We start from the raw sequence: 57671 nt of genomic DNA on the forward strand, positions 1-57671 counted from the left end.
TTTACTTCATATAAAAACTCACCTTCGAGTTTTTTTATGTCGGTTATTTTCCCAACTGTACCATAGATTGTTACGACAACTGTTTCTCCAACTCTGAATCTAGGCTCTTTTCGTTTCTTCATTCTCCCCTCACCCTTAATCGCCTTTTTTATATGATATGCAATAACAACCATAACGGTATACACGAAATCCCTTACTCTCTTTTTTCTTTAGAGTAGGAATCGTCTATGCTTGTCAGACACTGTAACTATTAAATTGATGTTTAGGCTTTGTTGTTATCAACAAAAAGAGAGTTTGATTGTTGACCATGCTACTTGAGAAAAAAAGGACCGACATCAGTTTAAAACAAACGTCGGCCCGGTGGCTTTAAAGTAGCCACGTTAATCTTTTTCTTCTAATAAATAGGCATCCCATGCCATATCGAAAATGGACATACTCTCTAGATAGTGCCCATTCATTTCAAGGTAGGAGCTGATTTCATGGTATTGTTGGGATTGTTTAGGAAAGCTGTGGTCATCATAAGCTGAGTTTGCAAATTGAGTTATTTCATCCTTTGCTGTAGGTTGCCTATACTTCATTAAATAGTGATAAAAGGATTTTCTCATCTGTTCCACCTACCCTTGTTCTATCTTTTCTAAAAGGATAGCCGAAGAAAATGAATTCGTAAAGTGATTGCTTTGGAGAGAGCATAATCACCCTTATAGCCTTATCCCCCATTTAATATCGAAAATAATTTTTCTTTAGTAATCGAGGAAGTTTCATTAAATCTTTATAGGCGACCACTTTATCGATTAACTTGGTGTCAATCAGCATAAGCTGATCTTCTATTTCATTGATGACACCTTCTTCCTGGTACTCCATTCCACAATGGCTGCAGCTCATACTTGGGACATCTGCGATTTGAATCGCTCTGGAGCCATCCGGAAGCTCCCAATACACGCTCGATTGATCTCCATGGGCTGTCTTCTCTTCACACCACTCACATACTTTTGTATTATCCATTGATGGTTTCTTCCTTATCATCATTTTTATCCTGATTCATTTTCGTTAGCATTGCTTTGTGCTTCTTTTCCTTAAGCTGATCTCTCTTTCCTCTAAAGTCCTTAAGGGAATTGTGATCCGGGTTTTCCTCGTATTCCTTTCGACGTTCCAAACGCTTTAGCCCACTCGGGGTGAGAGAAGAATGGGTTTGATTCATCAAGCCGGCAATTCCAATGGTTGGTTCTTTAATCTCTTCATCGTGATATACTTCTTTAAAGTAATCATCTGCCCTGCCTGCTACGTATTCTTCCGGTTCCGGATAAGTAGAAATGACTCCTTCGAAATTACGCACAACCACTTTAGAAGCACTTTGAGAAATAAGATAATTTGGCTGAAGGGAAATTTTCCCTCCACCACCAGGCGCGTCTAACACGAAGGTCGGTACGGCATAACCGGATGTATGTCCCCGTAAACCTTCAATGATCTCCAAACCTTTAGAAACCGGTGCGCGGAAGTGGCCGATTCCTTCTGATAAGTCACATTGATAAATATAGTAAGGACGTACGCGAATCTTAACAAGGTCGTGCATGAGCTTCTTCATAATTGGAACACTGTCGTTTATACCAGCGAGAATAACCGCTTGATTCCCTACAGGAACACCTGCATCTACAAGCATCTCGCACGCTTTCTTGGACTCTTCCGTAATTTCGATTGATGTATTAAAGTGAGTATTTAACCACACTGGATGATATTTCTTTAAGATATTGCAAAGGTTTTCGGTAATCCGTTGTGGGAACACAACGGGCGCCCTCGTTCCAATTCGGATGATCTCAACATGTGGAATCTCCCTTAGATTCTTTAAGATGTATTCAAGAATCTGGTCATTGATCAGTAGACCGTCACCTCCTGATAGCAGTACGTCTCTTACACTCGGAGTCTCTCGAATATATCCTATGGCTGCATCAAGTTGTTTCTTTGGTACACCCATACCAATTTGTCCTGAAAACCTTCTTCTCGTACAGTAACGGCAGTACATGGAGCACTGATTTGTCACGAGAAATAATACCCTGTCCGGGTACCTGTGTGTCAATCCGGGAACAGGGGAATCCTCATCCTCATGTAATGGATCCTCCAGATCATACTTCGTTTTATGAATTTCCTGACCAATTGGAACGGATTGCATCCGAATAGGACAGCGTGGGTCATCTTCATTCATTAACCATGCATAATATGGCGTAATATTCAGAGGGATTGTTTTAGTCGAAATCTTTACACCTTCCTCTTCTTCAGGCGTCAGGTTCACCACTTTCTTCAAGTCATCAAGGGTCCTGATGGTATTGGTCAGCTGCCATAACCAGTTATTCCATTGTTCATCTGTCACGTCTTTCCAAAGCTCAATATCCTTCCAATCCCTTTTAGGTTTATAGAGATTCATTTTCATTTACTCCACCAACTTTCCAAAAGTATCTTTCCACCCGTTTCTTTTCTTCACAGTTTTGAAGAAAAATAACCATACGATAGCGGAAAGGAGCATGTAATTGCTTTTCTTCCTTGTCAAAGGCTAATATGAAACAGTCGGCACATAACAGCACTTTACATTAGCCTATGAATGAGAACCCCACTCGGACTTTATCCACTTACATTTCACTTAAATCTTTTTCCCAAATGTTCATATCTTCCATTTTGTCGAAGATGATGCAATTGTTTGCCAGTCTTCCCCCATATCGATAACCAAGCTGATGGAATACTGCATTCATGCCAAATGAAAGTGCTCTCGCAATCGTATATGCACAGAAAATGTCCCTCTCCAGTAATTCCCCCTCCAACTTTCGTATCAGATGCTTCATATATCCTCCCTTTCGATGTGAAGAGCGTGTAGCACAATCCGTCAATTCGGCATTCTTACAGGATAAAGACACTTCAGCGGAAGCGGCACTTATGATTCTTCCATCCTCTTCAATATAAACAAAGATTGTCCCACTTTTCATTGACTCTTTCACATAGTCGGGGTTGTGTAATGGTACAGGATACAGCTTGAATACCTCTTGATACAGATCGGCTAATTGCCCTGCATGCTCCTCAGTTGCGACAAATATCGTTTCAGAACTTACAACCGTTTGACTATCCAGCTGCTGAACCGATTGGAGAATTTCGTCTTCTTTGCTCCAGTACGAACTATTTCTTCTTTCATTCGTTAAAAACTTACTCATAAATAATGCCTTATCACCATTGAAGTAAGCGTTTACTCCCCCTTCCAATATGAATCCTTTTTCGAAAAAAAAGAGAGATTGATTCCATCTTGCTTTCACAATCACCTTTTCATAAAGGCTGGACTCAGTCTCTCTCTTAACATACTCCCATAACAATCCTGGATTCCCTCTAAACTCATCTACCCGCAGGCGTCTGTTGTAGCCATCCTTATAGATGGCAGCTTCCAGCTTCGGTTGTTTTATATATTCGTATGTTTGCATTCTTATAAGCCCCTTTTTAACCAACATATGAAATGAGAGGATGAGTTATGAAACAAACCACTACAAAAAAGGAACAAACTCTGTATTTAATCAAGTGAGTTGTTCCTTCTGTGGAGGTTATGAAGTTCAGGGAATTACATTGAGGCGGCCGAAAAGTTTTCTATTTGTTTTCCTATACCCCTAATAAAGAAAATTATGACTGTTTATTGCACCAATCGATAATAAATAAGGTAAGAATTTCAGCAGTTTGATAAATTCTATCTAATTCGATGTATTCATCCGCGTCATGAGCCACCTCGGTTGTACCGGGACCAAATACAACAACGGGAATATTCCCTCCCTGAGAAAGGATTCCTCCATCCGTTCCCCATGGAGAGGCTTCAATGATTGGAGTGGTTTGCAATACTTCTCTTGCATGATAACAAAGTTTCGCCACTATTTCGTGATCACAAGAAAGATCGCCCGGTTGCCACCTTCCACCAAACCATTCGATCTCTACTGGATGATGATCAAACCATGGATCAACCTCTTTCAGGCTTGAGATTACAGCTTCAAACTCCTCTTCCACTCCTTGGAGGGTTTCCCACGGACCAACCCCCACCCTTCCTTCAATAACAGCCAAATCAGAAACGGAGGATGGCCATTTCCCACTTTCTATTTTTCCGATGTTAATCGGTAACGGAATAGGAATATTGCTATATAATGGATCCTCCACTTTCTGATTCCGGGATACTTCCAATTGCTGAAGAGAGTGAATGACTGTGTATGCTTTATCTATGGCGCTCACACCTTCATATCTGGTTCCTCCATGGGCAGATTTCCCTTTTACTCTAAGACGAAACCACATGGAACCTTGCTGTTTGGGGAAAATCTTCATATTGGTAGGCTCGGGAATAATTGCACCATCTGCTTTGTACCCTCTTATCAATGCGGCGAGGGTACCAGTTCCGCCACTTTCCTCTTCAATCACACTTTGAAAGATAATATCACCTTTTAGAGGGATTTTTAACTCCTTCACAACCTCAATGGCGAGTAGTAAAGCGACAGACCCTCCCTTCATATCCGTTGCCCCTCGTCCATAAAGCTTTCCGTCTTTGATTAAACCACCATAAGGATCATAGGTCCAATCCTTCCTGTCACCTTCTGGTACGACATCAATGTGTCCATTTAGTAGAAGACTCTTTCCACCACCCTGGCCTTTCAGCACCCCGACCACGTTCGGGTTTCCTTTGAATACCTTTCGATCACATCGGTAAAAGGGATGATCCTTTACATCGTTTTCGTTTATCTCCCAAATGTCCAACTCTAAACCAAGTTTACGCAACTTCTCTATTACAATTGCCTGCGCTTTTGATTCATTTCCTCTCACACTATCCTCTTGGACCAATCTTTGCAGAAATCTGATGGTGCTTTTCTTTTTTTCTTCTATGATTTCCCTGATGAGACTATGAGTTTCCAAGTGGGTCCCTCCTATAAGCGAATATATTTCAAGCAAGAGCTTAATGTGTAACGGGCATCTGTTGACTCCTTAATGTCTTGAAGTGTGTAGGGATTGAATATTTCACACAAAATCAATTGATCATTTTCAATCGTGAATACAGCCCGGTCTGTAATAATCATGGAGACACAAGACCCGGCCGTCAATGGAAGCGTACATTCCCTCACGATTTTGCTCTCACCACTTTTATCTAAATGGGTCATGAGTACAATGACTTTCTTTGCCCTTGATGCAAGCTCGGTTGCGCCTCCCATTCCCGGTACCTTTTTTCCGGGGATGATCCAGTTTGCAATATCTCCCTTTTCACTGACTTGCAGTGAGCCTAAAATCGTAAGGTCAATCTTGCCACGACGAATCATGGCAAATGCGATCGAGCTATCTGTATAACAGCCTCCCTTCAACAATGAGACAGGGAATCCCCCTGCATTACACAAATTTTCATCCTCTTTCCCTTCCCCTGGTGAAGGCCCCATCCCGATAATTCCGTTTTCCGATTGAAATACAACAGGAAACCCCGGGGGAAGATGATTCGGAACAAGAGAGGGTATTCCGATCCCTAAATTTACAATCATATGCTCTTTCACTTCCAAAGCCGCACGTTTAGCTAACTTATCCTTCAATTCGTTTCCCATGCCCATTTCCAGTCGACCCCTTTAGACAAAACAATATGATCTACAAAAACTCCTGACGTGACGATTTCCTCAGGATCTAATTCACCAACATTCACAATTTCTTCTGCCTCTACAATTGTGATATCTGCGGCCATAGCTACAAGCGGATTCGTATTTCTGGCACTTTTATCATAAATAAGATTCCCAAATGTGTCTGCTTTTTTGGCAAACACAACCCCAACTTCAGCAACGAGGGCTTTTTCATATAAGAATAGGTTTCCATCTATCTCCAGTATGGGTTTTCCTTTATGCAAATACGGATCATCCACGCCAATTTCGGTTACGATTCCTTTCAACCCGACTCCCCCTGCCCGAATTCTCTCTGCTAATATCCCTTGAGGTGAGAATTCGACCTCAAGCTTCCCTTCACTCATTAATCGACCGGCAATCGGGTTAGATCCGATATGGGAAGCAATCACTTTCTTTACTCTGTTTTGTGCGACTAATTGTCCGATCCCGATATGGGGAAAACCTGTATCATTTCCTATAATCGTGATATCCTTCGTTCCCCATTCCAATAAATGCTTACTTATTGTAGGAGGGGACCCAACCCCTCCGAATCCACCAAACATCAAAGTCATTTCATCATGAAAAAAATGTTTTATATTTTCATAGCTGCTTCTCTTATCCTGAAGACCGGGCATAATTAGATCTCCTTCCAATTCTCTTCTACTAGTTGAAAGGTTCTTCTCAGTCTTTTAACCATTTCCTCGAGTTCCCTTTTTGAACTGTTTAATGGGGGGGCAACCATAATGGCAGAGCCTCTCCTCCCATCAATACCAGCAGCTGCTGGATACAATAAAATCCCACATTCAACCCCCGCTTGAACAATATAAGAAGTAAACGGAGTACCAAGGGAATTAAACTCCATTCCCAGCATCAGACCTCTTCCTCTTACATCGGCCACGAAGGAAAATTCCGTTTTTAATTTCTCTAAAAGATTTTTTAAGTATGTTCCTTTTTGATCGACACCTTCAATCATCTTTTCTGAATCAATCAGTTTTAGAACCGCAAGTGCTGCTGTTGCAGACAATGGATTCCCACTGAATGTATGACCGCTCATAATGACTTTCGATCCATTCAATATCGGGTCCATTATGTTGTCGGAAATGAGGGTTGCAGCAATAGGGGCATATCCCGCGCTTAGCCCTTTACCTATCGCTACAATATCGGCTTTCACTTTCCACTGCTCTAAAGCTAAAAAAGTCCCAGTCCGACCACAGCCGGTCATCACTTCATCTGAAATAAACAAAATATCATGTCTCTCACAGATTGATTTTATCCTTTCATAATAACCTTTTGGGGGAGTGATCGCCCCACCTGCGGCACCGATGATCGGTTCCGCCATAAATGCAGCAATATTGTCGGCTCCTATTCTGCTGATCATTGTTTCTAATTGAGAAGCACAAGCAAGATCACATGATGGATGCGTTTTTCCAAAAGGGCAGTCAGCACAATAAGGAGGTTCAATCGTTGGCCAGTCTCCTAAATGGGAATCAAATCGTTCTCTTCTTGATGGGTGTCCAGAAGCAGATAAGGCTCCGAACGTAATACCATGGTAACTCAGCCATCGGGATAAAATCTTTCTTTTCATCGGTTTCCCCTGTTCCTGCCAATGTTGAATGGCAATCTTGATGGCCGTCTCCACAGCCTCAGAACCACTATTCACGAAGAAACTCCATGGATAACCTGTCTTCTCATGCAGAAAACTAGCTAAATCCTCGGCTGGCTGATTACTGAATTGAGAACGATACACAAATGCTACCTTATTTCCTTGATTCACAATAGACTGAAGAATCTCTTCCATGCCATGTCCTACATTTGCCGTGACGGCTCCAGAACAAGCATCCATATACTCCCGTCCATCGGTATCATACAAATAGACTCCTTTTCCATAATCAATTGTCGGATAGTGTTCACCAATCAATGGTTTTATTAAATGCGAATGAGGCATAATCCCCCTCCTGAAAGAATCAGATTCGTACTCTCTTTCGATTCGCTCATCTGGTTGCGCATAAAGATTTCCCTACCATTATTCATATGTATGAAAAACGGAATCTTTCTTTTCTTTAAGAAAAAAGAATAATGCAGATGATTTTTGCAAAACCTCGGGAGAATTTGTAAAGAGTGGACCATTTTTTCTCTTAGCCGCATTTATTGATTGAAATATACTAAGATTCTCAAAAATTCGACAAAAAGTTTATAAACTCACTAGATAAATTAGGTCTATATGTATAAAATAATGGTAAGTTCATCCTTAGATGCTACTTTTTACTTATCTTCAGGAGGGGAAATGGTGAAGAAGACGAAAGATAAACAGACAAAAAAAAATAGAAAACAGAAAGAAAGTTCTAGTAGCAATAAAGGGGGCTTTTCTTATTTTCGGACCATCAGAGGAAAAGTGGTTTTGGCATTCGGGTTATTGACAATTGTCCTTTTAGTCCTTGCCTCTACCTCTTACTTCAATATGCTGAAGCTGGAAAAAGAAATCACCACCTTAATTACATACGATATGAAGGTTGATACAAAGGTAAAAGATCTATCAAGGGTATTAAATGAAATCGAAATAGGAGAACAAGGTTTTGTCATTACAGGGGCAACAGGATTTTTAGCACCCTATCAAAATGGTAAACGTGAGGTAGAGAGTCATATTGAAGACTTGACTACTCTTTTACAGGGTGATCAGGAACAGCTTGATAAATTAGATAAAATCGAAGCCCAATATGGATTCTGGATGCAATTTGTTGATCGGGTTATCGAGACAAGGAAGGATAAAGGGCTCGAGGAAGCAGCTACCCTTGTTGAATCGGGTACGGGAAAGAAATACCTGGATGGTATCCGTTCATATGTAGATATGATTGTAGTCGACCAACAAAACGATCTGAATGATCGTATTGATTCTCTAAACCAACAAGTTTACCTATCGAAGATCGTGACCATTGGCTTATCAGCATTCGCGGTTATACTAGCCATCTTCTTCGGAATCATCTTATCTCATACCATTAAAACGAACACCAAGAAGATCAGTCGTTCTATTTTAGAAATTGCGAACGCTGGTGGAGATTTAACGAAAAGAATTCATGTAAAATCCAAAGATGAGCTGGCAGACCTGGCATCTGATACAAATCAACTCATTGCCGGAATTGCAATCCTTGTTAAACAGGTTTCGGAAATGGCGGAAAGCGTCTCAGCCAGCAGTCAGGAGCTTCTCGCTTCAGCCGAAGAAACGTCACGTACGATCACTTCCATTGCCGAAACATCTACTGAAATTGCGGCTGGAAGCGAACAGACAACAGGTCGAATGTCTGCTTCATTAGACAAAATGAATAGCTTGGAAGAAGCAGCCCGTTTCTTATTCAATCAAGCAGGGCAGGTAAAAGAAACCGCTCGTGATATGAGATTAGTTGCTGAAAAGGGAGGAAAAACCGTTCAAGCATCCTCGTCTAAAATGTTGAGCATTGAAGAAACCATGTCCAATACTAGCGAAACCGTTGAAGCGTTAGGACAGCGTTCTTCACAAATTACAACGATAATTGGGACAATTACTGACATTGCAGAACAAACCAATCTACTTGCATTGAATGCTGCTATTGAAGCGGCACGCGCCGGGGAACATGGAAGAGGCTTTGCTGTGGTGGCAGATGAAGTCAGAAAACTGGCGGAACAATCCCGACAAGCGGCAAAAGGTGTGACCGAAATCGTACACAGTATTCAAGAAGAAGTGAATGTAATCATTAGGCAGAATTCTGATGGAGTGAAAGAGGTAATCGCAGGGGTCGAAATGACAAACGAAACCAACGCATCCCTTGAAGATATTTTAAGCCAAACTACTAAAACAACAGTTGTAGTGGACGAAATGGTAAGTCATATCCAGGAAACCCTTAATCTCAGTCAGGAAGTTGCCATTTCATTTGCCCTGGTCAGTGAAATTGCTGAAGCGACTGCTTCTAACACAGAAACCACTGCTGCGGCATCTGAGGAAGGATCAGCTGCGATGGAACAAGTAACAGCAAGCGCATCAGACCTTTCCCAACAAGCGGAAAAATTAAAAGAACTCATTTCAAGTTTTAAAATCTAAGACTAAAAAAGAGCTGTCGAATTGACAGCTCTTTTTGATTTTCGTGATTCACTTCTAAATCATGAATCACTTCCCGCAGAAACAAACGGCTCCAATAATAATTAACAGGATGAATAACACAACTATCAACGCAAAATTATTGTAACCGGCAACTGGATAAGCATATCCACCTTGATAACATGGATCACAACCATAACCATAGTTCATACCTATCACTCCTCAAGAAATATTTATTTACAATACACTGTATGTCATTTACCTAGAAAAGGTTTGTGTATTTGCCTATTTTATTTAGGGACACACCTTTCCTGCACTATAACCTTTCTATATAATAGGGGTAGGTTAAAACCGAAGATAGGAGAAATGACAGCATGAAATGGTTTTTAAAGTCGTTTATTAACGGTGTTCTAACAATTGTCCCGATTGGCCTGGTCGCCTATGTTGTATATAAAATGTTTCTATTTCTAGACGGTTTATTAGGCAATGTATTAAAACCATACCTCGATGAAAATTATATTCCTGGTATAGGAATTCTGGCCACCATTGTTCTCTTGACCGTCCTGGGCTTTCTTTCAACCAAGTTTTTTACAGGTACGATCATTCGAATAGTAGACGTCCTATTACACAAAATCCCCTTTGTCAAAACGATTTACTCGGTAATAAAGGATACCATCCACTCCTTTTTAGGAGAAAAGAAATCCTTTTCTAAAGTGGCTCTCATCAAAATGCCTGGTACAACGATGAAATGCCTGGGCTTTATCACAACAGAGAACCTCGCAGACCTGCATAATGACCTGCAAGATTACGTGGCTGTATACGTACCACAAACCTTTCAAGTAGCCGGGGTCACTTTTTTGATTCCTAAAACTGATATTGAAATACTGGAAATTAAATCTGAAGAAGCGATGAAGTTTATCTTATCGGGTGGAATGACGACGAAGAAGGAGTAATAGTTGTTATGTTGACTAGATACGAACGTTGCGTCGTTGTTCGGACGTGGCTTTAGAAAGAGGGTTTTAGTTAAAAGCTTCAGGCTAGTCGGATATTTCCTTTTGGTCTATTTTCTTTCGATAATTGATCCATTACCCTCTAGCAGGTGCGACGGCCATTCCTCAAAAAAAAAGACCGGCAATCAATCCGGTCCTTTCCTACTAAATTATTTAGATGAAATTTCAAATACCTGATCTTGTCCTGCTGTTACAGAAGTTAGCTCTTTTTTCACGAGCTCTGCCATGTCATCACCATTTGTTATGATGATTGGTGTGATGGTACTTTTTGCCTTTTCTTTCACAAGGTCTAAGTCATACGTAATTAATGCATCTCCCATACTCACTTTTGACCCTTCTGAAACATGTGCTTCAAAGCCTTCACCGTTCATTGAAACTGTTTCAAGTCCGATGTGGATAAGAATTTCAGCACCGTTTTTGGCTTTGATGCCTACTGCGTGCTTTGTTGGGAAAAGCTGCATAATTTCGCCGTCTACAGGTGACACAACTTTACCTTCTGTCGGATCGATTGCAATTCCATCTCCCATCATCTTCTGAGAGAAAACCGGGTCTGGAACCTCTTCAAGTGATTTTAATGTACCCGTTAAAGGTGCAACTGCACTAACGGTTTTTGGCGCTTCTTCTTTTTTTCCAAAAAGCTTTTTTAACATAATCATTCACCTTCCTATTTATATTTTATATACACATATGTAACTCATTGTAAACATGAGAAGTCTATTTTAGCACATATGTGAAGGGTTTCACAACAATTCATTATTTTAAAATAATTTTTTGTACTTCCCATATCCTTGTTCTTCGAGCTCTTCTACCGGGACGAATCGTAAAGCTGCTGAATTGATGCAGTACCGAAGCTTGGTTGGTCCAGGTCCATCATTAAATACATGACCCAGGTGAGAGTCGGCACCCATACTTCTCACTTCCGTTCGTACCATAAAATGACTTCGATCTTCTTTTTCTAAAATTTCCTCTTCATCAATTGGCTTCGTAAAACTTGGCCAGCCGCAACCGGCATCATACTTGTCTTTGGAGCTAAAAAGAGGCTTACCTGAGACGATATCCACATAGATTCCATCTGCAAATGTATTCCAATATTCGTTTCTAAATGGTGGTTCTGTCCCGTTGTTCTGGGTAACATCATATTGTTCAGGAGTTAACTTTTTCTTTAAATCTTCTTTACTCATTCTTTTCCCCCCCAATGATTTTCAATGAACGCTGCTCTTCCAGATCCTCTGCTGTATCGATTATAATGTGCAGGGTTCTTTTTGTAATAATCCTGATGATACTCCTCTGCAGGGTAAAATTTAGCTGCGGGTAAAATCTGTGTTGCAATCGGCTTTTGAAACTTGCCTGACTCTGCAAGTTCCTTTTTAGATTCCTCTGCCAGCTTCTTTTGCTCTTCGTTATGGTAGAAAATGACCGTTTTATACGAATGTCCACGGTCAAAGAATTGTCCACCGGGATCGGTTGGATCGATTTGTTGCCAATACACTTCTAATAGTTTCTCGTAAGGAAACAGGGAAGCATCGTATTCAATTTGAACGGCCTCATAGTGACCTGTCGTTTCTGAGCATACTTCTTTATAGGTTGGATTCGGAACGGTTCCTCCGGTGTACCCTGATATGACACTACCAATTCCAGGCTGTTCATCGAACGGTTTCACCATACACCAAAAACAACCCCCAGCAAATGTAGCTTTCTGATAATTCGAAGCTCCTGACATGCTCATCATCCTTTCAACTTCATTCTCTTTCACTATTCCCTTTGTATGAGATTTTAACGCATTTAAGTTACAAAGGTAAAATTTAAAGCTTGTTCAATTGGTTAAGGAGAGTGGGAACAACCGTTTAGGGAACTGTTCAGAATAGAAATAAAGAGGACTGACCACAGGGTCAATCCTCATTCCACTATTTAAGTTTTCTTTGTTTAACAGCATTCTTCCACTTCTTACGTTCTAATGATTCCAATCGCTTATTCCCTTTTCTCTCCATGTAGGCGATTTCCCTCTGCAATTTTTGATAATGTTCAAATCGTTCCTCAGAAAGGGAATCCTCGGCAATCGCTTCTCTAATCTTGCAACCAGGCTCATCCACATGACGGCAATCGGTGAATCGGCATTGAAGTGCCAACTCCTCGATATCGTTATATTGCGTGGATAATCCTTCTTGCCCCTGCCAAAGTTGTATCTCTCTCATACCGGGCGTATCAATGATGGAAGCCCCACTGTCCAATAAGAATAACTCTCTATGTGTTGTCGTATGGCGACCCTTATCATCTGATTCCCTAATTTGTTTGGTCTTCTGCACGTCGTCTCCTATTAAGAGATTGGTCAGGGTGGACTTACCCACTCCTGAAGAACCGACCAGCGCGACCGTTTTTCCCTTTTCCAGATAGGGATGCAGTTCCTCAATTCCCTCATGATTCACAGAACTTATGGCTAACACTTTAACTCCGAGCAATTTGTTTTCAACTTCACTCTTTTTCTCTTCAATATCTTGACATGTATCTGATTTGGTAAGAACGACAACGGGATTTGCCCCGCTTTCCCAACACAGAAGCAAATATCTCTCCATCCGTTTACTGTTTAAATCATCATTTAATGAAGAAAGAATAAAAACGGTATCTATATTCGAGGCAATGATTTGCTCCTCCGCTTCTTCTCCTGCCTTTTTCCTTGAAAATTTACTTGTTCTCTGCAGTACCTTTTCAATGATTGCTCCTTCTTCGCTCAGGAGAACCCAATCACCTACTGCTGGAAGATCTTCACGTTTAACCGTTTGGAACCTGAGCTTCCCTGATATTTTACTTAATAGATCTTCTGTTCTGGTCATGACCATGAAGGAACCCTTCTGCTCGGTCACAACCCTTCCTAACATATATCCTTCTTCCTCAAAGTGTTTCATCATTTCAAATACTTCTTCTCTACTATTCAATTCAGTTCCTCCCAAAATTAAAAAAATCCGTTGCGGAGTTCTACACGCCAACGGATTTTTTTAAAAATGAAAGAAAAAATTCAGATTATCCCGTTTAAAGTGAGTTGACGCGCAGAACCATTTTGATACGTATTTAGTTTACTAGTATCCCAAATCAATAATAAGTTCATATGTCATCACCCACTTTCTCAATTATTAATTATATTATCCATTATTTTCTTTTATAACGCAAGAGATATTTCTGATTTATTCAAAAAATAGGTTCTTTCACCATTTTTTCTCCTCCGCATAATCTATTGTGTTAATAAAGATAAAGGAGAGATACGGATGAGCCAACACGATTATTTGAATAAAGCAGCGATGTATGACTTATTATCCGGTTATTATAAATACACAGATCCATCCATGCATATTCATTACTATCAAAAACATTTAAAATACATGAGGCTGGCTTTACAAGCACAGCGCGCTGATATGACTACATCCACCCAGCCTTCTTATGTTCGCGTTTTACATGCAGTACCGGATGCACCCAATGTAGATGTATATGTAAATGCAAAACGCGTTTTACGGGATGTGGCCTTTAAAGATGTGAGTGACTATTTAACATTACCGGCTGGCAAATATCATATTGATGTTTATCCAGCAGGTACAAGTGTGACGACTGTTATAAGTAAAAAAGTGAAGATTGATCCAGGTAAGATTTACACACTGGCAGCTGTAGGTACCCTTAATAAACTGCAACTGTTGCCATTTATTGATGATCCAACGGTTCCAAATGGGGAAACAAAGGTTAAATTCATTCATCTTTCACCAGACGCACCTGCAGTTGATATTGCCGTAAAAGGCGGAGATGTCGTTTTTCCAAATGTGTCCTTCAAACAAGCTACCGACTATCTTGGTTTAACTCCAATGACGGTCAATCTCGAGGCAAGGGTGGCAGGAAGCAAAAACAGCGTCCTGAGTGTTCCAAATGTAAAATTAAACCCTAATCAAGCTTACACTATTGTAGCTGTTGGATTAGCCAATGGAACACCGGAGCTGGAGGCCATCCTGTTAAAAGGGTAAGTATATCCAATTCCAGGACTCAATCAATAAGAAAGGTGGCTTCCACTAGGAGGCCACCTTTTTTATTGAGCACGGTCCACAGGGACTAACAACCGGAAAGAAATATTATCATCCTTCAGATCAAATTCTTTTGCTCTTACTTTTATATCACTTTTAAGTTCCATTTCCTGTAGTGAAACGTATATTAATTCATCATTGGGTTGAATTTTCACCCAGTCTGGAAAGTTATACGAATCTCTCATCACTTTCATTACATATGAAACAGGCAGATCCAATGATCCTACAGAGATTGATTTCTGTTTCAGTAAAATATCTCCGTTTTCCAATGCTTTAGGTTCAAAATCCAATTTAAAATCAATATTAGATGTAAAAACGGGTACAGACCCTTTTAATTCAACATCATCTTTTAATTGAACATTATAATCAACAGGTCCCTTCATTCCTTCTTTTTCAATATAATGCTCAATAATGAGATTAAGATCTTTCTTATTTGTATTAACGTTAAATCCTACTTCCTGGTTGGGATTTTCGCTGTTTTTAGGCAGTGTATCATCTTTTATCGGCATAAAAATCATTGAAACAATGATGGCTAATCCAATTATCACCACTCCTAAAAGAACAAAAAAACCTACCTTCCATTTGTTCTTCATGACGGCTGCTCCTCTTCCTCAACAGAATCTTTTCTATCTGTCAATGTTGCTAATGTTTCCCCGTTTGTCAGGTTTGTAAACATACGATCTGCTATCATTCTATATCCTTCATCATTTGGATGAAAGTAGTCTTCATATAACAAAGTATCACCTGCATCAATAAATAAGTCCTCTATCTTAACGAATAGGGTTTTATCGTAATTTGAAAGAATCTCCTGGCTGGCATCATTCCAATCATGAATGACCTGGTTGACTTCTTCAATATCAGAGAACCATGTATTGAATGGATTATACAACCCTGCAAGGACGATTCCTGCATCTGGGTTATAGCTCCTGATCGTCTCGATAATCTCTTTTAACCGTAATTGATATTGTCGTTTCTCTTCTTGAAAAACTGCTAATTTCAAGTGGGATAAATTTTCACGGAAAATTTTCATAACATCGTTTCCGCCAATCGTGATCATGACTAAATCGGATTGTTCAATCGATTTTTTCACATCTTCCTTTTTCAACCTTTTTAATAATTGGTCGGTACGGTTCCCTCTTACCCCGTAGTTATGAAATTGCGCGTCGTTTACCCCATCCAATGATTCCAGGTGTTTCTCTAAATAAGGTACATATCCACCCTTTTTCGTGCTGTCTCCTACACCTTGAGTTAGTGAATCTCCAACTGAAACAACTTTTAAGTTTTTCGGAATAAAGGTTTCGTTCGGATTATCTTTATCCCACATGGATACTTCTCTTGTAATATGATTAGCAGCATCTTCTAACGAACAGCCTGACAGGAAAAAAACAAAAGCGAGCATGAGAATCGTTATTTTTTTCATTTACGTCACCTCGCTTGCACTTTAATATTATTATATCACGCTTGTTTAGTCATGAAACCTTTGTAAACAAATCATTATGAACATGTAAACCTATGTGACATGTTTTCTACTATAATGAACTAACGGCTGCTACCTGATTTTAATGTAGCGAATACTTCTGTTATAAACTGTCCATAGTTGAACTGCTTCGCGATTTTATGAACCCGCCATGGTGCTTTTTCCGTTGACTTTCTAAAATCTCCTATGCTCTGACCAAAAGTGCATCCTGTATTGACGGCAACCCGGATAGGAACCTCTTCAAACATCATTTTATCCCCATCGGCAAGAGCCCATATGGCCAATAGGTCGTGCAGGGGACTCCCCGATATATCAGGGTACGTCTCCTTATAGAATTCATAATAATAATCCACCATCGGCTTAATGATCTGCCCAACCTTGTCATTTGTTTTTATATAGTAATCATGAAGTGAATCAATCATGGCCGGTGTAATGAGTGCATACATGGTTACATCTAATGGAATGAGATGGATTTTTTTGGGAGCGAGTTGAATCAGGATATTTGCTGCATAAGGATCTCCATAAAAATTCGATTCTGCAGTCGGGGTTACATTTCCTGGTACGTGAAATGCTCCTCCCATTACATAGAATTCTTTCACTTTTTTCATGGTTTCTGGATACAGGACAAAGGCTGTTGCTAAGGAAGTTAATCGTCCGGCAGAGAATATATACAATTCTCCGGCATACTTATCAATTAGTGCATTGATTTCATAGAAATTCTCACTGATTTCAGAGCTATCAAGTTCTATTTGATCAGGGATGATGGGTCCTAACCCTGCTATACCATGAACCTCGGGATAGAATTGGGGTGGTGCACCCGTTAAAGCAGAGACCGCCCCCCCGATGAGAGGGATATCGGTTATCCCAGTGATACTTTGAAGGTATTTGACGTTTTTCAATGCACTCGCTTTGGAGACATTTCCATAGTCACAAACAATTCCGACTATTTCAATCGCATCACTATAATAAGCATATAAGACTGCGACAATATCATCGATCCCAAAGTCTGATATCACCAATACCTTCTTCTTGTCATTCAAGTTCTGACACTTCCTTTCATATATATTCTACATAATAAGGAAGAATCGTCAGGCAATTTGATCAATCCCTTGATGAGATCAGAATGAGCTTTCTTACCTATTATATTTCTATGATATGATTGATTTAGTTATGAGGACGCAAGAAGATTCATTAAATCATCAAGAAATGGTACGAACCTGCTTTATTAAAATGGTACAATACATGTACAAACTAATAGGAAAGGTGAACGTATGAAGAAAAATCTCTTATTATATTTCACTCTCGTTATAGGTTTATTAGGTATTATTGCCGGTTGCTCAAGCAATCAGGAAGAGGAAGCTCACCATGATCATACAGCCGCTAATGGGGACATTCGGGAAGAAACCGCTTCCGTTGATACACTTCCGTCTTTCCTTGACGAAAAAGATGACAATATGAAGCTTATTTATTCTTCGGCTGCTAAAAACCCTGAGCTGTTACAATATATCCCTTGTTATTGCGGGTGCGGTGATTCAGCTGGACATAAGAGCAATCTGAATTGCTTTGTTTACGAAATAAAAGGGGAAAAAGTGGTTTGGGATGATCATGGTACGAGATGTCAGGTATGCTTGGAAATTGCGGCTGAATCCATTGTGAAGTACAAGAATGGTGAATCCATCAAACAAATCAGGAACTTCATTGATGAACAATATAAAGAAGGGTACGCTAAGCCTACTCCAACGCCGATGCCCTCATAATGAATGCAGACAGCAGAAGATCCTGCTGTCTTTTTCTATATAAAAAAGACGAAAGGAAAATTCCCTTTCGTCTTTTGCTCATAAATCAATCCGTGTAATACATAAATCCTATTGCACCAATTCCAGTGTGTGTGCTGATGATTGGTGTTGTCGGAACGATATCGATTTGATCGTAACCTGTTTTTTCAATGATCTTAGCCTTAAGATTTTGAGCAAGCTCCAGTCCATCTGCATGGACAAGTCCTACGCCCCGTATAGTTTTTCCTTTCACGTCTTCCAAGAACTGTGTCGTTAAGTATTTAACCACTTGTGAATGGCTACGGACCTTAGCTACAGGTGTATACTCGCCACCTTCTAATGAAGCTATCGGTTTAATATTTAGCAGGGAACCAATCATTGCCCGTCCCTTTCCGATTCTACCGCCTTTTGCCAGGTTTTCAAGTGTATCAACAACAACAAATAAATTTGTATTTTGACGAATTTCTTCCAGGGCAATAAGGATTTCTTCAAGTGATCTACCCTCTTTTGCAAGCTTAGCAGCTTCAATCACCTGGAAAGCCAGTCCCTTGGAAATGAAACGTGAATCCACAACCGTAACATCTGATGAAGACATTTCAGCAGCCGATTCCGCTGAGCGAACCGTCCCACTCATGCCACCAGTCATATGTATGGATAAAACTTTCGAACCATCTTTTCCTAATTCATCATAAAGTTCAACGAATGTTCCTGCTGGTGGCTGCGAACTTTTTGGTAATTCCTTGGAAGCTTTCATCTTCTCTAGAAAGCTTAAAGGTGAAAGATCTACTCTATCTAGGTACGTTTCTCCATCGATTGAAATGGACAGAGGAACTACATGAATATCAAGTTCTTTTACGACCTCATCGGATAAATCCACCGTCGAGTCTGTTACAATATTTATTTTGGTCATTTTTGCCACATCCTATCTCCCATATCAATAGTATTATATCGCTAAATGCTGCGGATTTAAATAGATAGCAGGGATTTCTTCACCTTGCAATCTAACTGGATGGTATAATTCCCAAATAAAAAGGAGTGGCCCCACGTATCCTTCACGCTAAAGGACCTGCCCCCCTTTTTGAATTATGCATTATTCTTTAATTCTTCTGATTGATAAATTTCTTCATACTCTGACCATTTCGTCGTTCTCTTTAAATGTTCTCTAAAGCTGAAGATGGTCTTAGGCCCCTTATGATTGACAATCTTTGTAATAAATTGATTCAGCCTAAGATTTACCCTTAGATAAAGTGGGCTATCTTCCTTCATGACAGGAACTTCCAAGATTTTGACCTTCCGTCCATCCTTTGATTTGAACTCAATGGTTTTTGTCAGCAAAGTATCAATCCTCTTTTTCACCCGTTTATACTCTTATTATACCCCATTTTGTGGCGCATAAAATGTCTAATCATGCAAAAATACTAATATTTTTCTAAAGATTTCTTATGAAACAGGAAGTATGCATTCTACCGAATCGTGTTTGGGTGAGTTAACAATATTGGATACCTGGTACCCTTTCATTAGGTCTCTGTGAAGGGGGTTTAAAACCGAGGAAGCTTCCTCAAAGGAGTAATCATCTGTGTTTAGCCATTTTTCAATAGCTTCATGATCCGTGAGAATAACGGGCATTCGTTCATGCACCGGTTCTACAAGTGTGTTAGCTTCTGTTGTAAGAATCGTAGAGGTCGTATCCTCCCCATTACGATCCCATAACCCGGCAAATACAAAGGTCTCATCCTCTTTTAATTGAAATCTCACAGGAACCTTCTGTGTGTTCTCCTTCTTCCATTCATAGAAGCCATCTGCAAAGATCACCATTCTTTTCGAATGGACAAGGGACTTGAAGCTCGGTTTCTCCAATAAGGTTTCACTTCGGGCATTGATTAACGGTTTCCACTTATTACGGTCTGCCCAATGAGGAACGAGGCCCCACGTTATCTCTCCGGCTCTGCGCTTGCCCTTGTGTGATATAAGGGACAGAACTTTTTGTGATGGGGCAATATTGTACCGCGGCTGCCATTCTTCAAGGAATTCATCAATTAAGTATTGTCTCACTAATTCTTCTAAAGGGGTCGTTAAGGAAAATCTACCGCACACAACTGTCACCTCATTCGTTTCTTTACTTAGGAATATACATTATAATGAGAAAAATTTCTAATCCAAAAGGCGCACTTTAATCCTTTACTATGTTAATGATTGCACAATGACGATAAGAGGATTATCATAATTATATACAATGTTGACTCATTGAGAATTCAATGAGGGGATAATAGAAAGGATGAGACTTCTTTGACTTATGATTTCGACTTTTCCAATTGGAAAGAAGAAGTTGCAAACGCCATTACCCACGGAATCGGATTAATTTTGAGCATACCCGCTTTAGTGATGTTAATCATATTCGCCGTACATGAAGGATCTGCCTGGCATGTTGTGAGCTTCTCTATCTTCGGTGCATCAATGATTCTTCTATATTTATTTTCAACCCTGTTACACAGCTTTAAGCCATCAAAGGTAAAGAATCTATTTGCCATTTTAGATCATTCGGCCATTTATATCCTGATCGCTGGAACGTATACCCCGTTTATGCTAATCAGTGTAAGAGGTGCATTGGGATGGACATTATTCGGCATTGTCTGGGGACTCGCCATTGTAGGAATTGTATTTAAATGCTACTTTGTTCAACGTTTCCAAGTTGTTTCCACCCTCTTTTACCTAGTGATGGGCTGGCTTGTCATCATTGCCATTAAACCATTATATGCCAGTCTTACCGGTGCCGGATTCGGACTGCTGCTGGCAGGCGGAATCATGTATTCCATCGGAGCTATTTTCTACGTGTGGAACAAATTACCCTACAATCACGCTATTTGGCATCTTTTCGTGTTAGCTGGAAGCAGTTTTATGTATTTTTGCATTCTCTTTTACGTTTAAGGAATTCAACACATAAATAATAAAAAGGCTAGCTAATGTGCTAGCCTTTTTACTATGATACTTTTTTTATTTTATCCAATGAAGCTTGAATGACTCCTCTGAGTTCTTTGGATAACTCTTTTACGTCACTGCCTGATACATATGCGGAAGGCATGGATGGAAGTATTTCAACATAAATATCACATGGCTTGATACCGCGGGGATGATTTTCAAACATATCAGCTGTCCCTTGAATCACCACCGGGACGATCGGCACACCTGCATCTTTTGCCATGCGAATACCACCTGTTTTAAACTCTTTCAGTTCTCCCCCTTTGTTTCTGGTACCTTCAGGGAAAATAAGCAGGGAATGGCCTTCTTTCAGTAATAGGCTCCCTTTCCGGATTGATTGTATCGCCTGTCTTCTATTTTTACGATCAATAAAAATGCACGATATCATGGTCATCCATTCACTGATGATTGGCAGCTTTTTCACCTCAACTTTAGAAATAAAGCCAAATGGTTTCTTTACATATCCTAATAGGACAGGGATATCAAAGTCTCCCCCATGATTAGCCACAAACAGGACCGGCCCATCAGGAATATGCTGCTGTCCACTAATATGTATAGCACTCCCTGTCTTTTTCATTATCCCCCTTGCCCATTCTTTTGGTAGTCTATGGATCATGCGATCGCGTTCTTCAACCGGAATATCACTACCCAGCCTTTTTGCTTTTTGAAGAGTGGGCAAACTGTAAATAAGATACACACACATATAAATCAACACATACATCATTCTAAACACTTATTTATCCTCCTTGAAATTCCTTTCATCATTATACAGGAAGGATAGATAGGAAAATAGACAAAAATAGGGGAATACTGAACAGATCAGGCATTCCCCTATTAGCGATTATTTTCTTATATACACTTTAAATTCATAATCATAAGGATTCTTTTCATCTTTTAGTCCCTTTTCAGAGGAAGTGCAGGTGAATTCCTCCCAAGGGATAGCAGGCATTACCGTGTCGCCTTCAAATTCATGATGAATCTCTGTTACATACAACTTATCTACGTGAGGGATGAACTGCTTGTACACTTCTCTCCCACCCATAATAAAGGTTTCTGAATTTCTTCCTTCCGCCCATTCCAGGATATCCTCCACAGAATGCAGGACAAGACAGCCTTCAGGTTGAAAGTTTTTACTTCTTGTAAGAATGACATTCTCGCGTTTTGGTAACGGCTTACCAATGGAATCAAACGTTTTTCTTCCCATGACGACCCCGTGGCCATCCGTCGTTTTCTTGAAAAATTTCAGGTCCTCCGGTAATCTCCATGGCAAACCATTGTCTTTCCCAATCAGGCCATTCTTATCCATTGCCCATATAAAAGAAATCATACACTCACGACTCCTTTGATATGGGGATGAGGGTTATATTCTTCAAGGGAGAAATCCTCAAAGCTGAACCCAAAGATATCCTTTACTTCAGGATTGATTGTTAACGTTGGTAATGATCTGGGTTCCCTTGAAAGCTGTAAGTTTACTTGATCAAGGTGATTCTGATAGATATGGACGTCACCAAAAGTATGGACGAACTCTCCTGGTTCCAGATCACAAACTTGTGCTACCATCATCGTTAATAGGGCATAAGATGCAATATTAAAAGGAACGCCCAGGAATACGTCAGCAGATCGTTGGTAAAGCTGACAGGATAGTTTTCCATCGGCTACATAGAATTGGAATAGACAGTGGCAAGGGGGTAAAGCCATATGATCTACATCTGCAACATTCCATGCGCTTACGATCATTCTTCTGGAATCGGGATTGTTTTTGATTGTATCAATCAAATTCGTTATTTGGTCAATCGTTTCACCATTCGCTCCTGACCATGATCTCCATTGATGACCATATACAGGACCTAATTCTCCGTTTTCATCCGCCCATTCATTCCAGATTCGGACTCCGTTTTCTTGAAGATATTCAACGTTCGTATCCCCTTTTAGAAACCAAAGAAGTTCATGGATGATGGATTTCACATGCAGTTTTTTAGTGGTAAGAAGAGGGAAACCTTCCTTTAGGTCAAAACGCATTTGATAACCGAACGTGCTGATCGTGCCTGTACCTGTTCGATCTTCTTTCTTCGTGCCATTTTCCAGAACATGTTTACACAAATCTAAATATTGCTTCACACTGACCACACCTTTTATAAGTTTATAGTTCCTTGAAAAATTGATATGTTGCTGGTGCCTTCTTTTTAAGAAGATTTCTAGATTCTGAGTTTAAATAATACATGGCAAATGTTTCTGCAAAATATTCTTCTTTATATTGAAGAAAATAGGGTTGGTCCGGGAAAACCTGTGGAGCTTCTCTCTTCCAAAGAGGCATGAATTCGAGCTCAAAGTCAAGGTCCTTTAAGACGTAACGATCTATACTGTGGGCGAGTTCATGTAATTCTAAATTAATCGAATTGTGACCTTTCCCTTTCTCACTGTGACCGATTTTCACCAAAACAAGCTTGGATCCGCCAATTCCAGGAACGTCATCCCATGTGATACTTTTATTAGTGTACCCTCTTGGGGTAACTCCTTTCAAGTGACTTGTGGTAGAAAAATCGGTTAAATTTTTTTCAAATAATCTTATTTTAATATTTTGTGAATTCGTAGACTCTAAGAGTGGAGTCGGAATATGATCTAGTCTCTCAATCATTTCCATTGCCCCTGATTTATCATAATTTGACTGGGGCAACAGAACCATGTTTTCTAATTGTTTACTGGATTGAAGTTGTAATTGTGTTTTAAGAGGAGAATGCTTTAAGAGGGTTCCACTGTAGTCAGCTTTTGAATGGGCCCACAGAATGACAAGAATAACCGAAATAGCGAGGACGATGAAGATGCGCTTCACTTATTGCCCCCTCCTTTCATCCAGAGAAAGTAACATCATTATTATTACTATATTAACATAATGATAGTGTCGATTTTAGGAGAGATTGTTTCCAATATCTAAAGCGGAGGCGGCTCGTTCAGGCCCGACAAGCATAAGATGAATTGGCCGGGAAGGCGTCCTTTGCCTTCTTGGCCAATTTAGCTTATGACCTCGAGGGGCTAGCCGCCGGAGCTGGATGACACTAAAGCGGAGGCGGCTTGGGCAGAGGCGCATGTATAAGGTGAACTTGCCGGAATGGCCTCAATCCCTGTAGATACAAAAAAAGCAAGCACGCTCGTCCACGTACTTGCTTTCATTCATTTCTATGAAATCACTGGGATTACGAAACACTCATCCATTGCGGTGGAGTGTTTTTATCCCAATAGATGCTTCCTAAGTCATGATGTGCTTGAAATTGGTCATGCACTGTATGATAGTGAAAGTTGAAGTAATAGCCGTCTTTTGGCGGATGATCTTTTCTTACATGGAAACGTATGACATCTTCACCAGAGCGTTCGTCATAAATATGAAAAATCTTTTCCGTTTTTGCATATTGAGGCACTTCTGAAATAGTAAGTGACGTTAAGTCTTCTTCTGGAAATTGAACAGCTGTATCAGCTATCGCCTTTTCGATTTTAGGAAGGATTAAAGACTTGAATTCGTCTTCAATGACAGGCTTGATCTTAGCCCCGAACTTTTCATAAGCGTTTTTCTCTGCCTGTACCATCATATTCCCTACGAAATCCTCATAGGAAATGGAAGACTCCTCTTCCAGTACTTCCTCTGGAACAGATTCAACCGACGAAGGCTTCCCATTGCCTTTTGCCATGGTATGATTATGTTCATTTAGAAAGGCTTGTGAAGGGGAAACAAGTCCAAATGTCAGGATGGATAGCAGGATAAAAAACGACTTTTTGAGCCAGATTGACATAGATAACGTCCTTTCCTATGTATTACGTCTATTATTATACTATTTCTTACGGATAAAAAGTGAAAAAGGTTTCATTTTTTTGTAGGATATAAAAATATTTATGTGGTAGTATATTAAAGAGGATACTTTGTAAGGAGGATAACTAGATGGATACAGGACTTATGATCAATATCGGATACTTACTTCTATTAGGTTATTTCGTTGTACTAGGATTCACTGATTAATACTTAGATGATTAGACAGGCTTAAGATGCCTGTCTATTTTATTGTTTAGTTTTGATAAACAATGCTGTTCATTTACATAATTTACCTATCATTAAAAATCAACAATCCGTTTATAAACATGTTCTTTAAACTCGAATGATTCCAAAGTGAAATTTGGCTGATGGTCTTTTGATTACGTCAAATCCCAGTTCTTTGAATAATGGGGACTGATAGTGTTCTTTTAATACTACCCGTTTTTTGGCCACCCTTTTTGCTTCTTCTATTCCTTCTTTTGTTATGCCTGTGTAGTTTGCCCACTGGCGGATGGGGTTGATTCCGTGAGAATCGGTCAAGGCTTCTTCAAACATCGGATCAAGGTAGACGACGTCAAAAGCATCATCCGGTATACCCTTTAATTCTTTCTGAAAATGCCCGTTAATGACGGTGATTCGATTCATAGCGCTATTCAGTTCATCGAGTGGAGATACCCAGTCTTTTAGTCCGTGATGAAGGATATGTGAAATATACTTATTCGCTTCAATTCCGACTACTCTCCCCTTTTCGCCGACGATATGGCTGGCGACAATACTATCTGAAGCAAGACCCAGCGTACAGTCCAGGAAACTCATACCTTCTTTAAGATCTGCAGCCTCAATGAGTGGATCGATCTCCCCTCGCATGACTCTTTTAATCCGAAAGGAAGCGGAGTTTGGATGGAAAAAGAAAGGGCCGCTATTTTCTTCTCTTGAATGAAGTTCCAATCTCTCTTTTCCAATGACTAAACAGTCTTGTCCATGCAGATTCATATGGTGTAATATCGATCTTTTTTTTCTGGGGATATAGGGAATATCGAGTACCTCAGCTGTTTTATATGCTTTCTCTATGACTTCCTGGTTCGCTCTCCCGCATGTAGTGACAAACACGATAAACATTCTCCTTTATCGGTACATTTTACTTGTACATATTTTTTACGTTTATTTATCCTACCATAAAAAGAAACGGATGACAGAGTCACCCGTTTCTTTTTGGCCATTTAGCAATTTTGGTCAAAAGCTGTGGATAAATTGGAAATAATCGACGAAATATCATGATCTTCAATTTCTTCCCTAGGGATGAAGTGGACGACTTTCTTTCCTTTCAGTAAGGCCATGGATGGGGAAGAAGGTTCGTATCCTTCGAAATACTCTCGCATTTTGGCTGTCGCCTCTTTGTCTTGACCGGCAAAAACCGTTACAAGATGGTCTGGCGTTTTTTCATTATTCATGACTGATTGCGTTGCAGCTGGTCTTGCCAGTCCTGCTGCACACCCACATACAGAGTTAACAACAACCAGGGTTGTTCCATCGGCATTTTCCATATGATTCACTACATCTTCTTCCGTACCCAGCTCTTTAAAGCCTGCTTTTGTAAGTTCTTGTCTCATCGGCGTAACTAACTGTCTCATATACTCTTCATATGCCATTGACATCATATTTCAATCCTTTCTCTCTTTTATTGTTGACGTGCTTCGGTCATCTGTTTCCAAACAGAACCTTTTGCTTCTTCGCCGCCTTCAATTCGTTCGATTGCCATTTTCACTTGTAATTTCACTTCAAATTCCGGATCATTCTCTGCTTCCTTTAATCCTGGCAGTGCAGATTCATCGCCAACTTCATAAAGGAACATTGCAGCACGCCATCTTACAAGCTTGCTTTTATCCTTTAAAGCTTCGATCATTTCAGGAGTTGCTTTCTTAAAGCCCAGGTCTGACAGACAATCTCCAGCCGTTCTTCTTACAGTCACTGATTTATCCTGTAAACCTTTATACAATAGAGGAAGGACTTTTTCATCTTCGATCATTCCTAAGTAGACAACAGCCAACCGGCGAATGGATACTTTTTCATCCTCCAGCGCTTTTTCCAACAGGGGTAGGTCGTCTAAAGTGGGATCCTCCATCGCATCCAGCTTCTGATACCTTGTTTGCCAGTCCGGGGCTTCAAAGTCCGCGATACTCACCTTTTGCTTTTTCTTGTAAATAAGAGGTCCTTTGGAATCGGATGTTTCCTGTGCTTCTTGGACAAGTGCTGCCAGCCTTTCAGAAGGATAGGCTGCAACCAGTTCTTCCGTCACATTGTTGCCAATCTCATCTAAGTCCCCGTAACGGATACCATAATCTTTCCACTTTCTGAGAAGGACGACATTATCTCCCTCTTTTTGAGCCTGACCGATCGCTTCCAGGAATGGTGCTGGAAGGGAAAAACGCTTCTCTTGTTCCCCATCTGTCACTTTCACTTGCATGGGAATCCCCTTGAACATCTGTACGCTAACATTCACTTCACCAAAATGTTCTTCCATGGGAGATTCATTTTCCTGATCGAGAGTATCTTCACCGAATGCCTTTCTAACCTGTGGCAAAAGCTCTTGCCAATCGAATTTCGCATTTCGTTCAACGGCTAAGAAGTCGGCAACATGATAGACCCCTTTGATGCCTTCAATGGCAAGAATGTCTTTAATGACGGGAGGAGCCCCGTCCACTTCATCTTTTTTATAATTATTGCTCTTTCCGGCTTTCATTTCCTGATCAAGCAGAACTTTCATTGTATTAGGACTTGGAGTAGGTTCAATCGATACTATCCTCAAGCTTGGTACCCCTTTCTATAAATTGTTCTTATACCATCCATTCTAACACAGTATCCAAGACGCCTTAAACGAAGAGGCTTATTCAGCAAATTCGGAGAGGTATGTCCATCTTTCAATGAGCTCTTCCAATTGTTCGTTGAGATTTTCACTTTCGTTCATTAACTTTTGTGCTTTTTCAAAATCACTGCCGACCTTTTGCAGCTCAGCATCTGCTTCTTCTATACGCTGCTCGATGTCTGCCATCTTTTCTTCGATTTCGTCCCATTCCCTCTTTTCCATGTAAGAAAGCCTCTTTTTCTCTTTCTCTTCCTTCAAGGGAGCAGATTCTTGCTTTTTGACCGGATCTTGCTTCTTACTTTTCGCTTCGTTCTTTTCCAGGTACTCAGTGTATTCACCAAAGTAAAAGTCGATTTGTCCATCTCCATTGAAGACCAATAATTGCTCGGCTGTTTTATCTAAAAAATATCGGTCATGGGAAACGGTTATGACAACACCGGAAAATTCGTTTATATAATCCTCCAGAACGGTGAGGGTTTCTGTATCCAAATCATTCGTCGGCTCATCAAGTAGGAGGACATTCGGTTTTGACATTAATAGCTTAAGTAAGAAAAGTCTTCGTTTTTCTCCACCGGAAAGCTTTCGGATCAATGTACCATGTGTGCTCATTGGAAATAGGAATCTTTCCAACATGGATGTAACAGAGATCTGCTCTCCTTTATCCGTCGTTATATATTCTCCTGCTTCTCTTATATATTCGATCATACGCATATTCTCATCAAGTTCTTCATGACCCTGGGTATAGTAAGCGACCTTTACGGTTTGACCTTTGAGTAATTCACCGCTTGTAAGCTCATCTGTCCCTGCAAGGAGGTTGAGAAAAGTTGATTTACCGCTCCCGTTTTTACCTACGATTCCAATACGGTCTTTAGGTTTGATGAGGAAAGAGAACTCTTCTAAAATGCGCTTGTCTTCAAACATTTTTGACGCATTCTTGAATTCAAATACTTGTTTACCCAGACGGTTTCCTCCGATTGCCATATCTACCTGGCCGCCAGATGGACCTGAAGACATCGTATCCTCCAAGTTTTCGAATCGTTGAATTCGAGCCTTTTGTTTAGTGGTTCTCGCCTTTGCTCCCCTTCTCATCCAGGCAAGCTCTCTACGATAAAGATTTTGCTGTTTTTCGGATAATTGGCGTTCCACCTCTTCCCTGGAAGCTTTCGCCTCAATAAATGAGGCATAATTTCCTTTGTAGGAGTAAAGGTTTCCTCCATCTAATTCAAAGATTCTGTTCGTTACCTTATCGAGGAAGTAACGGTCATGGGTCACGAGTAACACGGAGCCGTTATACTTCCCTAAATAATCTTCCAGCCATTTAATTGACTGGTAGTCTAAATGGTTGGTCGGTTCGTCCAAGATTAATAAGTCCGGTGTTTCGATCAGGACGCCCGCCAGCGCCACTCTCTTTTTTTGCCCGCCTGATAACTCGCTCATTTTCTTTGAAAAGTCGTGAATTCCCAGTTTTGTTAAAATGGATTTCGCATTTGCACTTGCATCCCAGGCGTGAAGGATATCCATTTGCTTTTGAGCTTCAAATAAATCCTCTTGTATTCTTGGATCATCTGAGTTGTTCTCCATTTCGATAAGGGCCATTTCATAATTTCGCATAGCCTGGATGATTTTTGCTTCACCACGAAATACTTGTTGTATTACGGTTAAATTCCCATCAAAAGAAGGCTCCTGTTGAAGGTAGGCAATATGATAATCGCCCGGCTTCGAAAATTCTCCAGTATCATATTCTTCCATCCCGGCAATGAGTTTCAACAGGCTTGATTTACCCGTTCCATTCACCCCGATCAGTCCGACTCTTTCTTTCTCAGTAATTGAAAACGATATACCTTTAAACAAAGTTTTCTCCCCATACGTTTTAGAAAGATTCTCAGCTGTTAACATTCTCATTCTTGACCATTCCATTCTTTATTAAATTGCTCTAGAAACCCTAGCATGAAGGCGTGACGTTCCTCTGCCAGTTTCCTTCCCGTTTCCGTACACATCAAGTCTTTCAGCTTTAGTAATTTTTCATAGAAATGATGGATACTGGAACTATCCCCATTTCTGTACTCATCTAAGGTCATCCCCACCCTAACTTGAAATTCAGGATTATATAGTGATCGACCTTTCTTTCCCCCATACGCAAACGTCCTGGCGATTCCTATGGCACCAATGGCATCGAGACGATCGGCATCGCGCACGATTTTCGCTTCTATGGAGGTTAATTCTGCTTCGTGACCACCTTTATATGAAATGGAATAAATTATTGATTTTAACAATTCCATTTCAGAATCCCGAAGAGAGAGGGTGGATAGAATGTAATCCAGCTTTTCCTTCCCCTCTTCTTCTTCAACGAACTTTTCATCCGGAACATCATGAAGCAATGCAGCGAGTTCGATAATATATGTATTGGGTACATTTTCTTCCCTTGCAATGATAAGTGCCTGTTTACGGACACGATTCAAATGAAACCAATCATGTCCAGTAGACTCTCCAAAGTACTGACGTTTTAAATAGTCGATGATATCGTCCAACTTTTTTCGCTCCATATCACTTTCTCCTCCATTGTACCAAAAAATATTCTCTTATCAGAATAAAAAGGAGTCGATGCATCATTCTCCACATCACTCCTTTTTGCATTAATTCACTTTGTCTTCTGCAAACCAGCTTATACCGATTGTATTGGCCCCTGCGTGTACGCCTATCACGGCACCCAGCGGGTACGCCCCAAATTCGATATCCGGGTATTGTTCTTGCAGTTGCTCAATCCATTCTAAAGCATCTCCACGATTTAAACCATGTAATACGGAAACTTTCGATATTCGTTTATTGGTGAGAGCCCTATTTAATTGATCAGCCATGCTGTTCAAACCTTTTTTGATGCTCCTTACTTTATCCTTCACTTCAAGTTTACCATCCTCTATCGCAAGCATGGGCTTTACATTAAGAACACTTCCGAGGAAGAATGACAGCCCACTCATTCGGCCACTTTTATGGAGTTGCTCCAAGCTGCCTACCATGACATAGGTTTCACAAGAAGCGATTCTTTTTTCGATAGCTTCCCTAATTTGTAACGGAGCCATTCCTTCATGCTGTAGTCTTTGACCGTATAGGATTAATTCCGTCAATGGATTGGAAATGACCTTCGAATCTATACAGATAATGTTTGGTAGTGTTTCCTTTAACAACTCTGCAGCTTGATGGGCAGATGAATATGTTCCGCTAAAATGTGAAGAGACATGGATTGAAAAGATATAATCGTAGTCCTTGGATAATTCTTCAAACAACTCTTTAAAGGTACCGATTGAAGGTTGTGAGGTTTTCACCTCTACTTTCTCTTCCTTTAACTTGAAGAACAATTCTTCCGGAGATAAGTCAACTCCGTCTTGATACTCCCTCTCACCAAAGAGGATATTCATTGGAACGATATAGATGTGATTTTCTTTACTGCTCGAATGAGTCGGAACAAATGCTGTGCTATCTGTAACCCAGGCTATTCTCATTGTAAAAATCCCCTTTTTCTATATAATTATGAACTCTCTTCCATACTAGAAGTCTATTCGATCAAGTTGTTGTAACGTTTCAACTGAAAAGGAAATCATTTGAAGAACATCATCAACCATTTCTTCTGTAATGACTCTATTAAAAGTCAGATTCCCCTCGCAGGCAGGAGGATTAAGAGAGGATATCACTTCTTTCCATTCCCACTTTTTATCTTTACCCCATGTTTCTTCAAGTAACTTACGGCCATCCTTCAACTTCTCGTCACCTTTATAGACGATGAGGATATCAGCTCCTGCTGTATTCTTTTCTGTCATCATCTTTCGCTCCGCCAGAAAGTGACCCATATCCGCTTTCAAATGAAACTCTATCGAAATGGATTCCTTGTAAGGTAAAGAATAGTGAATTTGATAACAACGTTCGTAGTGGGCAAAGTCAAATAAATCCTTCCGATCAAGAATATGAATTTCCCCTGACAAATCAAGATCATATACTGCTCCCTCAAAGATTACCTTTAAGTTGTCAAAGGCTGTTGGATCAAACATGTTTTCCTCTCCTTTCAAACCTGAGTGGCTAAAATAACCCTATGGCCCTGCCTTCATCATCCACATTCATTCCAAACGCAGCCGGTTTTTTCGGCAGGCCGGGCATCGTCATCACTTCTCCTGTTAAAGCAACGATAAAACCGGCTCCGATTTTCGGTTTCAGCTCCCTTATTGTGATTGTAAAATTCTCAGGACGACCGAGTTTTGTAGGATCATCTGATAGGGAATATTGGGTTTTAGCCATACAAACCGGCAGGACGCCCCACCCCTGGTCTTCAAACTGCTCGAGCTGCTTTCGTGCTTTCACTGTGTAGTCAACTTCTTTCGCTCCGTAAACCTTTTTTGCAATCATTTCAATTTTAGATGGGAGTGAATCAGAAAGTTCATATAGGCGGGAAAATTCTTTTGTGTTCCCTTCGATTTCACGCAGCACCTTTTCCGCTAAATCTCTGCCACCCTCTCCACCTTTTGCCCAAACATCGGTTAGTGAAACTTGAACTCCCATGTCTTCGCACCACTTGATAAGGGTCTGGATTTCGTCATCACTATCCGTCACAAATCGATTAACGGCAATTACATAAGGTACGTTGAAATGATCTAACGTTTCCATGTGCTTTTTGAGATTAGACAATCCTTTTTGGAGAGCTCGAAGGTTTTCAATTTGAAGTTCACTTTTCCCTTGACCTCCATGCATCTTCAGAGCACGAATGGTGGCTACAAGCACGATGGCATCCGGGGCTATGTCTGCAGCTCGGGATTTGATATTCAGAAACTTCTCCGCCCCTAAATCAGCACCAAATCCAGATTCCGTTACAACATAATCAGCCAGCTTAAGAGCCGTTTTAGTCGCCATGACACTGTTACACCCATGAGCGATGTTTGCGAATGGACCTCCATGAACAAGGGCAGGGGAATGTTCAATCGTTTGAACGAGATTAGGTTTCAGGGCATCCTTTAACAATAATGTCAGGGCCCCTTCAGCTCCTAAATCTTCAACGGTTACAGGTTGCTTTGTAGAGTTGTATGCGACAACCATTTGTCCAAGTCTTCTTCTTAATTCATCAAGATTTTGAGATAAACATAGAACTGCCATAATCTCAGAAGCCACTGTAATATCAAATCCGTCTTCACGTGGAACACCTTGTACCGGTCCACCTAAACCAACGATTATTTGTCTAAGGGCACGGTCATTCATGTCCAGAGCCCGCTTCCATACAATCCTTCTTTGATCGATATTCAGTTCATTTCCCTGATGGATATGATTATCCACCAATGCGGCTAAAGCGTTATTTGCAGTCGTTATAGCGTGGATATCGCCTGTGAAATGAAGGTTAATATCCTCCATGGGAAGCACTTGGGAATACCCTCCTCCTGTTGCACCGCCTTTTATTCCCATCGTTGGTCCAAGTGATGGTTCCCTCATGGCAATGATGGTGTTTTTATCTAACTGATTTAATGCATCCCCGAGTCCAACCGTAACCGTTGATTTCCCCTCTCCTGCAGGAGTGGGATTGATCGAAGTGACTAAGATTAATTTCCCATCGGACTGACCCTGGATTTTTTGAATTGTTTCATACGTGATTTTCCCTTTGTATTTACCATAAAGCTCGATATCATGTTCTGAGAGACCTATTTTCTTTGCAATGTCCAGTATCGGTTGCATAGTCGCCTGTTGAGCAATTTCAATATCTGACTTCACTATTTTCTTCGTCGTTGTCACCTGTTTTCACCTTCTAGTTATGTAATAGGTATTGGGCCTAAGCCCTAGATATAAATTTTACAAAAAATCATGTTTACTCTTAAACTTCATTTACAATCCCTTTGTAATCTTAAATGGTAGTGTTACTTAATTTTACACTATGTTTTATATCTCCACCATTATTGCCTTTTATAGGGGGAATAAGATTGCTGCAAGAAAAGTCAGTTCTAATTTTGACCGCTCGTTTTGGAGAAGGACATATTCAAACTGCTGAAACTCTAGCTCATACATTTAGGATCCAGGGATATAAATGGGTGAGCATCTGTGATCTATATGGAGAAGCCTACCCTGCAATGCACTCCTTGGCCCAGAATTTATTAAGAAAAGGATATTCCAAATTCGGTTCCCCTTTCTATAAAGCATTCTACTATGGAACCGATAAACTTTCCTCAAAAGGATTGAGCTACTTTTATCAGCATTTAGGAAAAAAGCGCCTAATGAAACTGGTTGAAACGTACTCACCGTCATGCATTGTCACGACATTCCCACTTCATGCTGCACCATACCTGAGGCTTCGCTCAAGCTTAAACATACCCACATATACCGTCATTACAGACTACTGTGTTCATCCGTTGTGGATTCATCCCATGATCGAGAAATACTATGTGGCAACAGATCACGTTAAGAGGACGCTCGTCACTTACGGAGTAGAGACAGAGAAAATCTTCGTTAGCGGATTACCTATCCGTTCCAGCTTTCATCATACAGTTAAAAAAAACTATAAAGAATTTGAACTTTCCCCAAACCGGAAAACCATCACCATTATGGGGGGTGGTCTAGGTTTGGTTCCGAATATCGAACCCCTTTTATCCTCCCTATCGAATGATCATAATCTTCAAGTAGCTGTTGTGTGCGGGAGGAACGATCAGCTATACAATCAACTAGAAAAATATAAATCCAACGGTAACATCCACACTTTCGGATATATTTCCAAAATGGAAAACCTGTTTTCCCTTACTGATTGTCTGGTCACTAAGTCGGGTGCCTTATCGTTAACGGAAGCTGCTTGTTTTAAATTGCCTATCATTATTTTCAAGCCCGCACCCGGTCAGGAGAATGAGAATGCCAAGTACTTATTAAAATTGACTGCGGCACTCACCTATTCAAATCAAACGGATCTTCTTAAAAGCATTTATCGATGTCTATATGATAACAACACCAAAGAATCATTATCGAGAAATATTTCCTCATTATTTAACAAGAATGCCTGTCCAACGATCGTGGAGGATATTCTTCGACACGAGCACAGGATAAACACCCTTGTTGAAAGAAGAATGTGATTTGGAAACCTCCACTTAATATCCTATTTGGTGCCGGAATCGGTTCTTTAGCTTCCTTGGATCCTGCTTTACAGGAATATTCATTGCAGGTTTATGTCTCCTGTGAACCGGCCTTAAATATGGACCTCCATTCCTGGCCGGTGATCATAGAAGGAGTGCAGAATTATATTCTTGGATGATAAACTTGGGGAAAGCTCGTGTTGGATTCAGTCCTTGAGAAAGAAACGTCTCAGCAGTGGACAAGGATATCTCCAAACCGATTCAATATAAACGTATCAAAAAAGAACTTGTAAATGAAGTCAGTAAATAAAAAGACATGCTCGATCCCATTCCGATCGAGCATGTTCATTATTTTTGAAACATAAACAATGTCATAAAGGTTAAAGCTTGCTTTAATTCACTTGGAAGCGTCTCTGTCAATGAAGACGTTACTCCTTTTTTGTAGACCCACTCTTCGTCAACCTTCTTCCAGCCTTTTTCACCAGCCAGCTTTTCCAGTTCCCAAGGCATCATTGTGTTACAGATGACGTTTTCTCCATGAAGGCGCGGATAGGCATTTTCCCTGGGGTGAGCGGTCGGACCTAATAGGCCAATGCATATATACCCGTCAGGAGACACAATCCGCTCGATTTCGTTCAGGGTATGAAGGGGGTCTTCCGTCCATTCAACTGAATTAATCGCCATTACAGCTTGAAACTGTTCATCTTGAAAAGGAAGAGAACGCAAGTCTCCTTGAACAAAAGATAATGAGTCCCTTTCTTGTTTCTTTGCGATTTGAACCATTTTTTCAGAGAAATCCATCCCCGTGACGACATATCCTTTTTCGAAAAGCAAAAACGAACCATATCCATCACCGCATCCTAAGTCTGCTACAGCATCCCCGCGTTCAATTTGTTTAGTGAAAAAGGGAATTATAGCCTTCCTGCTTCCACTTGTCCACATCTCTACACTTTTGGAATGCCAATGATCCGCATTATCTTCCCAGCGTGACTTGGCACTTGTATGCCATTCTGAATTCTTCATATGTACACCTCAATATTTTTTCTATACTATTCTTTATTCTCATTCAGTGAACCATAATCCTTCTTTTCAAGTATGATCTCTGTTTAATCATTTGAATATCATAATATTATTATGTAAACCATTTCATGATCTGGATTATGTTTTACTGCTCTTTTGTCCATACTAGTCCTATAATCAGAACAAGAAAGGTGATGTTGTATGGAAGAGATTTCTAGGGTTCAACGGAACTACCATGGTGACATTATCAGTTTTCAAACTTCTTCCGGCCGTATTATCTCCTATCGAAAAGCTGTATTGGAAGCATCAGAGGGATTACTTCAAGGAGTAGTCCTGAATGAAAATGAGTGGGGAGAAATAGAACTATCAAGTATGTCGGTCGATGATGGAAGCTTCAATCACTACCCTTCTATTTTCTAGAGTGATGGTAAACTTTTCAGATCGACAAGCCAAAAAGGACTTCATGCTCTAGCAAGAAGTCCTTTTTGGTTTGAATTGTCTAGATTCTACATGCTTTACCCATTATCATTCAGTGCGATTTTGAATTGTTCGAAGTTCTTCTACGCGGTCCTTCTCTTCATCGAAGAATTGAACAAGATCTCCAATGCGGTCAATGGAATCCCAGCTCAGGTGGTGTTCAATTCCTTCAACGTCTTCATATATATGCTCTTCTTTTACTCCAATTACACGAAGGAATTGTTCTAACAGTTCATGTCTATATACTAAACGCTTTCCTACTTTGTTTCCCTTTGGAGTCAGAACAAGCCCGCGATATTTCTCGTAAATGAGATAATCGTCCTTATCTAACTTCTGCACCATTTTGGTAACGGAGGAGGGGTGAACAGATAAAGCTTCTGCTATATCTGATACTCTTGCATAACCCTTGTTCTCAATTAACATATAAATCTGTTCTATATAATCTTCCATACTTGGTGTAGGCATTCTGTACCCTCCAAATTTCCATAAATATCATTAAAAGTTTACTATAACTACAGAATGAATACAACCCAAGCACGTCATTACTCCTCTGTTAATCTTCGGTTAAGGAACCTTGATATCAACCCGTGCTTTGGTGATATCATCCATACAATGAAGAAAATAATTCCTGCGGCTACTGCCATTGAGCCTGAAATGGAAACATCAAACACCTTTGCCCCGTAATATCCAATGATACTATCAAAGACTCCAATTACACCGCTCATAAGGAGCATCACTTTATATTGATCAGTTAGCAAATAAGCTGTAGCTCCAGGAGCAATAAGCATCGCAACAACAAGAATTGCACCGACGCTATCAAATGCCGATACAGTCGTAACGGAAACAAGTCCCATTAATATATAATGAACCACTAGTACAGGAATTCCGATGGCTGCTGCCATACTGGGATCAAAAGAGGTTAATTTAAACTCTTTAAATAGAAGGAAGATAATGATGATATCTAAGATCAATACAGATCCTAGCATCACAACCGATTTTGGGATGTCCCCGACTAAAGGCAAGGACAAGGTATTCCAAGGTACGAATGCGATTTCACCCATTAAGGCATGCTCCACGTCCAAATGAACATTTTTGGCAAACAATGAAATGAGGATGACCCCTAAAGCAAACAGGGAAGTAAATACCACACCTATTGCAGCATCTTCCTGGATCCCGCTGGAATTCAATAACTGAACCATAAAGGTAGTCAACAATCCAGCCACTGCTGCACCGATCAGCATATAAAATCCATTCATACTTTGGCTGACAATGAATGCCATAACCAATCCGAGGAGCACGGTATGGCTGATTGCATCTGCTAACATAGACATCTTTCTCAGGATTAAGAAGCATCCTACGATGCCACAGGATAAGCCTACTAAACTACCAGTCAGAAGAATCCATAATTCATAACTCATATCCCTGCCCCCCCCTTCTGCTTGACACCTTTACGTTTAAGAAAGGATATTGCATATAAATATCGGACATTTTCATTTGCAACTTTGTGAGTTGTTCTTTTGATAACGCCTCTTTTTCTTCCTTTTCAAGCCACTGGATATCAAGTGACCCCAACTCACTCGGGTACATTTCTTTCAGTTCCATGATTTCATCAACAAAGCTGAATTGCTCCGCTTTCATTAGCCCTGATTTTGTAATCGTCAATATTCCATCCTCTTGATTCAGGTAACCTTTTTTCATCAAATGCTTCAATACCCGATTAAATCTCAAGGTAGAAATATTGCTTTGTTGAAATAAATGATCTATACGTATTGTTGGTTTACCGGATTCATACATCTTTTTCAATATAAAGCGCATAGCCAGTCGATCATCATTTTTCAATCTTTTCAATATAACCGAGATTAATCCGCGCTTTGGAGAAAAAAGCATGGATATGATGAAAATAACTGTAGCCGTCAATACAATGAAGGGGCCGGTCGATAACCCTTTACCAAGGGTACTGATCAGCGTTCCGACTGCCCCTGATAAGCCTCCGACCATTCCAGATATAAAGACCATTGTCCGTAATGAATCCGTCCAGTATCTTGCTGATATGGCAGGAGTGATCAGCATAGCCGCCATCAGGATGACACCTACCGCTTGAATTCCGATGACAACCGTAATTACTAATAAGGAAACAAAAAGAAAATTCAAAAATCCTACAGGAAGCCCGATTCCCCTTGCGAATTGAGGATCAAAGGTACTCACCTTAAATTCTTTGAATAAAAGTGACGTAATAATAATTAGAGCCGCTGCCGTTAAACCCATAAGCTGAACATCTCTCCCCACCAGGGAAGCTGCCTGCCCAAAGATGAAATCATCCAAGCCGCTTTGGTTGCCCGTAGGCATTTGTGCAACTTTTGTTAAAAGGACGATGCCTAATCCAAAGAATACAGACAATACTAAGCAAATAGCCGTGTCTTCCTTGATCCTCGTTGTGTTCGTAATGAGTTGTATCGTGTAAGCAGCAAGAAGACCCGTGGCGGCAGCACCAATCAATAGTACAAAGAAATTTTTCTCCCCCATGAACATAAATGCAAAACAGATTCCCGGCAATGCTGCATGGGCGACCGCATCCCCTATTAAGCTTTGTTTCCTTAGTAAAGCAAAGCTACCTAAAACTCCGCTCGCAATGCCCAGTAATAAGGTACTCAGTAATACCCATTGGGTATTTCCGTCCGTTAAGATCGATTGCCATAAATGATTCATCATATTCACCTCTTTCTATGGATGAATTAACATTTGATCCTTTTCCAGAAAAGATAATTTCCCTCCATAGGTTAGTTGTAAATTCTCTACGCTAAATACATCTTTTGTTGGACCGTAGGCGATCGTTTTTCTATTCAGTAACAACGTCCAATCAAAGTACTCTGTAACAGTTTGTAAATCATGATGAACAACCAACACGGTCTTGCCTTGTTCCTTTAATTCATTCAATAAGGATATGATCGCTTTTTCCGTTGCAGCGTCAACACCAACGAATGGTTCATCCATGAAATAGACTTCTGCTTCCTGAGCCAGTGCCCTGGCAAGGAAAACCCTTTGCTGCTGTCCCCCTGATAACTGGCTGATTTGTCTTGATGAAAATTGAGTCATACCTACTTTATCGAGACACTCCATTGCAAATCGAATATCTTTTTTTGATGGTCTCTTAAACCATCCCAAATGACCATATCTCCCCATTAATACAACATCTAATGCATTAGTAGGGAAATCCCAATCGACAGATCCACGCTGAGGGACGTACCCTACTAATTTACTTTTAGGGGAATATGCTTTTTCAAAGATTTTTATATCTCCTGACGAGCGTGGAATCAAACCTAAAATGGCTTTAATTAATGTAGATTTACCAGCACCATTAGGTCCGACTATTCCGATTAACTTACCTTTTGGAACAGAAAACTCTACATCCATTAAAACCGGTTTTCTATGATACGCAACGGTTAAACCCTTAATATCGACTGAATTCATGGTTTTCCCTCCTAAGACTTTACTTCAATCCTTTTACAATTGTATCAACATTATGTTTATACATGCCGATATACGTTCCTTCTTCTGTTCCTTCTTTCCCCATAGCATCAGAGAATAATTCCCCGCCTTTTTTGACTTCATGGCCTTTATCTTTTGCCCCTGCTATAACGGCGTTTATCGACTTTTCAGAGATACTTGATTCTACAAACACAGCTTTGATGTTTCTATCTACCAGTGTGTTTACAAGGGACTGCACGTCCGCTAATCCATATTCAGCATCTGTACTCAGACCTTGTAATCCCATAACTTGAAGGTCGTATTTTGCTCCAAAATAGTTAAAGGCATCGTGCGCTGTAACAAGAACCCTTTGCTCTTCCGGAATCTTTGCCATTTCTTCAGTAGCATATGCTTTAAGCTCATCTAATTCCTCAAAGTACTTCTCTGTATTTCGAATGTAGTCTTCTTTGTTCTCAGGATCTTTCTCGATCAATCCATCCCGTACTTGCTCTAATGCGATTTTCCATAAATCAATATCGAACCATACATGTGGGTCTGTCGCCGTATTATCTGCCTGATCTTTACGCAGCTTATCTTTAGGTATACTATCAGCGATAGCATAGGTCGGTTTTTCCTTGTTCATTTTTTCGAAGATCTCAAGCATTTTCCCCTCTAGATGGAGGCCGCTATAGAAAATGATATCTGCTTCCCGAAGTTTGCCAATATCGGATTGCTTCGCTTTATATAAATGCGGATCTACACCTGGTCCCATTAAACTATGAACCTCTACATGTTCTCCTCCAATATTTTCAACCGCGTCTCCTATTTGCCCGATTGTCGTCGTTACAACTAGTTTATCGCTTGAAGGTCCACTTGTAGTAGCTCCACACCCTGCAAGGATAAGTCCTGCCGATAAAATAATGATCATCCCAACAAGAACCATTAGTCTTTTATTCATATGTGATCTCCTCCCCAATCTCATTGTCTTTATTTTCTATTACATTTACCCTATTCATGAAACTTACATATGTTCACCTTTTTTTACATAAGTAATTTATTTTTTATTAAACTACAAAAGTTTCCCTAGTGCAAACTTTATTACCTTACTCAATATTTGTCAATACATCATCACCAAATTATTTAAAAATTTCCGCAAAAATAGTGTGAATATTGACTCGAAAATCGCCATATTGTATAGTTAAGACATCATTGAAGTGTACAATTTTCATGCTTATTCTTAAGCAATGGAAGTCATCATTTCGTGAAAATTATTTTCCAGAGGCACAAACGTGCTTGAAACATTTAGGAGGATTCGAAAATGCAAAATGGTAAAGTAAAATGGTTCAACAATGAAAAAGGATTTGGATTCATCGAGGTTGAAGGTGGAGACGATGTATTCGTTCACTTCTCAGCGATTCAAGGTGAAGGATTCAAGTCATTAGAAGAAGGTCAAGAAGTTTCTTTCGACGTTGTAGAAGGAAATCGCGGACCTCAAGCAGCAAACGTAGTTAAATTATAATAGGCCGAACAATATAGCATGCAAAAGGGCGACAATTCACGGGGGAATACCCCAGAATTGTCGCCCTTTTTTTTGGTCAAAGAAACCGGTTGGGTTTCCCAAGCCGTCTATGCTTTTTAATTCAATTTTTCTCCATAATTTTTTATTTGTTCCCCAATCGTACATTTTTCTATGCAAAAGCGGTGAGCATGCGTTTTGCCGTATTCTTTGCGAAAGTGTGCTTTAAGCAAGCAATCATTGCAGTAGGTGTCTATGAGTTCATCCACTTTATCCACCACTTGTTTTCGATTCATGTGATCACTCCTAAGCTTGTTCAAGGACTAAATGTGGTTATTATTTATAGAGTATATAATAGAGGGAGAAATTATTCTATTCGTTTGTTGCTGTGTACTTTTGTACCTTGTAAGGCTTGATTAGCCAGCTTATCCGCTTCTTTATTGTCTTTTCTATTCAGTACGACCAAACTGGTTCTCAATCTAAGTTTTTTAATCAAGGCTTCAATTCGATCAAGCCACCGATTCAATCCTTCCTCATAACAAGGCCACTCCCCACTCAGTTGCTTTAATACAACCTGGGAATCCCCGTTAATGGTACAAGGCATACTTTTGACGCCAATCTCCTCAAGTAATCGGAGAGCTATATGTAGAGCAGCATATTCCGCTTCGTTATTATTGTCTATTTCCTCCAGGAGTTCATTTTTTCTGATTCTGAAAGACTCTCCTCCTTTGTCGTAGTAGACCACAATCCCGGCACCTGCAAGGAGCGTCTCATTATCATAGCCCCCATCAAAATACACTTTGATGTTTTCAGGTTCTTTTTCTAACTCCTGATTCAGTTTAATAAATTCCTTCCTTGACCAAGAATTCCCCATTTCATCGATGATTTCAAGCTCTTGGACCCTTCCTGTTTTCATCAAATCATCAATATGAATCATTGTTTCTTTTCTTGGGAAGTAGTTTGATTCAAACCATATACTTGACGCTGTTTTGCTTACATATTTAAATTTAAGTTTCATTTCCATAAATCTTCACTCCTTTTTTTCCATCTTATTGTTCAATTTCACTTTTATTTGTATAATGGGGACTATTGTTTATTTACGCTTACACTTTAGGAGGACATGAAATGTTTAATATATGGTTTGGGTTAGTCTTCGTTCTCGTCACATTCTCTTTACTTATTATTATGTATCGAATGTTTGGACGGACCGGACTATTTGTATGGATAGGGATATCCACGATACTTGCTAACTTACAGGTCGTTAAAACGATAGAAATTTTCGGGTTGACCGCCACTTTAGGAAATGCCATGTACGGGACCGCTTTTTTAGTAACGGACATCCTGAACGAAAAATATGGAAAAAAAGAAGCCCAGAAAGCGGTTTGGCTGGGATTTTTCACTTTAATCGTTATGACTATTATTATGCAGCTGGCGTTGATATTTCAACCGCATCCTGAAGATTTCGCCCAGGAATCTCTCGCTACGATCTTTGGGATCATTCCGAGAATTGCACTTGGAAGCTTAGTGGCTTACCTCGTAAGTCAATTAACAGACGTGTATATCTTCACGTTCTTAAAGAAGAAATTCCCTTCAGATTCACAGTTTTGGATTCGCAATAACGGAAGCACGATGGTAAGTCAGCTTCTTGATACTCTTGTATTCACCAGCATCGCTTTTCTTGGAGAATATCCGATGGATGTTTGGTTTGAAATATTCATTACTACTTATCTCATCAAATGGATCATATCCATAATTGATACCCCATTTGGTTATGTGGCAAAACGATTCCCTAAGAATATAGTTTGATTTTTGACGTCGAGTGATTGATTTTCACTCGACTTTTGTATGTTGAGGATGAAAACGTGAAAAACCAATAATCCTCCTTAATCACTCTTATATATGCTACTATATTAATATTCAGAATGTGTTTGAGGTGAATATATGTGTTAGAAGTAAATATTGATGGGGCAAGTGCCGGAAACCCGGGGCCAAGTGGAGCCGGTATTTTTATTAAAAACAATGGAGAAGTGGAAAAACACTCCATACCTTTAGGGATCATGGATAATCATGAAGCTGAATTTATTGCATGTAAGAAAGCTCTTGAAATCTGCTTGGAAAAACAAGCGGATACCGTGTGGCTGCGAAGTGATTCACAAGCAGTCGTTCATGCGATTGAGAAAGAATTTGTACGGAATGCGCAATTTAAACTGTTGCTCGATGATATATTGAATATGACGAAGCAAATAAACCTTTTTTTCGTTAAGTGGATACCAAGTAAAGAGAATAAAGCAGCGGATGAGCTGGCCCGTAAGGCCATCCATCTGAACTAGAAGAGGATTCGTTTATTACCATTCTCGTTATAACCCGTTTTCTATATACCGACCGTTCTACAATAACCGAGAGTGAATCACATACCAACATTGTAAAGACCACCATAAAGGATGCACCCTTTCTGGTGGTCTCTTTTCTTATGCTTGTCGGGTCTGATCAAGCCGCCTACGCTTTTCTCTATGCCAGGCCCTGTTTCTCCATCCACCTCAATGCTTCTTTTCGGGATGCGATTTGCTGGGAATGAAGTCTTTCTAATATGGACATATAGAAACTGCTGTCAAATTGCTTCTGTGCTTTTAATGTTATTTCAATGGCGCTATTGACCAGTTCATCCGGGGCGTCAGTATATTTTTTTCCGAAATAGATGAAGCCAATTGCATCTTCCTGAAATTTGAATCCTTTGTTTTCGAGATCTATGAGAAATTCTTCTGTTGTCTTTTTCACGTTTCTCCTCACCTTATCACCGCTTTATCTTCTCTTATCTTACAGAAAATTTTTTCTTTTGCCTATCCTTTTTCGATATCAGGAAGGCAATGTAGCCCATAAATGAGCCGAGTAACGCACCGCCAACGACTTCTTGAGGCTGATGTCCCAGCATTTCTTTCAGTCTTTTTGGCTTTTTTTCTTCGAATTCCACCGTTTCTTTTTCATGAGCTTTTCTAACAAGCTCATCCAAACTGTTTACTTTAAGGGTCAGTTCACCTGTTTGTCGTCGAATTCCTTGGGCATCATACATGACGATGAGACCAAAGATAAATGAAAGAGCAAAGTCAATCGTTTTGACTCCCCTCTTTAAGGCAATGAATGTTGTTAAAGAGGAAACCCCTGCACTATGGGAACTTGGCATTCCCCCTGTCTGGAAAAACAGCTCAGGTTTCCATTCCTTCTTTTTCAAAAAATGTAGTGGAATCTTAAGCCCCTGTGCGAGGGCTATACTAATAAGCGCCGTTACTATCCCTTTATTCACCCTTACACCTCCCTGTCTCTAGTTTGTCCTAAAATCCTCTACACATGGGATATTTGTAATAAACATAGCCAAAATAATAATGACCACATTAAAGGAGGGGTTTTGGTATGACAAAAGGTAACAACAAAAACAAAGGTAAAAGCGCTAAAAGTGTGAATCCACAAGGGATTTCCCAGGATGCTGAATTTGCCATGGAGCCGAAGAGCAAGTTAGAAAATGCTGCTAAAAAAGCAAATAAAAAGTAAGCATTTCACCATTAAAAAAGTGTCAGGGTCAAAAACGATCCCTGACACTCCTACTAAAGGTTAACTTGAGGCAACCATCACATTAGAGCCCACTAAATATCTTCTAAGAACTTTCAACTCTAAGTCATCCACAAGGGAAAGAGTTTCATGAGCTACGTTATTCCAACGGGCTTCATCTACCGAAACAGATAGTGGCACCTCGCAGTGAATCTCAGCTAACTTTCTTGAAACGTGAAGCATGTCCAGATCGATTTCAATCTTCTTTCGTTGCGATGGGGTTAACTCGTGCAGATTGTCGAGAATACCTGAAATATCTTTATATTGTTGAATCAGCTTTAATGCTGTTTTCTCTCCGATCCCTTTAACCCCTGGATACCCATCACTTGTATCACCCATTAATGCTTTCACATCAATAAATTGTTGAGGAGTAATTCCTCTTTCTTCCACAAAAATCTCTTTCGTATAGGTTTGGTAGTTACCAAAGCCTTTTTTCAGGAGCATAATATCGATATTGTCATCCAAAAGCTGCAAGAGGTCCTGATCACCACTGAGAACCGATACTTTGCGCTCGGTATGATGAATTTTGGCAAGAGTACCGATACAATCATCTGCCTCATAGCCTACTACCCCTACATTAGAAAGATTAAATCCTTCTGCCACCTCTTTTGCAAGATCAAATTGCGGAATCAGTTCAACGGGTGGTGCATTTCGATTCGATTTATAATCATTGAATACTTCATTACGGAATGTCTGGCTTCCCATATCCCAGCAGACAATGATATGTGATGGCTTCACATGATCCGCTGCCATTAACAAGTGCTTCATAAATCCCTGAACTCCATTAGTGGGAAGCCCTTTTGAGTTCATCATAAATTGACCCGTTACAGCTGTTGCAAAAAAAGATCGAAATAAAAGTGCCATTCCATCTATAAGTAATAAATGCTCATTTTTATTATTCAAATCATACACTCCTCATCGTTCATTCTCGATTTAGTTCACTTTATAAAGTATAACATATACGAATAAATAGCTAATTGGAAAAGTGATGAACCTTTTCCAATTAGCTATCCCTCTTATTCCCTATCTACCTTGTGATCATTGTAGGAAACCCAATCACTGTAGCTTCCAATATAAAGCTTCACATGATTAAACCCTGCTTCCTTAAGAGCAATGAAATTCGGAGTTGCTGTTACACCGGAACCGCAATAGACAATTACTGGATCCCTCTTATTTAAGTGTGAGAATCGTTCGTTCTGCTCTACTCCTGGAATAAAATATCCATCCTTCACACCATCTGTCCATGGAAGGTTGATGGCCCGCGGAATATGACCTGGAATTCGGTCAATTGGTTCTTCATGACCCAGGTATCTTTCTCTACTTCGTGAATCAATTAAAGGGATATCTCGCTCCCCACTTGCAATACTCCTCACCTCATCCAGAGAAGCTGCAATGGTTTCATTAAAGCTTGGACGATAACTTTTTTGGGGATACACAGGTACGCTTGATTCTGTTTTCCCTCCAGCCTTTTTCCAAGCGGAAAATCCACCATTTAAGATATACACCTTCTCGTGTCCGATGTATTGGAACAACCACCAGCATCGGCCGGAAAAGGCTCCTTCCTTTTCATCATAAATGATAACTGTTGTATCGTTATCAATACCGACGTCCTCAACCTTGCGCAAAAAGTTCTTCATATTCGGGAGGGGATGACGCCCTCCATGCTTTTTCACATATCCTGATAAATCCTTTTCTAAATCGAAAAATACGGCTCCTGGAATATGACTCTCTTTATACAGTTGACGCCCCTCTGACGGGTTTCCCAGAGAAAAACGACAATCAATGATTCTTAGATTCTCATCATAATTATGCTCACTTAGCCAATCTATATCGATAAGTGCAATCATGATATCATCCCCCTCTTCTTCATCAATTTCAGCACTTCCTCCTTTGGTTCCCAGCATGAGAATTGATAGGTGGTTTTGGTTTCATAGCCTAGTCGGGAACAAAAATAGGTGGTCTTCTGATCAGTCTTAACTCCTTGGATGTGAATACAAGTAGCACAGCAATGATAAGGATTAGCCACTACCCCACTCCTTCTCTCTTAAGCTTGGATGCGTTCGAGCAGCTTTAGATCCTGCTTTAGTTTGTGGAGGTCCTGAACAGTCTCTAAAGCGTCTATATTGGAATCGATCTGCTCTGTCACCTGGCTCAATATTTCTTTTTTAAGTATGTCTAATTCTCTTTCTAAATACGAAGCGCCCCATGCTTCCATACGTAACTGTTCGTGTTCTAAATATCTATCTGCAGGCTCTTGAAGTAGTGCTTCCAATTTTTCCTGAACAATCTTTTTTCCGCCTTGTTCAAAGAAATGCTTTGGATTCTTAAATGAAGAAAAGGCTTCTTCGAACGGTCGCAGCTCTGTTTGTTTAAACGCGCTCTCAAATTCAATGGTGCTTTCGTTTTTGTAGTCTTGTGGTGATAATACAAGGTCTTTTTCCACCTGTTGAATCAATTCTTCTAGGACCATCCATTGTTCACTGAGTTGTCTTTGGATGTATTGTTGTATGCGAAGAGAGGTGGCCCTCATTTCCTGAGCCAAATCAAATCCGGTACTCGATAGGAACTCTTTTATACCTTCCCTTATCGCTTGGGATTGATTAGGATATTGAAGAAATAATCCTGAATGAAAGGCTTCTTTATAGAAGTCGGATACCCTGAAGAACACCCTTTGCTTCACATAATAGACAAGCTCCTTCGATTCTTGTTGCATTTCAATTTCAAGGGGTTGAACAGATTTCGAATCGATAAGTGAGCGAATCTCTACCTTTGCGTCGTTCAGCTCCTGCTTGCGTACTTGCCTATACGCTTTATCACTGGAAGCCGTATGAATATATTGGTTGAACCGCTGCAGTCCCCTATCCCATTCACTAAGGGCGGAATCAATACTCATACTCACTAACTCATTCTGTATAAATGTTTGGAATTCCTTCTTAAATAGGTCCATACCTGACTTGTTGGGACCTGATTCCTTGAGAGCTTCGAGAGAAGACACTCCAAAGATCCTTGGAAAACGGATGCCATATTGAATCAGCTGCGCTTCCACATAGTCTATCACTTCATTCTTTTCTTCTTCATCACTTGCAAGATCGATGGCGTTAACGACAAAGAACATTTTATCTAATTCAAATGTGTCCTTCACTCGCCCCAATTGAATAAGGAACTCCCGGTCTGCCTTGGCAAATGCATGATTGTAATAGGTCACAAATAGTATCGCATCGGCATTTTTAATATATTCAAATGCTACTCCCGTATGTCGTGCGTTAATTGAATCTGCTCCTGGAGTATCGACGAGTGTGATTCCCTGCCTTGTAATATCACAATCGTAATAGAGATCAATGGACTCAACAAAACAAGCTTGAGCTTCATCCGCTACAAATCCTCTATACTCTTCAAGATTTACCATTTTTTTCTTTCCAAGACTCTCCTTAAAGGCAGGATAACCATTATAAAAAGCCTGCAGGAATGAAAGGTGGACATTCTCCTTACCACTGCCTTCACTCGTTAAATCAGGTACAACCCCCATTGCTTCATCGAGTGTTGAAACACTGCGATTGAAAAAAGAAAGAGAATGAACGATGTCTTGAAATAATTGGTCATAGGTTTTAATTTGTACATGAGCAGTCTCGTGCTCACCACTTTCTGATACCGGATTGATTCGGTTGATCGAAGCAGTTGTCGGATTCGGACTTACAGGAAGTATTTTCTTCCCCAATAGTGCATTCGCAAATGATGATTTCCCCGCACTGAAAGCACCGAATAAGGCAATCGTAAAGGATTGATTGGTAAGGCGTTCTTTCTTTCCTTCTAAAAGATCTGCTGTCTTGGTAAATCCTTTATATTTCCTGAATACATGGGTCATCGTTTCTAAACGTTCGATTACCCCTCCTATAGAAGCTTGTTTCTCTTTTCGAGGCTGAGTCACAATTTCTTCCCTCGTTTGTGTTGTGATCTCTTTCTGATCCAACTCCATGTCAGTTGCAAGAATATACTCTTCCGACCTCGCCTTCCAATTGACTATCCATTGTTGGAGAACAGAATCAGCTTGGGTTTGATCGATCTCAATTCTCATTAATTTTCTAAGTTGAGTAGTCTTTTCCTCATGTAATGTGTTCCACTGAAAAATGACTCCCGTTTTCTTTTGGAGTTTATCAAGCTCAGCTTCTAAAGCTGAATTCTCTTCCCGGGATGCACTTTCAATTTCATTCAAAGTGTCTACAAACAAATCATTAGTATAGCTTCTGGCTTTCTTCTTTAATTCCTCAGAAAGATCATCACAGTATTGGAGAACGTAATCACCCGTTATTCCTGCACCTGGTTTGATCAGACCGTTAAGAAATGGTTCATCCACTTCCAAGGATAATTGATCCCACTTCATTATTTGATCTGATGAGGGACTGTATTCTTTCACCATATTTTTTCCCAGTGTCTTCAGATGCCATTCTAATTGAGATTCAATGCGGGTATTTAAATCGTCTTTAAATTTCTGTATTCTGATCGCTTTTTCGTCTTCAGTTTTTTGTTTTGAAAATATAAAACCTACTTTAAAGTCTGATTGTCTGCTTTCCAGAAAATCTTTCGCTAATTCTCTCGTTTCAAAAGGCATTAAATAAGCATTTTTAAGGATTTCTCTCCTTTCTTCCTCAAAATGTTCATTTATCGCTTTTACGTTATTTTTTGCTAAGGTTTCTATCAATCTTTTTTCAGTTTGCAGAAGTGCGTCTTTGTTATTCCATTCCTCCTCTGTAAGGAGGTCTCTTCCTGTTTCCTCGATTTTCTCAAGCTCTTCCTCATACCACTTTTCATGCTCAGACCGTAATTGAGAGATAGCCGATTCTGCAGAGGCTTCTATCAGATCACTTTTCATTTTCACCTGGTCTTCAATTAATGACTCTAATTCTTCGAGGTCATTATGAGGATGATGGGGAGCTTTTAAACTTGTAAAAAATGTTCCATTGGGTACAACTCCCCAAGATGCAAACGACTTCTCAACACTTTCTTTAAAGTCGCTGAATGCCAATTCTTCTTCCTGGTGTTTATCAATCTGGTTTACAATGAGATACAACTTGACTCCATGACGGATCATTTCCTTTGTGAACTCGAAGTTCACCTGAGATTGAACATGGTTATAATCCATTACGTAAAAGACGGCGTCAGCGAGGTGAATGGCCGATTCCGTTGATAGTCTGTGGGCATCATCCGTACTGTCTACACCAGGGGTATCTAAAACCGATACACCCTCTGGCATCTCACTCTTGCTTCGCCCTATTTCTACAGAATATACCTCTTCACCGTTTTTACAAAAGTCCTTAATGGTGGAGAACTCATATGGTGCCTTAAAGTATAGCGGCTGAGAATGATGATAATGGATTTTCGCAAAATCCGTTGGTGCATGGTGCACCTTCACTAAATTTGCACTGGTAGGGATTGGACTCGACGGGAGGATTTCCTCTCCCATTAAGTGATTGATCATCGTTGACTTTCCTGCAGAAAAATGGCCGCAAAAGGCTAAAATCAATTCATCGTTGTATAATTTCTCTGCTAATCTTTCTACCTTTGCAGCCCGCTCTTCGTCTCCGTTGTGACGGAAAGTATCGTGATAGGCTGCAAGATGTTGCAATGTATTATGTAATTGGGTACTCTTATGCTCTATCTGACTCATTGAACTAGTTCCTTTCTGTTTTCAGAAAAATGATAACGTTTTTATTTTATCGTATTTGGCTCAATTTCTCTATGAAATCATATCAACGTGGGGAATTTGAGAACGGTATTAGTATATGCAGGAATTTTAAAAGAGCCAAAAGACAAAATAAAAAGCCCTCTTCCGAAGAAGAGGGCTATGTATTTATCGTGTTGTTTCAGTTGCAATCAAGTTTGAATGAACAAAAGATTTTGAGTTTGTCTGGTATGAAGATACTTTCTTCTCTTGTGCTGAATCCTTCATTACATTTGATAAAACATGCTTCATTATGAAGCTATACGCTAATACAGTAAACAATATCAGAAACCATACCATATTTGTCCCCACCCTTTTGTTGATGTTTAAATGAGAATAATTTTCATCTTCAATTAGAATCTTAACAAAAACGATAATCATTTTCAATAAGAAAATTATTTTTCTTTTCTGATCAGGGGGATCCAGCCCTTTGTATGAAGGTGAATCCTTTCATAATCCGTTTCATGACGAAGTGCATGTTCCTCAAGCGGAATACGAATAGAGAGAATGAATTGATTCAGTAATGCGAAGATAAACAGGGTCCAATAAGCATGAAAAAGTAATGGAACAATCAAGAACTCTAATGTGACGATCAGATAGTTAGGATGCTTCAAATACTTGTAAGGACCTTTCGCTACCACTTCAGCCTTTGGAAGCACGATGATTTTTGTATTCCAATACTTCCCCAGTGAAGAAATCACCCATATTCTCCCGAGCTGAGTGAGGATGAAACCAGCCAACAGGATCGGCCAGTAGGGATTGACCCCTGTATGAAAGATCCCTCCTTCAATTAACAGCGAAACAAAGAATGCGATATGGATAGCGACCATCATTTTATAATGAGCCTTTCCATATTCTTTTGCCCCCTGTTCCTTCATCCACTTTTCATTTGATTTAGCGATGAATAGCTCCACAAGCCTCTGAATCATCAGTACGAAAAAAAACAGGATGAAATACAGCATCATTCCCACCTCATCAAAAGCAGTTCTGAACTAAACCCCGGCCCTAAAGCGGTACCCAAACCTATATCTCCACGTTCACAGCCTTTATTCATAAATTCCTTCAGTACATACAAGATGGTTACAGATGACATATTCCCATAGTTTTTTAAGACCTTCATAGATTCAGATGTCATACTTTCTTCCATTCCTAAAGCTTCCTGATAGGCTTCAATGACCTTCTTTCCTCCCGGATGTGCCACAAAGTGCTTAATATCTTCAAGGCTGATATCATTTCGATTGATAAATTCCTCAACATTCGGCCTGAGCCAGTTCTTCACAAGAGTAGGAATATCTTTCGAAAACACAACATACATACCGTTATCCTTTACCTCCCACCCCATTACATCCAGTGAATCCTCCAAAAGAGTAGATTGAGTCGCGAAAATGGATGGCAGCGGGTGGGAAATCCCTTCTAGTAATGGACTTTCATCACCACATACAACTGCACAAGCAACACCATCAGCAAAAAGTGACGTACCAACTAAATTGCTCTTAGAGCGATCCCCATGCTGAAAGGTGAGTGAACAAAGTTCGATGGAAAGGACGAGAACATTTGCTTTCGGAAAAGCTAAACAGTATTCATAGGCACGTGACAGCCCGCTTGCTCCCCCTGCACATCCCAATCCCCAAATCGGGATTCGTTTAACATGAGAAGAGAATGGCAGATGATTCATAATTCTCGCTTCTAGACTTGGTGTTGCGATGCCCGATGTTGAAATTGTAAAAATCGCATCAATGTCCTCTAATGTAAGCTGATGATGGGATAGGATTTTCTTAACGACCCTGCTGCCCAGTTCAACTGCGTGGTGAATAAATTCATCATTTTTTTCTTGAAAGGTATGCTCCCTGGAAAACCATTCGAGGTCTTTTACGAAATAGCGGCTGTCTATTTCACCATTTTCAAACACAGTGAGAAGACGTCCGATATTCTTAAAGCTTGTCGAAAACAATTGTTTCGCAAATTCTGCCGCTTCTTTTTGTGTAATCTTCACAGGTGGAATCTCGGTTTCAACTGAAACAATTTTCGGCATTCATCTACACTCCTTACAATTCCATGTAAGGGTAGCATTTCCAAAAAACCACAAAACATGTATCGAGATTATGTATAACCCTTCTAATCAATCTGAATAGGTCTTCATTACGAAAGGAATATCCATTGGTGCCTCTTGTGGGGGATAAACACGTCACCATACAAGAAAGAGCTAACCCGCAAAGGTTAGCTCTTTCTTGTACGGAAGTTTAAAAACCTTGAATCGTCATCCCGCCGTCTACAAAAAGGGTTTGGCCCGTAACATAATTCGAGGCATCAGAGGAAAGGAAAACAGCAGGGCCTACTAGTTCTTCCAATTCGCCGATTCTTTTTAAGGGGGTTACGGCCAAAATATCATTTACATATTCTTCGTTTTGCAATAGCTCTTTCGTTAAGGGCGTTTTAAAATACCAGGGTCCGATACTATTCACATTAATATTGTATTTTCCCCATTCCAAGGCTAAAACCTTCGTCATTTGAATCATGGCTGCTTTCGTTGAAGCGTACACAACCCCCGTTCGTAAAGCTACATGACCGGCTACAGAAGCTATGTTAATGATTTTCCCCTGATTCTTCTCCTTCATATGTTTACCTGCTTCCTGACTCATCATAAAAGCAGATTTCAAATTTGTATCCATGATCGTTCCCCATTCTTCATCCGTAACCTCCAGGGCGCTGGAACGGATATTCATACCTGCATTATTAATTAAAATATCAATGGAACGTTTTTGATTTTCTATGTAAGCAATCGCTTTTTGAATTTCCTCCCGTGATGTCACATCTGTCGGGATTATATAAGCCCTTCTTCCCAGCTTTTCAATTTCACTGGCCGTTTCTTCTAAATCGCCCCTCGTCCTTGACAGAAGAACAACATCGGCTCCTGATTCTGCTAAACCTATACTGAGAGCTCGTCCAATTCCACGCCCGGCACCAGTGACAACAGCAAGCTTATCTTTTAATGAAAATGAAGGTAAATACATCTTCACACCACCCTACCCATTATTTGAATCTTCTATATATTAACACAGTCACTTTGACTGCTAAAGGTTTACGGTTTAATAAGTTTTCTTCTTGTCCTCCTGGTTCTGGACATGAATCTGGATTTTCGAATCTACGTGAAGTTGACATTGAGGACAAACCGTTTTCTCTGAAAAGATCTGACAGCAATGCTTACAATAAAATTTTTCCACGAAATATCCTCCTCCTCTTTATTATCATTCCTATACTCTATGCATATCGCTCCGACAAATGAACCGGTTGAAAGACCTATTATGTAACTGATTTCACATTTATTTCACAATATTTCTCGTAACCTGTGACATTTATCACAGATTCATAAGGGTTTACACCCTTATGATAGTGATAACGAAATCAATCATCCAATGAATGGAAGGAATGAGATATATGGTGAAAACGGAATTACACCAAAAAACCGAGGTTAAGGTCGAAGAGTCTACTTCACTCAAAGGAACTTTCACATCGGTTCTGTTCCTAGGTGGTTTTCTAGTCCTTACTTGGCTGGGAGTATTCTTACTATTTATCAATCGTTTTTAATTCTGAAGGAGTGGTTAACATGCACATGCATCGTTATGAAAAATGGTGGTTAACGTTAGGAACAGGGTCTCTTATTATATTTTTAATTATTTTAGGCATCAGTGCTTTTCATCAAGGACATCAACCTCCAAGCGCGAAAGCATACGTCAATCCCGAGCGAGTGGATAAAACCTCGCCGTTTAACGAACCTGGTTTGAAGAAGGTAGAAGGAAAGGCTTGGGATTACGAGTTAGTGTTTGTGGCATCTGCATTTCTCTACACACCCGGGGAAATTGAATTACCTAAAGGATCTACACTGAAAATCATAGCCACAACAAAAGACGTTGTTCACGGATTTGAAGTCGCAGGGACAAATATTAATATGATGCTTGAACCCGGGTTTGTTAGTGAATATACAACAACCCTTGATAAGACAGGGGAATTTCTCGTTGTCTGTAATGAATATTGTGGTGTGGGTCATCACACAATGAAATCTATGATTAAGGTGGTGGACTAAAATGAAACGATTTGTTCAAATTGAGAAAAAAGATGCTACTTTGGCGATGGCACATATTTATGTTGGCTTTATCGCATTGGCGCTAGGTGGATTGGCTGGATTATTACAAGTGTTAGTAAGATCAGGAAAATTCATATTACCTGCAGGGATAGGTTATTACCAGGTCTTAACGGTTCACGGCGTATTATTGGGATTGGTATTAACCACTTTCTTTATCCTTGGATTCCAGCACGCTTCCATCTCCCGAACATCCGGAGCCTATTCCGGGAAATCCCGTTTGTTAGGCTGGTTAGGATTCTGGGTCATGCTTATCGGCACAATCATGGCCGCTGTTATGATTCTATTAAATGAAGCAACTGTACTGTATACTTTCTATGCCCCCCTGCAGGCACACTGGATATTCTACTTAGGATTGACCTTCGTCGTAGTGGGAAGCTGGTTAGGCGGGACCGGCATGATCATCAAATATATAAGCTGGCGGAAAGAAAACCCTGGACTGCCAAGCCCTCTCTTAACATTCATGGCCATCATCAATACCGTCTTATGGATTGTCGCAACCATTGGGGTGGCAGGAACCGTTTTATTCCAGCTCCTTCCTTGGTCTCTTGGCCTTGTTGATCGGGTGGATGTACTCGTAAGTAGAACTTTATTCTGGTATTTCGGTCATCCCCTTGTATATTTTTGGCTGCTGCCTGCCTATATGGCATGGTATGTCATTATTCCAAAGATCATCGGTGGAAAAATATTTTCAGATTCGTTAGCCAGACTTTCCTTTATTTTGTTTCTCCTATTCTCTATTCCTGTAGGTTTTCATCACCAATTAGTGGAGCCGGGAATCGACGCGTATTGGAAATTTTTACAGGTAGTCCTAACCTTTATGGTTGTCATACCTTCCTTGATGACTGCATTTTCTCTGTTCGCTACCTTTGAAATGTACGGCAGATCCAAAGGGGCTACCGGATTGTTTGGATGGTTTAAGAAGTTACCATGGGGAGATGCCCGCTTTACCGTACCATTTATTGGAATGGTAGCCTTTATCCCAGCGGGAGCTGGGGGATTAATCAATGCCTCAAACCAGATGAACCAGGTCGTTCATAATACCATTTGGGTTACCGGTCATTTTCACTTAACTTTGGCAACTTCTGTTGTATTAACGTTTTTCGGTATTGCCTATTGGCTCGTCCCTCATTTAACAGGACGCGTCTTAACGAAAGCAATGAACAAACTGGCAATTGTGCAAGCCATTGTTTGGTCTATAGGAATGGGCATCATGTCAGGTGCCATGCATATCGTCGGCTTACTGGGCGCACCAAGACGATCTTCTTTTTCAACTTATGGGGATGCACCGCAAGCCCTTGCTTGGATTCCGTATCAAGTCGCACAAGCCATTGGGGGAACCATTCTCTTTATCGGGATCATATTGGTTCTATATATCTTTATCAACCTAGCATTCTTCGCACCTAAAGGAGAAGAAGAATTCCCGGTGGGTGAAAAGGCTGAAGCAGCTGAGAGAACTCCGATGGCTCTTGAAAATTGGAGGATTTGGTTAACTATCCTAGCAGCTCTCATTCTTATCGCCTACACCGTTCCATTCATCGACATGATTCAAAATGCACCTCCTGCATCCAAGGGCTATCGTCTGTGGTAAAAAGAAAAGCGCAGGCGGCTTGGGCAGGCCCGACAAGCATAAGACGAACCAACCGGAAAGGCGCTCTTTGCCTTTTTGGTTGGTTTGGCTTATGACCTCGAGGGACTAGCCGCCGGAGCTGGACAATCAGAAAAGCGCAGGCGGCTTGGGCAGGCCCGACAAGCATAATAAGAGGCTGCTTCACACGAAGCAGCCTCTTCTCTATTTCTCTTTAATTGGAACAAACAACTCTAATTTCCGTTTATCTTCCGTTTCGTTGATTTCCCTATCCTGAGATAGATACTTTTCGACACTCAGTCTGGAGTAATCTTTTTCAAACCCATTTTCTTTAATCCAGTTAAAGATGGCGAAGTAAGCTTGCTCAACTTCCGTTGACAGGCCTTCATAAAGAGCGTGGGCATACTCACCGGCAGGGAGTGACAGCTCCACTAATCCCGGTGGAAGCTTTTCCACACGATCAACCTCTACGGTACAGTAATACGTAAAATCAGTCGCTCTGTCATGGAAAGGTGCGTATATGCATTCATCTCCATTGATGTGGTGAATGGATGGGATCATCTGTTGAAACTTAGTGAATAGTCTCGGAATCTCGGAACCTCTTCCATATGGGCCTGTCCAGCCTATTCCAACAAGCAATTTATCCTCTAGCGATGCAACATTAATTTCCATGATTTTGCCTCCAGTGTTTAATTCAAGGAATACACCTTTGAATACTTCTCCGTTAAATACTCGGCCAAGTATTGGGCATTAAGCCCTTCTCCGGTAACCTCCCTGATGATTTCAAGCGGTTTCTTCATCTTGCCCCACTGATGGACGTTCGTCGTCATCCATTCTCTGATGGGAGCAAGATCCCCCTTTTCCAACAGCTCTTCATAATGTGGAAGATCGTGTAACATGGCACGTTTAAACTGTGCCGCGTACATATATCCTAATGCATATGACGGAAAGTAACCGAAGCTTCCACCTGCCCAATGAACATCCTGGAGGACACCTTCACCATTATGGGAAGGACGGACACCTAAATACTCTTCATATTTCTGATTCCAGATTTCAGGAAGATCCTTCACTTCCATCTCATCATTAAATAATCCTTTTTCAATTTCATAACGGATGATGATATGTAGAGCATACGTTAATTCATCGGCTTCGATCCGTATTAATGAAGGCTTCGATTCATTGATCGCCCGATAGAAATCGTCCAGGTCAACAGCATCAAACTGGCCCATCGAGTATTCTTTCAGTAATGAATAATTCTGCTTCCAGAAAGAATGATCCCTACCTACGAAATTTTCATAAAACAGGGATTGTGATTCATGGATTCCCATGGACGTGCCCGTACATAGCGGTGTGCCCATCAGCTTTTTTGAAATGTTTTGCTCATAAAGAGCATGTCCTCCTTCATGGATCGTTCCGAACAC

Annotated in this window: 66 protein-coding genes (2 of these 66 cut by a window edge); 14 read left to right on the forward strand and 52 right to left on the reverse strand. The window is 40.3% G+C overall.

The features are described 5' to 3' along the window. The 9 genes from ACCB35_RS13075 to ACCB35_RS13115 form a co-directional block, all read right to left on the reverse strand. Positions 1-122 carry the 5' end (the start) of a hypothetical protein gene (locus ACCB35_RS13075; protein ID WP_374054091.1) on the reverse strand. 538 nt of this gene lie to the left of the window's left edge, so 122 of the gene's 660 nt are visible here — the first part of the coding sequence; it begins with the start codon at positions 120-122; the stop codon falls past the left edge of the window. Between the two features lie 258 nt (positions 123-380). Next, on the reverse strand, positions 381-605 hold the full coding sequence (locus ACCB35_RS13080) for a YozE family protein (protein ID WP_044336535.1): 225 nt from the start codon (positions 603-605) through the stop codon (positions 381-383). Between the two features lie 112 nt (positions 606-717). Then, positions 718-1002 (reverse strand): YokU family protein, encoded by a 285-nt coding sequence (locus ACCB35_RS13085; RefSeq protein ID WP_374054092.1) that lies wholly within the window; start codon positions 1000-1002, stop codon positions 718-720. Further along, positions 995-2422 (reverse strand): lysine 2,3-aminomutase, encoded by a 1428-nt coding sequence (ablA, locus tag ACCB35_RS13090; protein ID WP_374054093.1) that lies wholly within the window; start codon positions 2420-2422, stop codon positions 995-997. Before ablA ends, ACCB35_RS13085 begins: the two co-directional genes overlap by 8 nt. Before the next feature lie 196 nt (positions 2423-2618). Continuing rightward, positions 2619-3452, reverse strand: a complete 834-nt coding sequence (gene ablB, locus ACCB35_RS13095) for a putative beta-lysine N-acetyltransferase (protein WP_374054094.1) — start codon at positions 3450-3452, stop codon at positions 2619-2621. 193 nt (positions 3453-3645) lie between these two features. Beyond that, positions 3646-4911: a peptidase gene (locus ACCB35_RS13100; RefSeq protein WP_374054095.1), complete on the reverse strand. Its 1266-nt coding sequence runs from the start codon at positions 4909-4911 to the stop codon at positions 3646-3648. An 11-nt stretch (positions 4912-4922) separates the two neighbouring features. Further along, positions 4923-5588, reverse strand: a complete 666-nt coding sequence (locus ACCB35_RS13105; protein WP_374054096.1) for a 3-oxoacid CoA-transferase subunit B — start codon at positions 5586-5588, stop codon at positions 4923-4925. Further along, a complete protein-coding gene (locus ACCB35_RS13110; protein ID WP_374054097.1) occupies positions 5567-6202 on the reverse strand; it encodes a CoA transferase subunit A in 636 nt (211 codons plus the stop codon). The genes ACCB35_RS13105 and ACCB35_RS13110 overlap by 22 nt, the downstream gene beginning before the upstream one ends. Positions 6203-6267: 65 nt before the next feature. Then, positions 6268-7575 (reverse strand): aspartate aminotransferase family protein, encoded by a 1308-nt coding sequence (locus ACCB35_RS13115; RefSeq protein ID WP_374054098.1) that lies wholly within the window; start codon positions 7573-7575, stop codon positions 6268-6270. Positions 7576-7914: 339 nt separating this feature from the next. Between ACCB35_RS13115 and ACCB35_RS13120 the strand changes: the two genes are divergently transcribed. Next, positions 7915-9699, forward strand: a complete 1785-nt coding sequence (locus ACCB35_RS13120) for a methyl-accepting chemotaxis protein (RefSeq protein WP_374054099.1) — start codon at positions 7915-7917, stop codon at positions 9697-9699. Positions 9700-9765: 66 nt separating this feature from the next. On the opposite strand, the gene ACCB35_RS13125 is transcribed toward ACCB35_RS13120, so the two are convergent. Continuing rightward, positions 9766-9906 (reverse strand): YjcZ family sporulation protein, encoded by a 141-nt coding sequence (locus ACCB35_RS13125; RefSeq protein WP_082051089.1) that lies wholly within the window; start codon positions 9904-9906, stop codon positions 9766-9768. Between the two features lie 164 nt (positions 9907-10070). Between ACCB35_RS13125 and ACCB35_RS13130 the strand changes: the two genes are divergently transcribed. Then, the gene (locus ACCB35_RS13130; protein ID WP_374054100.1) at positions 10071-10649 is read left to right on the forward strand and encodes a DUF502 domain-containing protein; all 579 of its coding nucleotides are present in this window, start codon (positions 10071-10073) and stop codon (positions 10647-10649) included. 206 nt (positions 10650-10855) lie between these two features. On the opposite strand, the gene ACCB35_RS13135 is transcribed toward ACCB35_RS13130, so the two are convergent. The 4 genes from ACCB35_RS13135 to rsgA form a co-directional block, all read right to left on the reverse strand. Continuing rightward, complete coding sequence (locus ACCB35_RS13135) at positions 10856-11356, reverse strand: PTS glucose transporter subunit IIA (RefSeq protein WP_374054101.1); 501 nt, start codon at positions 11354-11356, stop codon at positions 10856-10858. Positions 11357-11464: 108 nt separating this feature from the next. After that, a complete protein-coding gene (msrB, locus tag ACCB35_RS13140) occupies positions 11465-11887 on the reverse strand; it encodes a peptide-methionine (R)-S-oxide reductase MsrB (protein ID WP_374054102.1) in 423 nt (140 codons plus the stop codon). Further along, positions 11884-12369, reverse strand: coding sequence for a peptide-methionine (S)-S-oxide reductase MsrA (gene msrA, locus ACCB35_RS13145; protein ID WP_374054103.1), 486 nt, complete (start codon positions 12367-12369; stop codon positions 11884-11886). The genes msrB and msrA overlap by 4 nt, the downstream gene beginning before the upstream one ends. Before the next feature lie 241 nt (positions 12370-12610). Further along, on the reverse strand, positions 12611-13636 hold the full coding sequence (gene rsgA / locus ACCB35_RS13150) for a ribosome small subunit-dependent GTPase A (protein ID WP_374054104.1): 1026 nt from the start codon (positions 13634-13636) through the stop codon (positions 12611-12613). A 327-nt stretch (positions 13637-13963) separates the two neighbouring features. On the opposite strand from rsgA, the gene ACCB35_RS13155 reads away from it, so the two are divergent. Next, a complete protein-coding gene (locus tag ACCB35_RS13155; protein ID WP_044336509.1) occupies positions 13964-14704 on the forward strand; it encodes a DUF4397 domain-containing protein in 741 nt (246 codons plus the stop codon). Positions 14705-14766: 62 nt separating this feature from the next. On the opposite strand, the gene ACCB35_RS13160 is transcribed toward ACCB35_RS13155, so the two are convergent. The 3 genes from ACCB35_RS13160 to ACCB35_RS13170 form a co-directional block, all read right to left on the reverse strand. After that, on the reverse strand, positions 14767-15354 hold the full coding sequence (locus ACCB35_RS13160) for a YpmS family protein (RefSeq protein WP_374054105.1): 588 nt from the start codon (positions 15352-15354) through the stop codon (positions 14767-14769). After that, entirely contained in the window at positions 15351-16181 is an 831-nt protein-coding gene (locus tag ACCB35_RS13165) for an SGNH/GDSL hydrolase family protein (RefSeq protein ID WP_374054106.1), read from the reverse strand. Before ACCB35_RS13165 ends, ACCB35_RS13160 begins: the two co-directional genes overlap by 4 nt. A 119-nt stretch (positions 16182-16300) precedes the next feature. Beyond that, positions 16301-17278, reverse strand: a complete 978-nt coding sequence (locus ACCB35_RS13170; protein WP_374054107.1) for a nucleoside hydrolase — start codon at positions 17276-17278, stop codon at positions 16301-16303. Positions 17279-17509: 231 nt separating this feature from the next. Between ACCB35_RS13170 and ACCB35_RS13175 the strand changes: the two genes are divergently transcribed. Then, on the forward strand, positions 17510-17995 hold the full coding sequence (locus ACCB35_RS13175) for a PCYCGC motif-containing (lipo)protein (protein ID WP_374054108.1): 486 nt from the start codon (positions 17510-17512) through the stop codon (positions 17993-17995). Between the two features lie 85 nt (positions 17996-18080). Here ACCB35_RS13175 and ACCB35_RS13180 read toward each other — a convergent pair whose 3' ends face one another. The 3 genes from ACCB35_RS13180 to ACCB35_RS13190 form a co-directional block, all read right to left on the reverse strand. Then, positions 18081-18923 carry a DegV family protein gene (locus tag ACCB35_RS13180; protein WP_374054109.1) on the reverse strand — a complete coding sequence of 281 codons (843 nt, stop codon included), beginning with the start codon at positions 18921-18923 and terminating at the stop codon, positions 18081-18083. 173 nt (positions 18924-19096) lie between these two features. Further along, a complete protein-coding gene (locus ACCB35_RS13185) occupies positions 19097-19369 on the reverse strand; it encodes a DUF2535 family protein (RefSeq protein ID WP_374054110.1) in 273 nt (90 codons plus the stop codon). 84 nt (positions 19370-19453) lie between these two features. Continuing rightward, positions 19454-20107 (reverse strand): SOS response-associated peptidase, encoded by a 654-nt coding sequence (locus ACCB35_RS13190; protein ID WP_374054111.1) that lies wholly within the window; start codon positions 20105-20107, stop codon positions 19454-19456. Positions 20108-20299: 192 nt separating this feature from the next. Here ACCB35_RS13190 and ACCB35_RS13195 point away from each other — a divergent pair, with 192 nt between their 5' ends. Further along, the gene (locus ACCB35_RS13195; RefSeq protein WP_044336492.1) at positions 20300-20938 is read left to right on the forward strand and encodes a hemolysin III family protein; all 639 of its coding nucleotides are present in this window, start codon (positions 20300-20302) and stop codon (positions 20936-20938) included. 52 nt (positions 20939-20990) lie between these two features. Here ACCB35_RS13195 and ACCB35_RS13200 read toward each other — a convergent pair whose 3' ends face one another. From ACCB35_RS13200 to ACCB35_RS13260, 13 genes are all read right to left on the reverse strand, one after another. Beyond that, positions 20991-21713, reverse strand: coding sequence for a lysophospholipid acyltransferase family protein (locus ACCB35_RS13200; RefSeq protein ID WP_374057019.1), 723 nt, complete (start codon positions 21711-21713; stop codon positions 20991-20993). A 117-nt stretch (positions 21714-21830) separates the two neighbouring features. Then, positions 21831-22316 (reverse strand): dihydrofolate reductase, encoded by a 486-nt coding sequence (locus ACCB35_RS13205; protein WP_044336488.1) that lies wholly within the window; start codon positions 22314-22316, stop codon positions 21831-21833. After that, on the reverse strand, positions 22313-23107 hold the full coding sequence (locus ACCB35_RS13210; protein ID WP_044336486.1) for a thymidylate synthase: 795 nt from the start codon (positions 23105-23107) through the stop codon (positions 22313-22315). The genes ACCB35_RS13205 and ACCB35_RS13210 overlap by 4 nt, the downstream gene beginning before the upstream one ends. A gap of 22 nt (positions 23108-23129) precedes the next feature. After that, entirely contained in the window at positions 23130-23819 is a 690-nt protein-coding gene (locus ACCB35_RS13215) for a toxin (RefSeq protein ID WP_374054112.1), read from the reverse strand. Between the two features lie 361 nt (positions 23820-24180). Continuing rightward, positions 24181-24771 (reverse strand): YpjP family protein, encoded by a 591-nt coding sequence (locus tag ACCB35_RS13220; protein ID WP_374054113.1) that lies wholly within the window; start codon positions 24769-24771, stop codon positions 24181-24183. Positions 24772-25121: 350 nt separating this feature from the next. Next, positions 25122-25907: a class I SAM-dependent methyltransferase gene (locus ACCB35_RS13225; protein WP_374054114.1), complete on the reverse strand. Its 786-nt coding sequence runs from the start codon at positions 25905-25907 to the stop codon at positions 25122-25124. Positions 25908-26008: 101 nt separating this feature from the next. Further along, positions 26009-26443, reverse strand: a complete 435-nt coding sequence (locus ACCB35_RS13230; RefSeq protein ID WP_044336477.1) for a BrxA/BrxB family bacilliredoxin — start codon at positions 26441-26443, stop codon at positions 26009-26011. A gap of 23 nt (positions 26444-26466) precedes the next feature. After that, complete coding sequence (locus tag ACCB35_RS13235; RefSeq protein WP_374054115.1) at positions 26467-27594, reverse strand: conserved virulence factor C family protein; 1128 nt, start codon at positions 27592-27594, stop codon at positions 26467-26469. 78 nt (positions 27595-27672) lie between these two features. Further along, positions 27673-29553 carry an ABC-F family ATP-binding cassette domain-containing protein gene (locus tag ACCB35_RS13240; protein WP_374057020.1) on the reverse strand — a complete coding sequence of 627 codons (1881 nt, stop codon included), beginning with the start codon at positions 29551-29553 and terminating at the stop codon, positions 27673-27675. Next, positions 29550-30194 (reverse strand): HD domain-containing protein, encoded by a 645-nt coding sequence (locus tag ACCB35_RS13245; protein ID WP_374054116.1) that lies wholly within the window; start codon positions 30192-30194, stop codon positions 29550-29552. The genes ACCB35_RS13240 and ACCB35_RS13245 overlap by 4 nt, the downstream gene beginning before the upstream one ends. A 90-nt stretch (positions 30195-30284) precedes the next feature. Beyond that, the gene (locus tag ACCB35_RS13250; RefSeq protein ID WP_374054117.1) at positions 30285-31148 is read right to left on the reverse strand and encodes a DegV family protein; all 864 of its coding nucleotides are present in this window, start codon (positions 31146-31148) and stop codon (positions 30285-30287) included. 45 nt (positions 31149-31193) lie between these two features. Continuing rightward, positions 31194-31691, reverse strand: a complete 498-nt coding sequence (locus tag ACCB35_RS13255; protein WP_374054118.1) for a hypothetical protein — start codon at positions 31689-31691, stop codon at positions 31194-31196. A 28-nt stretch (positions 31692-31719) separates the two neighbouring features. Beyond that, the gene (locus ACCB35_RS13260; RefSeq protein WP_374054119.1) at positions 31720-33411 is read right to left on the reverse strand and encodes a formate--tetrahydrofolate ligase; all 1692 of its coding nucleotides are present in this window, start codon (positions 33409-33411) and stop codon (positions 31720-31722) included. Positions 33412-33596: 185 nt separating this feature from the next. Between ACCB35_RS13260 and ACCB35_RS13265 the strand changes: the two genes are divergently transcribed. Both ACCB35_RS13265 and ACCB35_RS13270 read left to right on the forward strand, forming a co-directional pair. Then, on the forward strand, positions 33597-34730 hold the full coding sequence (locus ACCB35_RS13265; protein WP_374054120.1) for a glycosyltransferase: 1134 nt from the start codon (positions 33597-33599) through the stop codon (positions 34728-34730). Further along, positions 34727-34909, forward strand: a complete 183-nt coding sequence (locus ACCB35_RS13270; RefSeq protein WP_374054121.1) for a hypothetical protein — start codon at positions 34727-34729, stop codon at positions 34907-34909. Before ACCB35_RS13265 ends, ACCB35_RS13270 begins: the two co-directional genes overlap by 4 nt. 169 nt (positions 34910-35078) lie before the next feature. On the opposite strand, the gene ACCB35_RS13275 is transcribed toward ACCB35_RS13270, so the two are convergent. Next, on the reverse strand, positions 35079-35753 hold the full coding sequence (locus ACCB35_RS13275) for a class I SAM-dependent methyltransferase (protein WP_374054122.1): 675 nt from the start codon (positions 35751-35753) through the stop codon (positions 35079-35081). A gap of 198 nt (positions 35754-35951) precedes the next feature. On the opposite strand from ACCB35_RS13275, the gene ACCB35_RS13280 reads away from it, so the two are divergent. After that, positions 35952-36170: a DUF3892 domain-containing protein gene (locus ACCB35_RS13280; protein WP_044336460.1), complete on the forward strand. Its 219-nt coding sequence runs from the start codon at positions 35952-35954 to the stop codon at positions 36168-36170. Positions 36171-36275: 105 nt separating this feature from the next. Here the strand turns inward: ACCB35_RS13280 and mntR are convergent, their stop codons facing one another. The 5 genes from mntR to ACCB35_RS13305 all read right to left on the reverse strand — a co-directional run bounded on the left by mntR (position 36276) and on the right by ACCB35_RS13305 (position 40650). Next, complete coding sequence (gene mntR / locus ACCB35_RS13285; protein WP_044336458.1) at positions 36276-36692, reverse strand: transcriptional regulator MntR; 417 nt, start codon at positions 36690-36692, stop codon at positions 36276-36278. Between the two features lie 77 nt (positions 36693-36769). After that, a complete protein-coding gene (locus ACCB35_RS13290; protein WP_044336456.1) occupies positions 36770-37645 on the reverse strand; it encodes a metal ABC transporter permease in 876 nt (291 codons plus the stop codon). Further along, positions 37635-38936, reverse strand: a complete 1302-nt coding sequence (locus ACCB35_RS13295; RefSeq protein ID WP_374054123.1) for a metal ABC transporter permease — start codon at positions 38934-38936, stop codon at positions 37635-37637. Before ACCB35_RS13295 ends, ACCB35_RS13290 begins: the two co-directional genes overlap by 11 nt. Before the next feature lie 12 nt (positions 38937-38948). Continuing rightward, positions 38949-39695 carry a metal ABC transporter ATP-binding protein gene (locus tag ACCB35_RS13300; protein WP_374054124.1) on the reverse strand — a complete coding sequence of 249 codons (747 nt, stop codon included), beginning with the start codon at positions 39693-39695 and terminating at the stop codon, positions 38949-38951. A gap of 19 nt (positions 39696-39714) precedes the next feature. Further along, the gene (locus tag ACCB35_RS13305) at positions 39715-40650 is read right to left on the reverse strand and encodes a metal ABC transporter solute-binding protein, Zn/Mn family (RefSeq protein WP_374054125.1); all 936 of its coding nucleotides are present in this window, start codon (positions 40648-40650) and stop codon (positions 39715-39717) included. Positions 40651-41010: 360 nt separating this feature from the next. On the opposite strand from ACCB35_RS13305, the gene cspD reads away from it, so the two are divergent. Continuing rightward, positions 41011-41211, forward strand: a complete 201-nt coding sequence (gene cspD / locus ACCB35_RS13310) for a cold-shock protein CspD (protein WP_034758543.1) — start codon at positions 41011-41013, stop codon at positions 41209-41211. A 116-nt stretch (positions 41212-41327) separates the two neighbouring features. Here the strand turns inward: cspD and ACCB35_RS13315 are convergent, their stop codons facing one another. Both ACCB35_RS13315 and ACCB35_RS13320 read right to left on the reverse strand, forming a co-directional pair. Beyond that, positions 41328-41504 carry a zinc-finger domain-containing protein gene (locus tag ACCB35_RS13315; protein WP_374054126.1) on the reverse strand — a complete coding sequence of 59 codons (177 nt, stop codon included), beginning with the start codon at positions 41502-41504 and terminating at the stop codon, positions 41328-41330. Positions 41505-41575: 71 nt separating this feature from the next. Then, on the reverse strand, positions 41576-42232 hold the full coding sequence (locus ACCB35_RS13320) for a reverse transcriptase-like protein (protein ID WP_374054127.1): 657 nt from the start codon (positions 42230-42232) through the stop codon (positions 41576-41578). Positions 42233-42333: 101 nt separating this feature from the next. Between ACCB35_RS13320 and ACCB35_RS13325 the strand changes: the two genes are divergently transcribed. Then, positions 42334-43014: a queuosine precursor transporter gene (locus ACCB35_RS13325; protein ID WP_044336437.1), complete on the forward strand. Its 681-nt coding sequence runs from the start codon at positions 42334-42336 to the stop codon at positions 43012-43014. 137 nt (positions 43015-43151) lie between these two features. After that, positions 43152-43538: a reverse transcriptase-like protein gene (locus tag ACCB35_RS13330; protein WP_374054128.1), complete on the forward strand. Its 387-nt coding sequence runs from the start codon at positions 43152-43154 to the stop codon at positions 43536-43538. Positions 43539-43716: 178 nt separating this feature from the next. Here ACCB35_RS13330 and ACCB35_RS13335 read toward each other — a convergent pair whose 3' ends face one another. Then, on the reverse strand, positions 43717-43983 hold the full coding sequence (locus ACCB35_RS13335) for a DUF6123 family protein (protein WP_299737841.1): 267 nt from the start codon (positions 43981-43983) through the stop codon (positions 43717-43719). Between the two features lie 34 nt (positions 43984-44017). Then, positions 44018-44506 (reverse strand): divergent PAP2 family protein, encoded by a 489-nt coding sequence (locus ACCB35_RS13340; protein WP_044336429.1) that lies wholly within the window; start codon positions 44504-44506, stop codon positions 44018-44020. 107 nt (positions 44507-44613) lie between these two features. Between ACCB35_RS13340 and ACCB35_RS13345 the strand changes: the two genes are divergently transcribed. Further along, entirely contained in the window at positions 44614-44751 is a 138-nt protein-coding gene (locus ACCB35_RS13345) for a hypothetical protein (protein ID WP_044336427.1), read from the forward strand. Between the two features lie 60 nt (positions 44752-44811). Here the strand turns inward: ACCB35_RS13345 and ACCB35_RS13350 are convergent, their stop codons facing one another. The 7 genes from ACCB35_RS13350 to ACCB35_RS13380 form a co-directional block, all read right to left on the reverse strand. After that, entirely contained in the window at positions 44812-45711 is a 900-nt protein-coding gene (locus tag ACCB35_RS13350) for a 5'-3' exonuclease H3TH domain-containing protein (RefSeq protein WP_374054129.1), read from the reverse strand. A 113-nt stretch (positions 45712-45824) separates the two neighbouring features. Next, complete coding sequence (locus ACCB35_RS13355; RefSeq protein WP_374057021.1) at positions 45825-46655, reverse strand: sulfurtransferase; 831 nt, start codon at positions 46653-46655, stop codon at positions 45825-45827. 197 nt (positions 46656-46852) lie between these two features. Continuing rightward, positions 46853-50470 (reverse strand): dynamin family protein, encoded by a 3618-nt coding sequence (locus ACCB35_RS13360; protein WP_374054130.1) that lies wholly within the window; start codon positions 50468-50470, stop codon positions 46853-46855. 183 nt (positions 50471-50653) lie between these two features. After that, on the reverse strand, positions 50654-50824 hold the full coding sequence (locus ACCB35_RS13365; protein ID WP_374054131.1) for a hypothetical protein: 171 nt from the start codon (positions 50822-50824) through the stop codon (positions 50654-50656). 95 nt (positions 50825-50919) lie between these two features. Beyond that, positions 50920-51483 carry an isoprenylcysteine carboxyl methyltransferase family protein gene (locus ACCB35_RS13370; protein WP_374057022.1) on the reverse strand — a complete coding sequence of 188 codons (564 nt, stop codon included), beginning with the start codon at positions 51481-51483 and terminating at the stop codon, positions 50920-50922. A gap of 2 nt (positions 51484-51485) precedes the next feature. Continuing rightward, positions 51486-52556, reverse strand: coding sequence for a type III polyketide synthase (locus ACCB35_RS13375; RefSeq protein WP_374054132.1), 1071 nt, complete (start codon positions 52554-52556; stop codon positions 51486-51488). 208 nt (positions 52557-52764) lie between these two features. After that, entirely contained in the window at positions 52765-53535 is a 771-nt protein-coding gene (locus tag ACCB35_RS13380; protein WP_374054133.1) for an SDR family NAD(P)-dependent oxidoreductase, read from the reverse strand. A 593-nt stretch (positions 53536-54128) separates the two neighbouring features. On the opposite strand from ACCB35_RS13380, the gene ACCB35_RS13385 reads away from it, so the two are divergent. Together ACCB35_RS13385 and ACCB35_RS13390 are read left to right on the forward strand one after the other, a co-directional pair. Continuing rightward, positions 54129-54605: a cytochrome c oxidase subunit II gene (locus ACCB35_RS13385; protein WP_374054134.1), complete on the forward strand. Its 477-nt coding sequence runs from the start codon at positions 54129-54131 to the stop codon at positions 54603-54605. Position 54606: 1 nt separating this feature from the next. Then, positions 54607-56253, forward strand: coding sequence for a b(o/a)3-type cytochrome-c oxidase subunit 1 (locus ACCB35_RS13390; RefSeq protein ID WP_374054135.1), 1647 nt, complete (start codon positions 54607-54609; stop codon positions 56251-56253). Positions 56254-56454: 201 nt separating this feature from the next. Here the strand turns inward: ACCB35_RS13390 and ACCB35_RS13395 are convergent, their stop codons facing one another. Together ACCB35_RS13395 and ACCB35_RS13400 are read right to left on the reverse strand one after the other, a co-directional pair. Continuing rightward, on the reverse strand, positions 56455-56922 hold the full coding sequence (locus ACCB35_RS13395) for a GyrI-like domain-containing protein (RefSeq protein WP_044336407.1): 468 nt from the start codon (positions 56920-56922) through the stop codon (positions 56455-56457). Between the two features lie 17 nt (positions 56923-56939). Beyond that, on the reverse strand, positions 56940-57671 hold the end of the coding sequence (locus ACCB35_RS13400; protein ID WP_374054136.1) for a carboxypeptidase M32. Its footprint extends 783 nt past the window's final position; the window shows 732 of its 1515 coding nt (coding positions 784-1515); its start codon lies beyond the right edge, outside the window — the gene reads right to left on this strand; the stop codon is at positions 56940-56942.

This window comes from Rossellomorea sp. FM04394 (assembly GCF_041889765.1).
In the GTDB taxonomy this organism is placed as follows: Bacteria; Bacillota; Bacilli; order Bacillales; family Bacillaceae_B; genus Rossellomorea; species Rossellomorea aquimaris_B.

Bases quoted from the DNA above. Each gene is read 5' to 3' on its own strand.
- ACCB35_RS13110 (WP_374054097.1), bottom strand. From the start codon at position 6,202: ATGACTTTGATGTTTGGTGGATTCGGAGGGGTTGGGTCCCCTCCTACA.
- ACCB35_RS13395 (WP_044336407.1), bottom strand. From the start codon at position 56,922: ATGGAAATTAATGTTGCATCGCTAGAGGATAAATTGCTTGTTGGAATA.
- ACCB35_RS13315 (WP_374054126.1), bottom strand. From the start codon at position 41,504: ATGAATCGAAAACAAGTGGTGGATAAAGTGGATGAACTCATAGACACC.
- msrB (WP_374054102.1), bottom strand. From the start codon at position 11,887: ATGAGTAAAGAAGATTTAAAGAAAAAGTTAACTCCTGAACAATATGAT.
- ACCB35_RS13175 (WP_374054108.1), top strand. From the start codon at position 17,510: ATGAAGAAAAATCTCTTATTATATTTCACTCTCGTTATAGGTTTATTA.
- ACCB35_RS13165 (WP_374054106.1), bottom strand. From the start codon at position 16,181: ATGAAAAAAATAACGATTCTCATGCTCGCTTTTGTTTTTTTCCTGTCA.
- ACCB35_RS13225 (WP_374054114.1), bottom strand. From the start codon at position 25,907: ATGTTTATCGTGTTTGTCACTACATGCGGGAGAGCGAACCAGGAAGTC.
- ACCB35_RS13380 (WP_374054133.1), bottom strand. From the start codon at position 53,535: ATGTATTTACCTTCATTTTCATTAAAAGATAAGCTTGCTGTTGTCACT.
- ACCB35_RS13135 (WP_374054101.1), bottom strand. From the start codon at position 11,356: ATGTTAAAAAAGCTTTTTGGAAAAAAAGAAGAAGCGCCAAAAACCGTT.
- ACCB35_RS13130 (WP_374054100.1), top strand. From the start codon at position 10,071: ATGAAATGGTTTTTAAAGTCGTTTATTAACGGTGTTCTAACAATTGTC.
- ACCB35_RS13180 (WP_374054109.1), bottom strand. From the start codon at position 18,923: ATGACCAAAATAAATATTGTAACAGACTCGACGGTGGATTTATCCGAT.
- ACCB35_RS13305 (WP_374054125.1), bottom strand. From the start codon at position 40,650: ATGAATAAAAGACTAATGGTTCTTGTTGGGATGATCATTATTTTATCG.
- cspD (WP_034758543.1), top strand. From the start codon at position 41,011: ATGCAAAATGGTAAAGTAAAATGGTTCAACAATGAAAAAGGATTTGGA.
- ablB (WP_374054094.1), bottom strand. From the start codon at position 3,452: ATGCAAACATACGAATATATAAAACAACCGAAGCTGGAAGCTGCCATC.
- ACCB35_RS13220 (WP_374054113.1), bottom strand. From the start codon at position 24,771: ATGTCAATCTGGCTCAAAAAGTCGTTTTTTATCCTGCTATCCATCCTG.
- mntR (WP_044336458.1), bottom strand. From the start codon at position 36,692: ATGCCTACACCAAGTATGGAAGATTATATAGAACAGATTTATATGTTA.
- ACCB35_RS13325 (WP_044336437.1), top strand. From the start codon at position 42,334: ATGTTTAATATATGGTTTGGGTTAGTCTTCGTTCTCGTCACATTCTCT.
- ACCB35_RS13250 (WP_374054117.1), bottom strand. From the start codon at position 31,148: ATGAGAATAGCCTGGGTTACAGATAGCACAGCATTTGTTCCGACTCAT.
- msrA (WP_374054103.1), bottom strand. From the start codon at position 12,369: ATGGTGAAACCGTTCGATGAACAGCCTGGAATTGGTAGTGTCATATCA.
- ACCB35_RS13240 (WP_374057020.1), bottom strand. From the start codon at position 29,553: ATGAGAATGTTAACAGCTGAGAATCTTTCTAAAACGTATGGGGAGAAA.
- ACCB35_RS13345 (WP_044336427.1), top strand. From the start codon at position 44,614: ATGACAAAAGGTAACAACAAAAACAAAGGTAAAAGCGCTAAAAGTGTG.
- ACCB35_RS13320 (WP_374054127.1), bottom strand. From the start codon at position 42,232: ATGGAAATGAAACTTAAATTTAAATATGTAAGCAAAACAGCGTCAAGT.
- ACCB35_RS13115 (WP_374054098.1), bottom strand. From the start codon at position 7,575: ATGCCTCATTCGCATTTAATAAAACCATTGATTGGTGAACACTATCCG.
- ablA (WP_374054093.1), bottom strand. From the start codon at position 2,422: ATGAAAATGAATCTCTATAAACCTAAAAGGGATTGGAAGGATATTGAG.
- ACCB35_RS13230 (WP_044336477.1), bottom strand. From the start codon at position 26,443: ATGTCAATGGCATATGAAGAGTATATGAGACAGTTAGTTACGCCGATG.
- ACCB35_RS13085 (WP_374054092.1), bottom strand. From the start codon at position 1,002: ATGGATAATACAAAAGTATGTGAGTGGTGTGAAGAGAAGACAGCCCAT.
- ACCB35_RS13120 (WP_374054099.1), top strand. From the start codon at position 7,915: ATGGTGAAGAAGACGAAAGATAAACAGACAAAAAAAAATAGAAAACAG.
- ACCB35_RS13280 (WP_044336460.1), top strand. From the start codon at position 35,952: ATGGAAGAGATTTCTAGGGTTCAACGGAACTACCATGGTGACATTATC.
- ACCB35_RS13160 (WP_374054105.1), bottom strand. From the start codon at position 15,354: ATGAAGAACAAATGGAAGGTAGGTTTTTTTGTTCTTTTAGGAGTGGTG.
- ACCB35_RS13080 (WP_044336535.1), bottom strand. From the start codon at position 605: ATGAGAAAATCCTTTTATCACTATTTAATGAAGTATAGGCAACCTACA.
- ACCB35_RS13155 (WP_044336509.1), top strand. From the start codon at position 13,964: ATGAGCCAACACGATTATTTGAATAAAGCAGCGATGTATGACTTATTA.
- ACCB35_RS13390 (WP_374054135.1), top strand. From the start codon at position 54,607: ATGAAACGATTTGTTCAAATTGAGAAAAAAGATGCTACTTTGGCGATG.
- ACCB35_RS13200 (WP_374057019.1), bottom strand. From the start codon at position 21,713: ATGATGTATGTGTTGATTTATATGTGTGTGTATCTTATTTACAGTTTG.
- ACCB35_RS13290 (WP_044336456.1), bottom strand. From the start codon at position 37,645: ATGAGTTATGAATTATGGATTCTTCTGACTGGTAGTTTAGTAGGCTTA.
- ACCB35_RS13365 (WP_374054131.1), bottom strand. From the start codon at position 50,824: ATGGTATGGTTTCTGATATTGTTTACTGTATTAGCGTATAGCTTCATA.
- ACCB35_RS13205 (WP_044336488.1), bottom strand. From the start codon at position 22,316: ATGATTTCTTTTATATGGGCAATGGATAAGAATGGCCTGATTGGGAAA.
- ACCB35_RS13255 (WP_374054118.1), bottom strand. From the start codon at position 31,691: ATGTTTGATCCAACAGCCTTTGACAACTTAAAGGTAATCTTTGAGGGA.
- ACCB35_RS13385 (WP_374054134.1), top strand. From the start codon at position 54,129: ATGCACATGCATCGTTATGAAAAATGGTGGTTAACGTTAGGAACAGGG.
- ACCB35_RS13295 (WP_374054123.1), bottom strand. From the start codon at position 38,936: ATGATGAATCATTTATGGCAATCGATCTTAACGGACGGAAATACCCAA.
- ACCB35_RS13355 (WP_374057021.1), bottom strand. From the start codon at position 46,655: ATGATTGCACTTATCGATATAGATTGGCTAAGTGAGCATAATTATGAT.
- ACCB35_RS13125 (WP_082051089.1), bottom strand. From the start codon at position 9,906: ATGAACTATGGTTATGGTTGTGATCCATGTTATCAAGGTGGATATGCT.
- ACCB35_RS13105 (WP_374054096.1), bottom strand. From the start codon at position 5,588: ATGGGCATGGGAAACGAATTGAAGGATAAGTTAGCTAAACGTGCGGCT.
- ACCB35_RS13375 (WP_374054132.1), bottom strand. From the start codon at position 52,556: ATGCCGAAAATTGTTTCAGTTGAAACCGAGATTCCACCTGTGAAGATT.
- ACCB35_RS13360 (WP_374054130.1), bottom strand. From the start codon at position 50,470: ATGAGTCAGATAGAGCATAAGAGTACCCAATTACATAATACATTGCAA.
- ACCB35_RS13300 (WP_374054124.1), bottom strand. From the start codon at position 39,695: ATGAATTCAGTCGATATTAAGGGTTTAACCGTTGCGTATCATAGAAAA.
- ACCB35_RS13245 (WP_374054116.1), bottom strand. From the start codon at position 30,194: ATGGAGCGAAAAAAGTTGGACGATATCATCGACTATTTAAAACGTCAG.
- ACCB35_RS13275 (WP_374054122.1), bottom strand. From the start codon at position 35,753: ATGAAGAATTCAGAATGGCATACAAGTGCCAAGTCACGCTGGGAAGAT.